Source organism: Rugamonas sp. GW822-FHT03B10, assembly GCF_058801745.1.
In genome coordinates, this window is the sequence record NZ_JBXANP010000019.1 from 1 (window position 1) to 55,225 (window position 55,225).

At 67.4% G+C, this 55,225-nt stretch carries 53 protein-coding genes and 1 pseudogene; 15 read left to right on the forward strand and 39 right to left on the reverse strand.

The window, feature by feature from the left end; translation table 11 throughout:
- The 6 genes and pseudogenes from AC1RQG_RS23120 to fliF form a co-directional block, all read right to left on the reverse strand.
- Positions 1-518 (reverse strand): annotated as a pseudogene (locus tag AC1RQG_RS23120) (flagellar hook-length control protein FliK); the annotation flags it as partial.
- Between the two features lie 50 nt (positions 519-568).
- Positions 569-1,009 carry a flagellar export protein FliJ gene (fliJ, locus tag AC1RQG_RS23125; protein WP_493134943.1) on the reverse strand — a complete coding sequence of 147 codons (441 nt, stop codon included), beginning with the start codon at positions 1,007-1,009 and terminating at the stop codon, positions 569-571.
- 35 nt (positions 1,010-1,044) lie between these two features.
- The gene (gene fliI / locus AC1RQG_RS23130; protein ID WP_493134945.1) at positions 1,045-2,490 is read right to left on the reverse strand and encodes a flagellar protein export ATPase FliI; all 1,446 of its coding nucleotides are present in this window, start codon (positions 2,488-2,490) and stop codon (positions 1,045-1,047) included.
- Positions 2,491-2,509: 19 nt separating this feature from the next.
- Positions 2,510-3,268 (reverse strand): flagellar assembly protein FliH, encoded by a 759-nt coding sequence (locus tag AC1RQG_RS23135; RefSeq protein ID WP_493134946.1) that lies wholly within the window; start codon positions 3,266-3,268, stop codon positions 2,510-2,512.
- Positions 3,268-4,266, reverse strand: coding sequence for a flagellar motor switch protein FliG (fliG, locus tag AC1RQG_RS23140; RefSeq protein ID WP_182166554.1), 999 nt, complete (start codon positions 4,264-4,266; stop codon positions 3,268-3,270). Before fliG ends, AC1RQG_RS23135 begins: the two co-directional genes overlap by 1 nt.
- Entirely contained in the window at positions 4,259-6,004 is a 1,746-nt protein-coding gene (gene fliF, locus AC1RQG_RS23145) for a flagellar basal-body MS-ring/collar protein FliF (protein WP_493134948.1), read from the reverse strand. The genes fliG and fliF overlap by 8 nt, the downstream gene beginning before the upstream one ends.
- A gap of 243 nt (positions 6,005-6,247) precedes the next feature.
- Between fliF and fliE the strand changes: the two genes are divergently transcribed.
- Entirely contained in the window at positions 6,248-6,589 is a 342-nt protein-coding gene (gene fliE / locus AC1RQG_RS23150; protein WP_493134949.1) for a flagellar hook-basal body complex protein FliE, read from the forward strand.
- Between the two features lie 73 nt (positions 6,590-6,662).
- On the opposite strand, the gene AC1RQG_RS23155 is transcribed toward fliE, so the two are convergent.
- The 12 genes from AC1RQG_RS23155 to AC1RQG_RS23210 form a co-directional block, all read right to left on the reverse strand.
- Positions 6,663-7,424: a flagellar brake protein gene (locus AC1RQG_RS23155; protein WP_493134950.1), complete on the reverse strand. Its 762-nt coding sequence runs from the start codon at positions 7,422-7,424 to the stop codon at positions 6,663-6,665.
- A 17-nt stretch (positions 7,425-7,441) separates the two neighbouring features.
- Positions 7,442-7,774 (reverse strand): EscU/YscU/HrcU family type III secretion system export apparatus switch protein, encoded by a 333-nt coding sequence (locus AC1RQG_RS23160; RefSeq protein ID WP_493134952.1) that lies wholly within the window; start codon positions 7,772-7,774, stop codon positions 7,442-7,444.
- A complete protein-coding gene (gene fliK / locus AC1RQG_RS23165; RefSeq protein WP_493134954.1) occupies positions 7,764-9,203 on the reverse strand; it encodes a flagellar hook-length control protein FliK in 1,440 nt (479 codons plus the stop codon). The genes AC1RQG_RS23160 and fliK overlap by 11 nt, the downstream gene beginning before the upstream one ends.
- Positions 9,204-9,217: 14 nt before the next feature.
- On the reverse strand, positions 9,218-9,547 hold the full coding sequence (locus AC1RQG_RS23170; RefSeq protein ID WP_493134956.1) for a flagellar protein FliT: 330 nt from the start codon (positions 9,545-9,547) through the stop codon (positions 9,218-9,220).
- Between the two features lie 3 nt (positions 9,548-9,550).
- A complete protein-coding gene (fliS, locus tag AC1RQG_RS23175; protein WP_493134958.1) occupies positions 9,551-9,991 on the reverse strand; it encodes a flagellar export chaperone FliS in 441 nt (146 codons plus the stop codon).
- A gap of 16 nt (positions 9,992-10,007) precedes the next feature.
- On the reverse strand, positions 10,008-12,692 hold the full coding sequence (fliD, locus tag AC1RQG_RS23180) for a flagellar filament capping protein FliD (RefSeq protein ID WP_493134960.1): 2,685 nt from the start codon (positions 12,690-12,692) through the stop codon (positions 10,008-10,010).
- A 325-nt stretch (positions 12,693-13,017) separates the two neighbouring features.
- Positions 13,018-13,407: a flagellar protein FlaG gene (locus AC1RQG_RS23185; protein ID WP_493134962.1), complete on the reverse strand. Its 390-nt coding sequence runs from the start codon at positions 13,405-13,407 to the stop codon at positions 13,018-13,020.
- An 87-nt stretch (positions 13,408-13,494) separates the two neighbouring features.
- On the reverse strand, positions 13,495-15,039 hold the full coding sequence (locus AC1RQG_RS23190) for a flagellin N-terminal helical domain-containing protein (RefSeq protein WP_493134964.1): 1,545 nt from the start codon (positions 15,037-15,039) through the stop codon (positions 13,495-13,497).
- Between the two features lie 414 nt (positions 15,040-15,453).
- Positions 15,454-17,046, reverse strand: a complete 1,593-nt coding sequence (locus AC1RQG_RS23195; RefSeq protein WP_493134966.1) for a GGDEF domain-containing protein — start codon at positions 17,044-17,046, stop codon at positions 15,454-15,456.
- Between the two features lie 151 nt (positions 17,047-17,197).
- Positions 17,198-17,845, reverse strand: a complete 648-nt coding sequence (locus AC1RQG_RS23200) for a response regulator (RefSeq protein ID WP_493134967.1) — start codon at positions 17,843-17,845, stop codon at positions 17,198-17,200.
- Positions 17,846-17,869: 24 nt separating this feature from the next.
- Positions 17,870-19,048 carry a sensor histidine kinase gene (locus AC1RQG_RS23205; RefSeq protein ID WP_493134969.1) on the reverse strand — a complete coding sequence of 393 codons (1,179 nt, stop codon included), beginning with the start codon at positions 19,046-19,048 and terminating at the stop codon, positions 17,870-17,872.
- Positions 19,045-19,629, reverse strand: a complete 585-nt coding sequence (locus AC1RQG_RS23210) for a hypothetical protein (protein WP_493134970.1) — start codon at positions 19,627-19,629, stop codon at positions 19,045-19,047. The genes AC1RQG_RS23205 and AC1RQG_RS23210 overlap by 4 nt, the downstream gene beginning before the upstream one ends.
- 95 nt (positions 19,630-19,724) lie before the next feature.
- On the opposite strand from AC1RQG_RS23210, the gene greB reads away from it, so the two are divergent.
- Entirely contained in the window at positions 19,725-20,291 is a 567-nt protein-coding gene (gene greB, locus AC1RQG_RS23215) for a transcription elongation factor GreB (RefSeq protein WP_493134972.1), read from the forward strand.
- 78 nt (positions 20,292-20,369) lie between these two features.
- Here the strand turns inward: greB and AC1RQG_RS23220 are convergent, their stop codons facing one another.
- From AC1RQG_RS23220 to AC1RQG_RS23245, 6 genes are all read right to left on the reverse strand, one after another.
- Positions 20,370-22,544: a RelA/SpoT family protein gene (locus AC1RQG_RS23220; protein ID WP_493135094.1), complete on the reverse strand. Its 2,175-nt coding sequence runs from the start codon at positions 22,542-22,544 to the stop codon at positions 20,370-20,372.
- Positions 22,545-22,762: 218 nt separating this feature from the next.
- Positions 22,763-22,966 carry a DNA-directed RNA polymerase subunit omega gene (gene rpoZ, locus AC1RQG_RS23225; protein ID WP_056443456.1) on the reverse strand — a complete coding sequence of 68 codons (204 nt, stop codon included), beginning with the start codon at positions 22,964-22,966 and terminating at the stop codon, positions 22,763-22,765.
- A 24-nt stretch (positions 22,967-22,990) separates the two neighbouring features.
- A complete protein-coding gene (gene gmk / locus AC1RQG_RS23230; RefSeq protein WP_493134975.1) occupies positions 22,991-23,629 on the reverse strand; it encodes a guanylate kinase in 639 nt (212 codons plus the stop codon).
- Positions 23,630-23,756: 127 nt separating this feature from the next.
- Positions 23,757-24,119 carry a HigA family addiction module antitoxin gene (locus tag AC1RQG_RS23235; protein ID WP_493134977.1) on the reverse strand — a complete coding sequence of 121 codons (363 nt, stop codon included), beginning with the start codon at positions 24,117-24,119 and terminating at the stop codon, positions 23,757-23,759.
- Between the two features lie 13 nt (positions 24,120-24,132).
- Positions 24,133-24,414, reverse strand: a complete 282-nt coding sequence (locus AC1RQG_RS23240; RefSeq protein ID WP_493134979.1) for a type II toxin-antitoxin system RelE/ParE family toxin — start codon at positions 24,412-24,414, stop codon at positions 24,133-24,135.
- Between the two features lie 111 nt (positions 24,415-24,525).
- Positions 24,526-25,416, reverse strand: coding sequence for a YicC/YloC family endoribonuclease (locus AC1RQG_RS23245; RefSeq protein WP_493135096.1), 891 nt, complete (start codon positions 25,414-25,416; stop codon positions 24,526-24,528).
- Positions 25,417-25,504: 88 nt separating this feature from the next.
- On the opposite strand from AC1RQG_RS23245, the gene AC1RQG_RS23250 reads away from it, so the two are divergent.
- From AC1RQG_RS23250 to rph, 3 genes are read left to right on the forward strand one after another with little or no spacing between them, the layout of a single operon-like run.
- Positions 25,505-26,515 carry a serine/threonine protein kinase gene (locus tag AC1RQG_RS23250; RefSeq protein WP_493134981.1) on the forward strand — a complete coding sequence of 337 codons (1,011 nt, stop codon included), beginning with the start codon at positions 25,505-25,507 and terminating at the stop codon, positions 26,513-26,515.
- 30 nt (positions 26,516-26,545) lie between these two features.
- Positions 26,546-27,532 (forward strand): PP2C family protein-serine/threonine phosphatase, encoded by a 987-nt coding sequence (locus AC1RQG_RS23255; protein WP_493134983.1) that lies wholly within the window; start codon positions 26,546-26,548, stop codon positions 27,530-27,532.
- A gap of 8 nt (positions 27,533-27,540) precedes the next feature.
- On the forward strand, positions 27,541-28,275 hold the full coding sequence (rph, locus tag AC1RQG_RS23260; protein ID WP_493134985.1) for a ribonuclease PH: 735 nt from the start codon (positions 27,541-27,543) through the stop codon (positions 28,273-28,275).
- Here rph and AC1RQG_RS23265 read toward each other — a convergent pair.
- Entirely contained in the window at positions 28,238-29,209 is a 972-nt protein-coding gene (locus AC1RQG_RS23265) for a LysR family transcriptional regulator (protein WP_493134987.1), read from the reverse strand. The two genes, rph and AC1RQG_RS23265, sit on opposite strands and share 38 nt — an antisense overlap.
- 98 nt (positions 29,210-29,307) lie before the next feature.
- Between AC1RQG_RS23265 and AC1RQG_RS23270 the strand changes: the two genes are divergently transcribed.
- The 3 genes from AC1RQG_RS23270 to hemW all read left to right on the forward strand — a co-directional run bounded on the left by AC1RQG_RS23270 (position 29,308) and on the right by hemW (position 32,262).
- Entirely contained in the window at positions 29,308-30,321 is a 1,014-nt protein-coding gene (locus tag AC1RQG_RS23270) for an NADP-dependent oxidoreductase (protein WP_493134989.1), read from the forward strand.
- 112 nt (positions 30,322-30,433) lie between these two features.
- Positions 30,434-31,018 (forward strand): RdgB/HAM1 family non-canonical purine NTP pyrophosphatase, encoded by a 585-nt coding sequence (gene rdgB / locus AC1RQG_RS23275; protein ID WP_493134991.1) that lies wholly within the window; start codon positions 30,434-30,436, stop codon positions 31,016-31,018.
- Complete coding sequence (gene hemW, locus AC1RQG_RS23280) at positions 31,015-32,262, forward strand: radical SAM family heme chaperone HemW (RefSeq protein WP_493134993.1); 1,248 nt, start codon at positions 31,015-31,017, stop codon at positions 32,260-32,262. Before rdgB ends, hemW begins: the two co-directional genes overlap by 4 nt.
- A gap of 21 nt (positions 32,263-32,283) precedes the next feature.
- Here hemW and AC1RQG_RS23285 read toward each other — a convergent pair whose 3' ends face one another.
- The 9 genes from AC1RQG_RS23285 to tal form a co-directional block, all read right to left on the reverse strand.
- On the reverse strand, positions 32,284-33,207 hold the full coding sequence (locus tag AC1RQG_RS23285; RefSeq protein WP_493134995.1) for a copper resistance D family protein: 924 nt from the start codon (positions 33,205-33,207) through the stop codon (positions 32,284-32,286).
- Positions 33,208-33,576, reverse strand: coding sequence for a copper homeostasis periplasmic binding protein CopC (gene copC / locus AC1RQG_RS23290; protein ID WP_493134997.1), 369 nt, complete (start codon positions 33,574-33,576; stop codon positions 33,208-33,210).
- Positions 33,577-33,594: 18 nt separating this feature from the next.
- Positions 33,595-33,927, reverse strand: coding sequence for a copper-binding protein (locus AC1RQG_RS23295; protein ID WP_493134999.1), 333 nt, complete (start codon positions 33,925-33,927; stop codon positions 33,595-33,597).
- Positions 33,928-34,040: 113 nt separating this feature from the next.
- On the reverse strand, positions 34,041-35,792 hold the full coding sequence (locus AC1RQG_RS23300; RefSeq protein ID WP_493135001.1) for a methyl-accepting chemotaxis protein: 1,752 nt from the start codon (positions 35,790-35,792) through the stop codon (positions 34,041-34,043).
- 158 nt (positions 35,793-35,950) lie between these two features.
- Positions 35,951-37,024, reverse strand: coding sequence for a patatin-like phospholipase family protein (locus AC1RQG_RS23305; protein WP_493135003.1), 1,074 nt, complete (start codon positions 37,022-37,024; stop codon positions 35,951-35,953).
- 7 nt (positions 37,025-37,031) lie between these two features.
- The gene (locus AC1RQG_RS23310) at positions 37,032-38,522 is read right to left on the reverse strand and encodes an efflux transporter outer membrane subunit (protein WP_493135005.1); all 1,491 of its coding nucleotides are present in this window, start codon (positions 38,520-38,522) and stop codon (positions 37,032-37,034) included.
- Positions 38,515-41,667, reverse strand: coding sequence for an efflux RND transporter permease subunit (locus AC1RQG_RS23315; protein WP_493135007.1), 3,153 nt, complete (start codon positions 41,665-41,667; stop codon positions 38,515-38,517). Before AC1RQG_RS23315 ends, AC1RQG_RS23310 begins: the two co-directional genes overlap by 8 nt.
- A 15-nt stretch (positions 41,668-41,682) precedes the next feature.
- Positions 41,683-42,936 (reverse strand): efflux RND transporter periplasmic adaptor subunit, encoded by a 1,254-nt coding sequence (locus AC1RQG_RS23320; protein ID WP_493135009.1) that lies wholly within the window; start codon positions 42,934-42,936, stop codon positions 41,683-41,685.
- Between the two features lie 206 nt (positions 42,937-43,142).
- Positions 43,143-44,078 (reverse strand): transaldolase, encoded by a 936-nt coding sequence (gene tal / locus AC1RQG_RS23325; RefSeq protein ID WP_493135011.1) that lies wholly within the window; start codon positions 44,076-44,078, stop codon positions 43,143-43,145.
- A 307-nt stretch (positions 44,079-44,385) separates the two neighbouring features.
- Between tal and AC1RQG_RS23330 the strand changes: the two genes are divergently transcribed.
- From AC1RQG_RS23330 to AC1RQG_RS23340, 3 genes are all read left to right on the forward strand, one after another.
- On the forward strand, positions 44,386-45,759 hold the full coding sequence (locus AC1RQG_RS23330) for a GNAT family N-acetyltransferase (RefSeq protein ID WP_493135098.1): 1,374 nt from the start codon (positions 44,386-44,388) through the stop codon (positions 45,757-45,759).
- Positions 45,760-45,771: 12 nt separating this feature from the next.
- Positions 45,772-46,380 (forward strand): class I SAM-dependent methyltransferase, encoded by a 609-nt coding sequence (locus tag AC1RQG_RS23335; protein ID WP_493135013.1) that lies wholly within the window; start codon positions 45,772-45,774, stop codon positions 46,378-46,380.
- Positions 46,381-46,715: 335 nt separating this feature from the next.
- On the forward strand, positions 46,716-47,312 hold the full coding sequence (locus tag AC1RQG_RS23340; RefSeq protein WP_493135015.1) for a hypothetical protein: 597 nt from the start codon (positions 46,716-46,718) through the stop codon (positions 47,310-47,312).
- 60 nt (positions 47,313-47,372) lie between these two features.
- On the opposite strand, the gene AC1RQG_RS23345 is transcribed toward AC1RQG_RS23340, so the two are convergent.
- Both AC1RQG_RS23345 and AC1RQG_RS23350 read right to left on the reverse strand, forming a co-directional pair.
- Entirely contained in the window at positions 47,373-48,686 is a 1,314-nt protein-coding gene (locus tag AC1RQG_RS23345; protein WP_493135017.1) for an ATP-binding protein, read from the reverse strand.
- Positions 48,687-48,689: 3 nt separating this feature from the next.
- The gene (locus tag AC1RQG_RS23350) at positions 48,690-49,382 is read right to left on the reverse strand and encodes a response regulator (RefSeq protein WP_493135019.1); all 693 of its coding nucleotides are present in this window, start codon (positions 49,380-49,382) and stop codon (positions 48,690-48,692) included.
- A gap of 193 nt (positions 49,383-49,575) precedes the next feature.
- Here AC1RQG_RS23350 and AC1RQG_RS23355 point away from each other — a divergent pair, with 193 nt between their 5' ends.
- The 3 genes from AC1RQG_RS23355 (at position 49,576) to AC1RQG_RS23365 (ending at position 51,769) form a co-directional block, all read left to right on the forward strand.
- The gene (locus AC1RQG_RS23355) at positions 49,576-50,187 is read left to right on the forward strand and encodes an outer membrane beta-barrel protein (protein WP_493135021.1); all 612 of its coding nucleotides are present in this window, start codon (positions 49,576-49,578) and stop codon (positions 50,185-50,187) included.
- A gap of 77 nt (positions 50,188-50,264) precedes the next feature.
- Positions 50,265-51,059 carry a MipA/OmpV family protein gene (locus tag AC1RQG_RS23360; RefSeq protein ID WP_493135023.1) on the forward strand — a complete coding sequence of 265 codons (795 nt, stop codon included), beginning with the start codon at positions 50,265-50,267 and terminating at the stop codon, positions 51,057-51,059.
- A gap of 2 nt (positions 51,060-51,061) precedes the next feature.
- Positions 51,062-51,769 carry a hypothetical protein gene (locus AC1RQG_RS23365; protein WP_493135024.1) on the forward strand — a complete coding sequence of 236 codons (708 nt, stop codon included), beginning with the start codon at positions 51,062-51,064 and terminating at the stop codon, positions 51,767-51,769.
- Between the two features lie 39 nt (positions 51,770-51,808).
- Here AC1RQG_RS23365 and AC1RQG_RS23370 read toward each other — a convergent pair whose 3' ends face one another.
- Positions 51,809-52,132: an antibiotic biosynthesis monooxygenase family protein gene (locus AC1RQG_RS23370; protein WP_493135026.1), complete on the reverse strand. Its 324-nt coding sequence runs from the start codon at positions 52,130-52,132 to the stop codon at positions 51,809-51,811.
- 100 nt (positions 52,133-52,232) lie between these two features.
- Between AC1RQG_RS23370 and AC1RQG_RS23375 the strand changes: the two genes are divergently transcribed.
- Complete coding sequence (locus tag AC1RQG_RS23375) at positions 52,233-52,466, forward strand: addiction module protein (RefSeq protein WP_493135028.1); 234 nt, start codon at positions 52,233-52,235, stop codon at positions 52,464-52,466.
- A 298-nt stretch (positions 52,467-52,764) separates the two neighbouring features.
- Here the strand turns inward: AC1RQG_RS23375 and AC1RQG_RS23380 are convergent, their stop codons facing one another.
- Both AC1RQG_RS23380 and zwf read right to left on the reverse strand, forming a co-directional pair.
- Complete coding sequence (locus AC1RQG_RS23380; RefSeq protein WP_493135030.1) at positions 52,765-53,619, reverse strand: SIS domain-containing protein; 855 nt, start codon at positions 53,617-53,619, stop codon at positions 52,765-52,767.
- Between the two features lie 107 nt (positions 53,620-53,726).
- Entirely contained in the window at positions 53,727-55,196 is a 1,470-nt protein-coding gene (zwf, locus tag AC1RQG_RS23385) for a glucose-6-phosphate dehydrogenase (RefSeq protein ID WP_493135032.1), read from the reverse strand.
- Between the last annotated feature and the right edge of the window lie 29 nt (positions 55,197-55,225).

Below are 55,225 nucleotides of genomic sequence, written 5' to 3' on the forward strand. Positions count from 1 at the left end.
GCGCCCAGCGCGGCCGGGGCCGGCTGGGCGGCCGCCGGCGCCACCGCCGTGGCGGCTGCCGGCGCCGGCGGCGGATTGAAGGCGGCCACCAGGGCCAGCATGTCGGCCACCGGGCCGTCCAGCGCGGCCTTGGCGTCGCTCTGGGCGTCGTCGGTGGCGCCGTCGGCGGCCGGCTTGCCCGTGGCGGACGCGGCGCTGGTGCTGTCGGGGGTGCTGCGCGCGCCCGGTTGCACGGGCATGGCGCCATCCTTGTCCTGTGGCCCCTGCTGCCCCTGCTGCGCCGGCTTGGCGGGCGTGGCCTGGCGGGTCGGCATGGTGCTCTGGCGCGGCGCGGCCGGCGGGCGCTCGGGCGCGCGCGCCGGGGCGTTGCCGCCGGCGTTGGCCGACTGGCGCTGCGCCATCTCGCGCGACAGCGCGCGCTGGAACTGGTTGTCCTGGCCGCTCGCGTTCAGATTCACCTTGGGCGCGGCGGCCGCGTTGGCGCCGATGGTGGGCAGGGGAAGGATGGGTGTTTGCATGGTCGCGCCGTTATGGTTGGTTGCCGCCGGGCTGAATCGCGCGTGCGGATTCAGCGTTTGTAATAAGCCTGTCGTGCTGCGTGTTCGTCCATCTGCTTCTGGTCGCGCTTGGCCTCGAGCTTGAGCGCGGCGGCCGCCGCCCGCTCGTTGAGCGTGGCGTAGGACATGCGCTTGCGCTCGCTGGCCTGCCACGCCTGCTTCTCCTGCGCGCTGCGCTGCGCGGCGTGGCGGATCACTTCCTGCTGGCCCGTGATGGCGTTGTCGAGCTTGCCCATGAAGGCCTGGAAATTGCGGTAGGCCATGGGCGTGATGCCGGCCGCCTGGGCCGCCTCGAAGCGCTTGACATACTCGTCCCGGTAGCCGATCAGCATTTCATGCTTCTGCTCGGCCTCGGCCACGGCCTTCAGGGCCGCGCCCAGCCGCTTGGCGGCGTCGTCGGTTTCCCGTTGCGCCAGCTCAATCAGCGTTTGTAGTTGAGATTGGGATGCCATGATCAAGCATTATAGGCGTCCGCTACGGCGGCCCATCAGTCGAATAGCGAGGTAAGTTGCCCCAAGCTCTCGCTCATGGTGACCCGTTCGGTGATCTGTTGCTGGAGGAAGTGTTCGATCTTGTCGTGCAGCGCGATGGCCTGGTCCAGCACGGGATCGGTGCCGGGCGCGTAGGCGCCCACGCTGATCAGGTCGCGGCTGCGCTCGTAGCGCGAGAACAGTTGCTTGAGGTTGCGCGCCTGCACCTGGTGCTCGTGCGAGGTGATCGAGTGCATGGCGCGGCTGATCGACTGCTCGATGTCGATGGCCGGGTAGTGGCCGGCCTCGGCCAGGCGCCGGTTCAGCACGATGTGGCCGTCCAGGATGGCGCGCGCCGAGTCGGCGATCGGGTCCTGCTGGTCGTCGCCCTCGGTCAGCACGGTGTAGAAGGCGGTGATGGAGCCTCCGCCCAGCTCGCCATTCCCGGCCCGTTCCACCAGCACCGGCAGCTTGGCGAACACGGACGGCGGATAACCCTTGGTGGCCGGCGGCTCGCCGATGGCCAGCGCGATCTCGCGCTGGGCCATGGCGTAGCGGGTGAGCGAATCCATGATCAAGAGCACGTTCTGGCCCTGGTCGCGGAAGTGCTCGGCGATGGCGGTGGCGTAGGCGGCGCCCTGCAGGCGCATCAGCGGCGGCGTGTCGGCCGGCGCGGCCACCACCACGGACCGGGCCAGGCCCTCCTCGCCGAGGATCTGCTCGATGAATTCCTTGACCTCGCGGCCCCGTTCGCCGATCAGGCCGACGACGATCACGTCGGCCTCGGTGTAGCGCGCCATCATGCCCAGCAGCACGGATTTGCCGACGCCCGAGCCGGCGAACAGGCCCATGCGCTGGCCCCGGCCCACGGTCAGCATGGCGTTGATGGCGCGCACGCCCACGTCCAGCGTCTCGACGATGGGCGCGCGGCCCAGCGGGTTGGCGGGGCGCACGTTGATGGGGGCGCTGTCGTGCGCGTGCAGCGGGCCCAGGTTGTCGAGCGGGCGGCCGGCGCCGTCGAGCACCCGGCCCAGCAGTTCCGGCCCCACCGGCAGGTGGCGCGCGCGGTCGCTGGGGCGGCGGCGCGGATGGGCCACGCTGCCGGGGCGGGGGATGGCCGGCTCGACCGGGAACACGCGGGTGCCCGGCACGATGCCCTCGACGTCGCTTTGCGGCATCAGGAACAAGCGGTCGCCCTCGAAACCGACCACCTCGGCCTCGACCTTGCCGCCGCTGGGCAGCGGCACCGTGCAGGCGGCGCCCACGGCCAGCCGCAGGCCGACCGCCTCCATCACCAGGCCGGCCACGCGCGTGACGCGGCCCGACACTTGCATCGGCTCGACGAAACTGGCCAGCGTGGCGCAGTCGTGCAGATAGGCTTGCCAGCGCCCGGTGTGGACGTTGGCCGGGGGCGCGGGATTGGCCGGGCTGGCCGGTTCGGCCGGCGGGGCGAGCGATTCCATGCTGTCCATGCGATACAGTTCAGGCCAGCCAGTCCACGTCATGGCCCAGCGCGTGGGTCAGACGTTGCCAGCGCGAGGCGGCCTGGGCGTCGATCTGGTTGCTGGCCGTGTCGACCTTGCAGCCGCCGCGGCCCACGCTGGCGTCCTCGATCACGCGCCAGCCGCCCTTGTCCAGCTCCTCGCCGATGCCCTCGCGCACCACGGCGGCGTCGTCCGGGTGCAGCACCAGCAACGCCGGCTGCTGCAGCACGGGCAGGTATTCGATCGCCTCGCGCACGATGGGCAGCACCAGCTCGGGTTTGACCTGCAGCGCCGTCTTCAGCATGCCCTTGGCCAGTTGCAGGGCCAGTTCCAGCACGTCGTTGGCGATCAGCTGGTCGGCCTGCTGCACGGCCGTGCCGAACGCGTCCGTCAGCGCGCGCAACTGTGCCAGTTCCTTGGCCGATTCGATCTTGCCCAGCGCCAGCGCGTCGGCGTGGCCGGCCGCGTGGCCCTCCTCGTAGCCGTCGCAGCGCGCCTGTTCGCGGATCGCCTCCACCTCCTCCACGCTGGGGTAGGCGGGCGGCGGCGGCGGCGGCGGGCCGACCTCGGCCAGTTGCTGTTCCTGCTCCAGCAGCGCCTGCTGCATGCGCTGCTCCAGCAATTGCTGGGCGCGCGCGGCCTCCTGCGCGTGCTGCTCGGCCTCGCGCGCGGCCAGCGTGCTGGGGCGCTCGTCGCCGAACGACGTCATCTCCCAGCGCTGGAACGCGGTCTGTTGCTCTTTCGGTATGGTAGCCATCAGACGAAGGAATCCTCACCTTTGCCGCCAAGCACGATCTGGCCCTCGTCGGCCAGCCGGCGCACGATCTGCAGGATTTGCTTCTGCTGGGTCTCCACCTCGGACAGGCGCACCGGCCCCTTCGATTCCAGGTCCTCGCGCATCATCTCGCCGGCGCGGGCCGACATGTTCTTGAAGATCTTGTCGCGCAGCTCCTGCGACGCGCCCTTCAAGGCGATGATCAGCATCTCCGACTGCACCTCGCGCAGCAAGAGCTGGATGCCGCGGTCGTCGATGTCGATCAGGTTGTCGAACACGAACATCTCGTCCATGATCTTCTGCGCCATGTCGTTGTCGTAGTTCTTGATGTTGTCCATCACCGAACCTTCCTGCTCGCCGCTCATGAAGTTCAGGATCTCGGCCGCCGCGCGCACCCCGCCCAGCGACGATTTCTTGATGTTCTCGTTGCCCGAGAGCAGCTTGGTGAGCACGTCGTTCAGTTCGCGCAGCGCGGCCGGCTGCACGCCGTCGAGCGTGGCGATGCGCAGCACCACGTCGTTGCGCAGGCGGTCGGTGAAGTTGCCGAGGATTTCGCAGGCCTGGTCGCGCTCGAGGTGGACCAGGATGGTGGCGATGATCTGCGGGTGTTCGTTGCGGATCAGCTCGGCCACCGAATTGGAGTCCATCCACTTCAGGCTTTCGATGCCCGACGCGTCCTTGCCGCCCAGGATGCGCGACAGCAGCACCGAGGCCTTGTCGTCGCCCAGCGCCTTGGTCAGCACCTGGCGGATGTACTCGTCCGAATCGAGGCCCACGGTGGAGGCGGCCGCCACCTGGTCGCGGAAGTCGTCGAGCGTGTCGACCACCTGCTCGTGCGGCACGTTCTTCATGGTGGCCATGGCCGCGCCCAGCTTGAGCACCTCGCGCGGGCCGAGGAACTTCATCACCTCGGCCGCCTCCGTCTCGCCCATGGCCAGCATCAGGATGGCCGCTTTTTGCAGTCCGGTGTTCTCAGTCATTGGCGCCTACCCACGCTTTGATGATGTTGGCCACGATGCGCGGATCGTCGGCCGCCAGTTTCTTGGCCATGGCCAGGTTGTCCCGATAGGAGCGGGCCGTGTTCTCTTCCATCTGTCGCAATTCCTCTTCCGCGATGAGTTCATGGTCCGGTTCCTCCACCACCGGCTCCGGCTCCGGTTCCGGCTCCGGCTCCGGCGCGTTGATTTCGTCGATCTTCTTGAACACGGGCCGCATCATCGGGCGCACGATGCGCAGGAAGATGTACAGCAGGATCAGGGCCGTGATCAGGAACTTGGCCAGTTCCTTGGCCATCGGCAGGTTGGCCGGATCGCGCCACCAGTCGAGCGCCGCCTCGGCCGGCCGGTCCACGCCGTCGAACGGCGAGTTGGCCACGCTGACGGCGTCGCCGCGGTCCTGATTGTAGCCCATGGCCTGCTTGACCAGGTCGTTGATCTTGGCCATCTCCTCGGGCGTGTAGGGCTTGACGGTGACCTTGCCGTTCTTGTCGACGATGCGCCGGTAGTTGACCACCACGGCCACGGTCAGGCGGCGCAGGCCGCCCATGCCGCGCTGCTCGTAGCGCACGGTCTTGTCGACCTCGTAGTTGGTGGTCGATTCCTTGTGGGTGGGGCCGGTGCCGGTGGCCGTGGCGGCGCCGGGCGGGGTGCCGGGCGCGGGCGCCGTGGCGCCGGGCGCGTTGGCCGTCAGCGGCGCCGTGGCCGTGCCCGGCGGCTGGTTCGACAGCGCGCCCGGGATGCCGGACGGGTTGGTGTTGCCGTTGCCGCCCGTTTCACTGGTCTGCTGGCTGCGGATGGCCGAGGCGGCCGGCGGCGAGTTCGGCTTGTAGGTCTCGGCCGCCTGCTCGACCTGGGAGAAGTCGACGTCGGCCGTGGCCTCGGCCCGCACGTTGTTCTCGCCCACGATCGGGATGATGATCGATTCGACCTGCTTGATGACGGCGTTCTGCAGCTCCTTCACGTACTTGAGCTGGGTCTCGTCCATGTTCTTGGCGTTCAGGCCCGCGTTGCCGTTCTTGTTCAGGTCCGAGATCAGGTTGCCGGCCTGGTCCACCACCGTCACGTTGGCCGGCAGCAGATCGGGCACGCTGGAGGCCACCAGGTGCACGATGGCGCTGGTCTGCTGCGGGTCGAGCACGCGGTTCGGGTGCAGGTTCAGCAGCACGGAGGCGGTCGGCTTCTGCTGGTCGCGCACGAACACGGACGGCTTGGGCAGCGCCAGGTGCACGCGGGCCGACTCGACGGCCGCCAGCGACTGGATCGAGCGCGCCAGCTCGCCTTCGAGCGCGCGCTGGTAGTTGACCTGCTCCAGGAACTGCGACACGCCCAGCTTCTGGTTCTCCATCAGCTCGAAGCCGACGTTGCCGCCCTTGGGCAGGCCCTGGGCCGCCAGCTTGAGGCGGATGTCGTGCACCTGCTCGGTGGGCACCAGGATGGCCGTGCCGTTCTCGGAGAACTTGTGCTTGACGTTCATCTTGTCGAGCTCGGCCGTGATGGCGCCGCCGTCGCGGTCGGTGAAATTGGAGAACAGCACGCCGTACTCGGGCGGCTTGTTCCACAGCCACAGGGCCAGGATCACGGCCAGCACGCCGGCGGCCGCGCCCCCGCGCATGAAATTCTTGCCCATCGGCGTCTGGATGAAGGGCAGCTTTTCCGCCGCCCCGTCGGGCGCGGGCGCTTGCTCTGCTGCGTCGATGTCGCGTTCTTCGGCTACGGCCATGGTGGGTGTGGATTTCTCTGAGTGTCGCTATCCAATCCCGTGACGGGGATTGGGCCTGGTACGGATTATCGCCGCGGTACGGGCAAATCAAACGCTTAAACAGAGCCGCGTTTGCCCTCCTGCTCGCGCCTGCCGCTGGCGCGCGGGCTGTTATTCTGGCAGCCTGACAGTTGCTATTGTAACGTGGCGCTGTCTCCCCGGCCGCCGGAAAGTGTTCCGCGGTAGCAACAAAATGGAGTCAAGATGAGAACAGGTGGTATCGACAGCAGCCAGATCCAGGCCATGATCGCGCAGCTCAAAGCCCACGCCACGCGGCCGCAGGCCACGCCGCCGGTGGTGCAGACGGAAACCCCGGCCGCGAAAGTCAATTTCGCCGACGCGCTGAAAAATTCGCTCGACGCCGTCAACGCCAGCCAGGTCAAGGCCGACACCCAGGGCCAGCGCTTCGCCATGGGCGACGACGGCGTGAGCCTGTCGGACGTGATGATCTCGATGCAGAAGGCCAGCATCAACTTCCAGGCCACCATGCAGGTGCGCAACAAGCTGGTGACGGCGTACCACGACATCATGAACATGCAGGTGTGATCGGATGGTCATCCGATGATCATCCAATGATCATCCAATGAGCATCGCGGGCGGCCGCCCCGGCCCGCCCGTTTCAGCCCAGCCCGGCCAGGCGCGCGTTGCGCTCGCGTTCGAGCTTGGTGATGTAGCGCTGCACCTGGGCCAGCATCGGACGCGGGATGTCGATGAACTGGCAGCCGAGGCGGCGGTTCGACTTGTTGTTGAGCAGGGTCATGTCGAGCGAATTGCGGATCTGCAAGGTCGTGACGATGGCGCCCACGTCGGGCAGGTCGATGCGGCAATCGGCGTAGTTGCGGCCGATGGTGTCGCCCAGCAACAGCTTGTTGTCGAGGATGGCGATGCCGCCGCAGCTGATGTCGGCCAGCGGGAACGGGTGGTTGCCCCCGCCGAGCTCGGCCGGCAGCGGAATGGCCACCCGCACCGGGTTGCTGACCGGCGTGGACATGCGGTAGAACTCGCGCCGCTGCAGGCGGATCAGGGTGGCCGGCAGGGCCATGCGGAACGCCGGGTTGCCCCGGTACAAACACTTCTCCACCTTGTCGGACGAGAACAGGATGCGGATCTTGTCGAGCGTGGTCTCGAAATGGACGGCCGCCGCGCCCACGATGCGCTGGTTCTGTTCGCGGTCGATCGAGCAGTCGAGGATGACGGCGTTGTTGTCCGGCTGCACTTCCAGGATCGAGGTCACGCACACGTCGGCCTCGCCCTGCACCAGCATGCGGATCAACTGGTTCTTCTCGCCGATGCTGCGCAGCAGGGCGATGATCTCCCGGCGCGACTCGACCTCGAAGTCATGCCAGTTTTCCAAGTCTGCTTCCAGTCGTAGTGATTGCATCGCGTCCGTATCGGGGTCTAGGGTTCGGTGAGCGGCAGGCTGGTGTCGGGCGGCGCGGGGAGCGGGGCGCCGGACTTTTGCGCTGATTCAATATGATATAGCCATGCCAACAGTTCCGCAATCGTACGATAGAGCGTGGGCGGGATCTGGTGGTCGAGGTCGATCTCCATCAGCAGCGACACCAGTTCCTTCGATTCGTGCACGAACACGTCGTGCTCCTGGGCCACGGCGATGATCTGCTCGGCCACCAGGCCACGGCCCTTGGCCACCACCTTGGGCGCGGCCGCGCCCGTCTGGTAGGCGAGCGCGACGGCGCTTTGCAGCGGGCGGCGCGGCGCGTCACGTTCCATCGCCGGCCTCCGGTGCGCTGGCGATGGTGAGCGAGGACAAGGGCGCCCCGGCCGCCGCCATCGCCTGCTCCAGCAAGCCGGCGTAGGCGCGCAGCGTGACGGCCGACTGGTCGCTGCCGGTCTGCAGCTGGATCTGGACCTGGTCGCCGGCCAGCGTGACGGTGGCCGCCACCTTGCCCAGCAGCGGGAAGCGGAAGCGCACGCCGCTGCGCCAGACCTGCTCGGGCTGGCCGTCGGCGCCGCCGTCGCGGCCATCGCCACGGCGGTGCTCGTCGCGCGGCTCGCGCCGCACCTCCCATTGCATGGGCTGGCCCGGCCACGCCTCGCCCTGCCATTGCACGCGGCCCTGCTCGTGCGCATGCAGTTGCTGGTTGATCATCAGGGCCGCCGACAGGTCGGGGCCGCCGGCCTGGGCCCGCGCGCCGCCGTCGGCCATGGCCTGCTGCTGGCGCTGCATCTGCGGTTCGCGCATCAGGTCGGCCAGGCTGCGCTCGCCCTTGACCCATTCGGCCACGTGCGACTCGTAGAACAGGCCGCTTTGCGAGATGGCCGCCTGCAGGTGCCGGGCCACTTGTTCGGGGGCGGGCGCGGCGCCGGCCGCCACCAGCGGCGCCTTGCCGGTCAGCACGACGGGCGCGCCGGCCGGGGTGGCCGGGGCGGCCGTCAGCACGGTGCTGAGCACGCGCGCGGCCGTGCTCAGCGTGGGCGGCGGCGTGCTCGCGTCCAGCGCCGGCAGGTCGCTGGCGGGGATCAATGGCGCCCTGGCCAGCAGCGCGGCGCCGGCGGTGGCCGGACGCGCGTGGTCGGCGGCGGCGGCGCCCGGCTGTGCGGCGCCCTGGGCCATGCCGGCCGCCAGGGCGGCCGCGCTGGCGGCCGACGCCGTCGCCTGGCCTGCCGTGGCGCCCGTGCCTTGCGCGCCGGCAGGCAACGCCGGCTGCCCGGCGGCGGTCTGGGCGGCCGTTGCAGCGCCAGTGGCGGTGCCGCTGGCCGTGCCGGCTGGCGTGCCGGCCGTTGCCGGCGGGCGCGCGGCGCCGGCGGCCGTGTCGGGCGCGGGCTGGTTGGGATGGTAGAGCTGGGCTTCGGCGTCGGCCCCGCTGGGGGCGTCGCTGTAGACGAGGGTGGCGGCGGCGCCCGGCGCGTTGCCGAGCTGGAAGGTGGGGCGGGGCTGGGCCGCGATCACCGTCAGCGGCACGTCGCTGCCGACCTGCACGCCCGGGGGCAACTGCATGCGGGCCGCGTTGTCGGCCACCCGCACGAGGAAACTGCCGTCAGGGTATTTCGACAGCACGGTGGCCTGCAGCGACTGGCCCACCAGCGCCTGCAGGTTACGCTGGAACGCCGCCTGCCGGCCGTCGCCGATGGGCGGCGTGCCGTGCACGGCGTCGGCCGCCGTCAGCGGGCCGACATTGACGTCCAGGCGCGGCAGCATGGCGGCCGCCGGGATCAGACGCTGCCGTAGGCGTTGACCAGGCGCCGTTCCGTGCCGGCGTTATTGATCAGCTTGGACAACTGGGCCATCCACGGCATGGTCAGGTCGCGGATCTGGCGGTCGGCGTTGAGCATCTGGCGGATCAGTTCGATCTTTTGCTCGCGCTGGGCGCCCTGCATGGGCGCGGCCGGCTCGTGCGCGCGCAGGCGCTGGGCGTGGGCGGCGCAGCGTTGCTCGAGCAGCACCAGCAGGTCCCAGTCGCTGGCGGTGGCCGCCTGCACCATCTGTTCGGTCAGCGCCGCCATGGCGGTGTACACGGTCAATATTTCTTGGCTGGTCATCATCGTTCAGGCGCTCGCGAGGGTGGGGGTGGAGGTGGCGCGGCCGGCCGCGGCCGGCGCTTCGCCGATGGCGTTCCAGGCGTCGCGCAATTCCGTCAGCAGGCGTTGCACTTCCTCCAGGATGGCCGGATCGTTCTGCAGGTTGGCCGTCAGCAGCCGGGCGCTCATGTATTCGTACAGGGCGTCCAGGCCCTCGGCGATCTCGCCGCCGGCCTTCTTGTCGAGCGCGGCGCGCAGGCCGCTGTCGATGATCATGATGGCCTTCGAGATCGACTTGCCTTTCTCGCCGATGTTGCCGTTGCGCATGCTGACGAGCGCCGTGTTGATGGCCACCAGGGCGCCATCGAACAGCATCACGATCAGCTTGTGCGGGCTGGCTGCGAGCACGCCGGTTTCCATGCCGATCTTGGCATAGGCGTGCACGCCAGTTTGTCGGGATCCGAACATAGTGTCTCTCCTGTGATTAACCGTTCTTGGCGATGGACGCCAATTGTTGCGTCAAATAGGACGCGGTCGAGTTCAAGCTGGCCACCAGCGTGTCGAGTTTGGTGTACTGGGCGCGGTAGCGCGCCTCGACGTCCACCAGGCGCGCGCTGAGCGCATCCTTTTGCTTGCCGATGTCCTTGACCGACTGGTTGAGGCCAGCGGTCTGGCTGTTGATATACCCCTTCGATCCCAGGTAATTGCCGGCCAGGCTGTTGAGCAGGTTGGCGTACCCCTGGGAAAAGCCGATGTCGCCGCGGCTGCCGATGGTGTCGCCGTCGACGGTCAGTTTGAGGCCCTCCACCGGGGCGCCGGCCGAGCCGGTCAGGGTCTGGCCGTCGCCGGTGGCGGCGTAGCCGCCGATGGTGCCGGCCACGTCCACGCCGGTCACCGGCGTCGCGGCGCCGAACACGGAGGCGACCGTGCTGCCGGTGTCGTCCACCAGGCTGACATTCGACTGCGAGCCGTAGCGGTTCGATTGCAGCTTGAGCGTGCCGTCGGTGCCGATGGTGGCGCTCACGGTCCAGCCCGCGTTGGAGAAGTTGCTGACCCCGTTGATCGACGATTGCAGCTGGGTGGCCAGCTGGCTCGGCGTGTAGCTGCCGGCCGGTATCGTGATGCTGGCGGTGCTGGCCGCCGTGGTGGTGTCGTTCAGCTTGACGGTCCAGGTGGTGTCGGCGTCGATGACGGTGGTGGCCGGCAGGGCGGCCGCGCTGGTCAGGCTGCCCTGGGTGGCCAGCGTGGTGATGTCGAGCGCGTAGTCGCCGGCCTGGGTCGCGGTGGTCGAGCTGACGAAGCTGATCTTGCTGTCGCTGGTCTTGCCGACGGCCGCGAACAGGCCCGCGATGTCGTTGAAGTTGTTGCTGATCGCCTTGTTCAGCTTGGACGAGTCGAGCGTCAGCGTGCCGTCCTTCTGGAACGAGATGCCGATCTGGGACAGGTTGGTCAGGCTGCCCTTCAGGCCCACGATCGGCTGCGACATCTGGCGCCGCACGGCCGCCTGCAGGTTGCGCACGGTGTTGTCGCCCAGCAGCGGGCCGCCGCTCTTGGTGTCGGGATCGTAGCCGGACAATTGCTTGATCTGGCTGTTGAGGTCGTTGTAGGCCTTGACGAAGTTGTTGACCGAGCTGGTCAGCGAGGCGGTGTCGCGCGCCACGGTCAGGCTGGTGCTGCCGGTCTTGTTGACGTTGAGCGTGACGCCGGCGATGGCGCCCGACAGCGAGGTGTTGCTGCTGCTGACGGCCATGCCGTTCACGTTGGCCAGCGTGTCGAGCGCCGAGGCCTTCTGGCTCATGTTCTGCACCCCGCCCGGATCGTAGCCGAGCAGGTTGACCAGGTCGGGGTCGGCCGGGTTGCCGTTGGCGCCGCTGAGCGTGATGCGCATGGTCGACGAGGCCCCCGTGGCGCTCGAGGTCAGCACCAGGTGGTTGGGCGTGGCGTTGGTGCCGGTGGCGCCATCGGACACCAGGCTGGCCGTGACCCCGAAATTGCCCTTGTTGATGGCGTCGGCGATGCCCTGCAGCGTGTTGTTGCTGCTGTCGATCACGATGTTGCCCGCCGTGCGGTCCGGATCGGCCGTGAAGCTGGCGCCCAGGTAGGCGCCGCCCACGCCGGCCGTCAGGCCGGCGGCGGCCGGGTTGGTGCCGCCCACGGTGATCGGGCTGGCGTCGGTCGATTCCAGCGTGATGGCGCTGACGGCCGTGGTGGTGGAGCCGGTGTTGGCCGCGCCGCTGTTGCCGATGCCGCCGCTCACGGCGCCGCTGACGGCTTCGCTCACGTTGATGTTGGCGCCGTCGGCATTGGTGAATTGCAGGGTGCCGGCGGCGGCCGTGCCGCTGACGGTGATGTTGGCGTCGGCCAGCGCGCGCGTGACGGCCGTGTCGCCGGTCAGCGCCGTGTCGAGCGCGGCCGCGTCGATGCTGCCGGCGGCGCCGGGCGCCACGTTGGCCGCCTGGCTGGCGATGGTCACGCCGCCCACGGTCAGCGCGTAGGAGCCGCCGCCGCTGGTGTCGACGGCGCCGAAGGTGCTGGCGCCGCCGCTGCCGAACAGGGTGGCGCTGGTCACGGTGGCGGCCGCCTTGGCCGACACGCCCGTGGTGCCGCTCTTGGCGTTGATGGCGTCGGCCAGCAGGCGCGCGCTGCGGGTGCTGCCGTCGGTGGCGATGGCGGTGCCGTTGATGGTCAGCGCGCCCGGCGTCAGGCCGCCCGTCAGCACGCCGGCGCCGAGCGTGGTGCCGGTGACGCCGAAGGTGCCGCCGGCCACGGTGCCGAGCGCGAAGTTGATGGTGGTGGTGGCGCCCAGGCCGATGGCGGCCGTGGTGCTCTTGTAGCCGCCCGAGGCCAGGGTCTGGGCTTGCGCCACCTGGCTGACGTTGATGCGGTAGCTGCCGGGCAGGGCCTTGGTGGTGGCGCTGGCGCTCAGCACGCTCGAATCGCCGGGGGTGGCGCTGAGCGACTGGAAGCTGCTCAGCGAGGTCAGCGAGGACAGCGAGCCCTGGAACGAACCGAGGGCGCCCGACAGGGTGCCGAAGGCCGAGACCTTGGCCAGGTAGCTGGCCGATTTCTTGTCGAAGTCCGCCAATGGGGCGGACTCCACCTGCATCAGCTTGCTGACGATGCTGTTGACGTCGATGCCTGACCCGATGCCGGGAGATGAAATGCCCACGTTGGACTCCTGTAGAAAGCAACAATATAAGACATTATCGGCGCGATCAAAGAGGACTTGAGAGGGGGAAATGCCAGTCTGTTCAGCTTTCGCTCAAAAAAAGTGCAGCGGCCGGGTCGACCGCGCCGATGGCGCCGCCTGCGGGGAGAGGCCGGGCACGCGGACGCGGCGCGGTCGCGCCAGGCGCCGGGCGCATGGCTATAGCTTAGCGCAAGCGCGCCATGATGGAAGGAAAAGCGGCGCGCCAAGGCGGTGCGCCAAGGCGGTGCGCCAAGGCGCGCCAAGGCGGTGCGCCAGGGCGGGACGCCGGGGCGGGGCGGCCGCCTCAGGCGGTCTGCTTGATCAGCAGGCCGGTGTTGTGGCTGGCGTTGCCCAGCGATTTGGCGATTTCCAGCGCTTCCGGGGACGGGATCTGGCGCAGCACTTCCTTGGTGGTCTGGTCGATCACCTTGACGACGGTGCGCTTGCTGTCCTTGTCGATCGAGAATTCCAGTCCCTGGGCCTTGGCCTGGGGCGACTGGTTCAGCTGCGACACGGCTTGCGACACCTGGTCCAGCGTCGGCACGGCGCCCGCGCCCTTGACGGCGGCGGCCGTCTCGACGGCGGTGGCGGGCGCCCGCGCGGCGCCATTGGCGGCCGGGGCGGCGTCGTAGCCGGCGGAATGGCGCTCGATCGGGCGCGCCGCCGGGGCAGTGCTTAGTGAGTCGATGGTCATGATGGTTCCTGTCTATGCAAAATCCCCGGCCGCACGAGTCGGCCGGGGAACCGGGTTTTAACGATGTGGATCCATCGTCACACGGGTTTAACCACGCAGCAGCGACAGCACGCCGTTCGGCAGCGAGTTGGCCTGGGCCAACATCGCGGTACCGGCCTGTTGCAGGATCTGGCCGCGGGTCAGGCTGGCCGTCTCCGCCGCGAAGTCGGTATCCTGGATCCGGCTACGCGAGGCCGACAGGTTCTCGGTCGTCGTTTGCAGGTTCGAGATGGTCGAGGCGAAACGGTTCTGGATCGCACCGAGCGCTGCGCGGTTGCTGTTGATCTGGTTCAGGGCCGAGTCGATGGTCAGCAGGGCGGCGTTGGAGCCGTCCACCGAGCTGACGTCGATCTTGCCGACCGATTGCAGATCGCTGCCGACGGCGGTGCCGCCGGTCACGACCGAGGTCGTGCTGGTGATCGAGAAGCCCGAATCGGACGAGAACTCGACGCGCCCGCCGACGGCCGCGGTGGCGCCCACGGTCAGCGCCGCGGTGGTGGTCGAGGCCGCGCCGCTGACATCGGCGCCGCGCACGGTGGCGGCGTTCAACGCCACGTCGCCGGTCTGGGCCGACAGCTGGATGTTGTTGCCGGTGCTGTCGTTCAGCTGCAGTTCCTTCTTGCCGGTGGCGTCGATCTTGATGCTGGCCGTCACGTTGGTGGTGTTGGTCTGGGCATTAATCGCTTGCGCCAGGGCCGACAGGTCGCCGCCCACCACTTTGGCGGTGATGGTGACGGCCTTCGAGTTGGCGTCGTTGGCGGTCGAGTTGGCGCCGCGCAGCTGGAAGTTGACCGCGCCGTCCTGGATGCCGGCGATGGTGGCGACCGTCTTGGCTTGCGCCGTCACGCCGGTGTCCGAGCTCACGGCGTTGACCTTGTCGGCGATGGCCTTGGCCGTGTCGCTGGCGGTGGTGGCGGTGCCGGTCTTGACGAACACATCCTTGGTGGTGCCGGTGCCCGACTTGATGGTCAGCGTGTCGTCGGCCGTCAGCAGGTTGTTGACGTCGGTGGTCAGGTCGGCGCCGGCGCCGGCGACGGCTTGCGACAGCGAGGTGGCGGAGTCGACCGGCTTGATGGTGTTGTTGCCGATGTCGGCGGCCTTGGCGCTCTGCACGCCGATGTTGATGATCTGGTTCGAGTTGGCGCCGACCTGGAACTGGGTGTTGGTCAGGCTGCCGTCGAGCACGTTCTGGCCGTTGAACTGGGTGCTGGTGGCGACGCGGTCCAGCTCCTTGGACAGGGCCGACACCTCGTTCTGGATCGACTTGCGGTCCGATGCGGAGTTGCTGCCGTTGGCCGACTGCACGGCCAGTTCGCGGATCCGCTGCAGCAGGTCGCCGGCGGTGCTCAAGCCACCTTCAGCCGTTTGCGCCAGCGAGATGCCGTCATTGGCGTTGCGCGCTGCCGTCGTATTGCCGCGGATCTGCGAAGTGAAACGCTCGGAAATGGCCAGGCCGGCGGCGTCGTCTTTGGCGCTGTTGATGCGCAGGCCGGAAGACAGGCGTTGCAGCGAGGTTTGCAGTGCGCCTTGCGAGCTGTTCAGGTTACGTTGTGCGTTCAGCGAGGCAATGTTGGTGTTGATGGTTTGCGACATGATGGTTCTCCAGACTAGGTTGGGCTACTTGCTCATTTCACTTTGGTCTGTCTCCGCGTTCCGAGACAATCAAACCGCTGTTGTAATGTGTAACGGTTGCCCCACGGGAAAATTTAGGCAAAAAAAGGCGCGAAATTTTCACTTTCGGGGCTCAACGTTGGCCGCCCATGCCCGCTTAAACGACCGCGTTCGTCGAATCTTTAGGGCGAAAATAATTATATTTTGGCCCGTATTTCCCCGCGATGTGGACCACGGCGGGCGCAAATGGTGGTCTGGATGACAACAGTCTGGACGAAAAAAGACGGGGTCAGGTCATAAAAAAAGGCAACATGCGCGCATGTTGCCTTTCCTTATGACCTGACCCCGCCTTTGACCCCGCCTGCGCCCCCCGTCCGCGGGGCCCGGGGCGCGTCGTCAGTCGGCCACCACCACCCGGTTCTTGCCCGACTGCTTGGCCTGGTACATGGCCTTGTCGGCCCGCTTGACCAGTTCGGCCTGGTCCTCGTTGGGACGGCGCAGCGCCACCCCGGCCGAGAACGTGATCAGCACCTTCTCGTTGTCGTGCAGGAAGAAGTGCTTGGTCAGCTCGCGCTGCAGCCGCGTCATCGTCTGCGAGGCCGCCTCCACCGTCGTCTCGGGCAGCAGGATCAGGAACTCCTCGCCGCCGAAGCGGGCGATCACGTCCATCGAGCGCAGCGTCTCCTTGACGATCTTGACCAGGTGCTTCAAGGCCGCGTCGCCGGCGATGTGGCCGTAGGTGTCGTTGAGGCGCTTGAAGTCGTCCAGGTCCAGCAGCGCGATGCACAGCGGCGTGCCGCGGCGGTCCGAGCGGGCCGTCTCGCGTTCGAACACGTCGTCCAGGCCGCGCCGGTTCAGGCTGCCCGTGAGCTGGTCCTCGCGCACCAATTCGCTCATGTGCTGCAGCTTGGCCTCGAGCGCATGGATGCGCTGCTCGGCGTCCTGCACCTCCTGGCGCGCCAGCACCATCTTGTCGCGCGCCTTGAGCGCCTCGCTCTGCACGATGCGCGTCTCGCGCAGCACGTCGTCGAGGATCTGGTTCAGTTCGCCGATGTTCTCGGCCCGGCTGATCTTCTCCGAATAGCCGCCGATCTTCTCGTGGAAGTCGCCGGTCGAGGCGGCCACCTGGCCGAGGCGGTCGATGAAGGTCATCATCATGTTCTTGACGGTGAGCTTGACGTCCGACAGGCTGTGCTTGAGCTGGCTTTGCTTGTAGATCACGTCCTTCAGGCTGCGCGTGGCCTCCTCCAGCGCGCGCTGGTCGATGGGGCCGGCGATCAGGTTCTGCACGGCGTCGATCTGGCCGCGCAGCCAGCTGTCGTCGTCGAGCAGTTCGCTGACGTTCTCGAGCAGCAGCTTGAACAGGCGCAGCAGCAATTCCTGCTGCTCGGCCGTGTCGCCGCTCTTGAGTTCGATCTGGTAGCACAGTTGCTTCAGGCGCACGGCGATCTCGGCCAGCGCCTCCTCGCTGTGGGCCTGCTTGGTGGCCGCGCCCAGCGATTCGGCCTCGGCCACCAGGGCCGGCGCGCCCGTCAGCAGCGAGGCGACGGCGAAGGTGAGGGTGCGGCTGAGCAGATCGCGCAGCATGCGGCTTTGCTCGGAATCGGGCGCGGCGGCCGTCTCGATGCCCTTCTTGACGGTGATGTGCTTGTCCACCAGTTGCGACAGGGCCTTGGCGTAGCCGTCCCAGTCGCGCGACTTGACGGCGCGGTTGAAGCGGCGGCCGAACTCGGCCAGGTCGCCGACGCCGTCCGACAGCCGGCTGGCGAAGCCGCTCAGCACGGATTCCGGGCCGGGGTCGGCGCTGCCCAGCACGGCCGGCGCCGCCGCCGGGGCGGCCGGCGGCAGGCCGGCGATCTCCAGGTAGATGTCGCGGTAGGCGTCGGGGGTGGGCGCGATGCGGCGCACGGCCAGGCGGCGGAACGCTTCGCGGGCGATGTCGGCCGGGTTCTGCTCCGCCGCGGCCGCGGGGGTGGGTTTGCTAGACATGGTTGCGCACAGCCTCTTTCAGTGACTCAGTCCTATCATGATAGGCGACAGGATGGCCGCGCATAGCGATGATTAGCGGCCGGAAGTGCTCTTAATTAAACGCATACAAAGTATTCTTCCTGGCAACACCGGACCGCCGCTCCGGTCCGCCTCACTCGATCAGCTGGTTCTTGATGGCGTAGTGGGTCAGCTCGGCGCTGTTCTTGAGCTTCATCTTGACCAGCAGCCGGGCCCGGTATTCGCTGACGGTCTTGACCGACAGCGACAGTTCCTTGGCGATGGCGCCCACCGTCTTGCCGGAGGCGATCATGGTCAGGGTCTGGTATTCGCGGTCCGACAGCGCGTCGTGCGGCGGCGCCTCGTGGTCCTCGCCCACGTGGTTGGCCAGTTCCTGGGCCAGCGCGGGGCTGATGTACTTGAGGCCGCCGGCCACCTGGCGGATCGCCGTCACCAGTTCGCGCGGCGCGCTCTGCTTGGTCAGGTAGCCGGCCGCGCCGGCCTTGAGCGAGCGGATCGCGTACTGGTCCTCGCGGTGCATGGACAGCATCAGCACGGCCAGCTCCGGCTTCTCCTTCTTGATCTGCTTGAGCACCTCGATGCCGTTGCGGTCGGGCAGCGAGATGTCGAGCAGCACCACCTGGCAGTCGGCCTTGCGGAACAGCTTGATGGCGTCCAGTCCGTTCTCGGCCTCGCCGGCCACGACGATGTCGCCGGTCTCGGCCAGGATCTGTTTCAAGCCTTCGCGCACGATGGCGTGGTCATCAGCGATGAAGACCTTGATGATGGCTTTTTCTGTCATGGATGGTTCTTCTACCGGGTTGCGTCATTTCACAGTGGAAACACTCTGATCCGCTATTGTAGCGCCGGCCGGGCCCGGCATGGCGCCCGCGTGGTGGCCGGCGCACTTAATCTTGACGGCCACCACGGTGCCGCCGCCCACGGCGTGGCTCAGCGTCAACGTGCCGCCCAGCGCGCGCGCCCGCTCCGTCATGCCGCGGATGCCGAACGACTCGGGTTTGGCGCGGTCGCCCTGCCAGATGCCGCCGCCGTTGTCGCTGATCTTCAGGCTCACGTGGTGGCGGGTGCGGGCCAGCTTGACGGTGACGCGGCTGGCGCCGGCGTGCTTGGCGATGTTGGTCAGCGCCTCCTGCACGATGCGGAACAGGGCCGTGGTCTGGTCGTTGTCGAGCGCGAACTCGCGGGCGTTGGCGCTGAACGCGCAATGGACGCCGGCCTGCTGCTCGAACTCCTTGCATAGCCATTCGAGCGCCACCACCAGGCCCAGGTCCAGCAGCGGCGGGCGCAGGTCGAGCGAGATGCGGTGCACGGCGTCGATGGTGCGGTCGACCAGCGCGTCGACGTAGGCGGCCTTGTCGTGCAGCGCCGCGTCGCCCTCGGGCAGGCGGGCCGCCAGCATGGCCAGCGCCATCTTGATGGCCGTCAGGTTGCCGCCCAGGTCGTCGTGGATCTCGCGCGCGATGCGGGTGCGCTCCTGCTCCTTGACCTTTTCGATGTGGGCCGTCAGCTCGGCCAGGCGGGCGCGCGACTGGCGCACCTCCTGCTGCTCGCGCCGGCTCTCCGTGATGTTGGTCATGATGCCTTCCCAGCGCACGGCGCCGCCGGGTAGCGCGTGCGGGGTGGCGCGCAGGTTGATCCACTTGATGTCGCGCCACGCCTCGATCCAGATCCGGCCCTCCCAGTTCCAGCTGGTCAGCGTGCTGGCCGAGGCGTGCATGGCGTCCAGGTAGGACAGCCGGTCCGGCTCCAGGATCAGGGCCAGGAAGCACTCGGGCGCCGCGCGCAGGGCGGCCGGCGCCAGGCCGAGCAGGGCCTGGCAGCCATCGCTGAGGTAGGGGAAGGACACGCGCTGGTCGGCGTGCAGCTCGAACTGGTAGACCAGGCCGGGGGTGTTGGAGACGATGGCGTCGAGGCGGGCCCGGACCTGGGCCAGCTCGGCGGCCACGGCGGCCGGGTCGGTGGGTGCGTTAGGATCAGTCATCATTCATGGTCGTCGGAAAAACGGCGGCGGCGCGCGCGCCAGCGGGCCGCGTAGCGGCGCAGCACGCGGGTCGGCCACCAGCGCTTGCGCGGCAGGCGGCGCCGCCAGCGGCGCACGGCGGCGGCCAGCGCCTCGATCTCATGCCACGCGGCGCTGGCCCGCAGGCGCGCGATCCAGCGTTGCTTGAGCGCCAGGAACCAGGCCAGCAGGCGGGCGAACCAGGCGATGGTCAGCAGCGTGGGGCGGGTCAGCGCGTACAGGCGGGCCACGGCCGCCGCGCCGGCCACCTTGGCCGTCACGATCACGGCCAGTCCCGTCATGGCGTGGCCGCGCGCCATGGCGAACAGGGCCAGCAGCTTGACGGGGAACAACAGCAGGGCCGGCAGCACGAACACGGCCATGGCGGCGGCCGGGCGCAGCCCCTGCAGCCAGGACTCGAGCCGATGCAAGGGCGGCCATTGCGCCAGCCAGGCCATCAGGGCCGCGCCCAGGTCCCACAGCCAGTCCTCCAGCAGCAGGAACAGGGCGGCCGCATAGACCACGGGCGCGGTCAGCCGGCGCCGCGCCGAGGGCGAGAGTTTCATGCCGGGAAGGCCGGGAGGGCGAGTGCGCGCATGCGCTGATCATACGTGAAAAAACGCGCGCTGCGCAGGGCGGGGGGAGCCGCTACAATAGGCATATGAACAAAGCCTTTGTCAAAGAATCCGACCACGACGACGATGAGGAAGCGGCCGCGCTGGCGCTGGCCATCCCGCCCGGGTCGAAGAACTACATCACGCCGGCCGGCTACCAGCGCATCAAGGATGAGCTGCTGCAGCTGATCGATGTCGACCGGCCGGAGGTGGTGCGCATCGTGCACTGGGCCGCCTCCAACGGCGACCGCTCCGAGAATGGCGACTACATCTACGGCAAGCGGCGCCTGCGCGAGATCGACCGGCGCATCCGCTTCCTCACCAAGCGCATGGACCTGGCGGCCGTGGTCGATCCCAGCGTGCACCATGGCAGCGAGCAGGTGTTCTTCGGCGCCACGGTGACGTACTGCAACCAGACGGGCGAGGAGCGCACCATCACCATCGTCGGCATCGATGAACTCGATCCGCTCAAGGGCAAGATCAGCTGGGTGGCGCCGGTGGCGCGCGCGCTGACCAAGGCGCGGGTGGGGGACGTGGTCAGCTTCCAGGCGCCGCACGGGCTGGAGGAGCTGGAGATACTGGAGGTGAGTTATCCGGCGCCGGCCGCAGAATAAGCCGCCAAAAAAACCGGGGTCAGGTCATGAGGCCGGGCAAGTTGCCCGGCCTCATGACCTGACCCCGGTTTTTTTTGGTCAGCTGCGCTCGCGCAGGATGCGGTTGACGCCGGCCACGCGGCGCACGTTGCGCAGCAGGCCGGCCAGGTGCACGCGGTCCTTGACCTGGATCGTGAAGCGCAGCTGGTGCAGGATGTGTTCCTTGTCCTCGTCCATGCCGACGTAGGTGATGTTGGCGTCCGATTCGCCGATCTCGGCCGCGACCCGCGCCAGGATGCCTTTTTCGTTGTTGATCAGCAGCTTGATGCGGCAGTCGAAGCGGCGGTTCAGCTCGCTGCCCCACTTGACGGCGATCCAGCGGTCCGGCTCCTTGCCCTTCTGGCGCTTGGCCAGCGTGCAGTCGGTCGTGTGCACCAGCAAGCCCTGGTCGCGCCGCAACTGGCCGATGATGGCGTCGCCGGGGATCGGCAGGCAGCACTGGGCCAGTTGCACCGACACGCCTTCGCTGCCGCAGATGGTGACCGGGTCCAGCTCGGCCGCGCTGTTGTGGTCGATCGGCGCGCTGGCCGATTCGCCGCCCTTGAGGCCGAAGATGTGGCGCGCCACCAGCGCCGCCATGCGCTTGCCGATGCCGATGTCGGCGTACAGCTCGTCGAGCGACTTGGCGCTCGATTCGTTGAGCAGGCGCTCGACCAGCTGGTCCTCCATCGACGGGTCGATGCCCAGCGTGGTCAGGGCCTGGGCCAGCAACTGCTTGCCCAGCGTGATCGACTCGGGCAGGTTGATGGTGCGCAGGTGGTGGCGGATGGCCGAACGCGCCTTGCCGGTGCGCACGAACGACAGCCACGTGGGGCTGGGCCGCGAGTTGTTGTCGGTGACGATCTCGACGATGTCGCCGTTGCGCAATTCCGTGCGCAGCGAGGCCGCCTCGTTGTTGATGGTGACCGACACCGTGTGGTCGCCGATGCCGGTGTGGATCGAATAGGCGAAGTCGATCGCCGTGGCGCCGCGCGGCAGGGCGATGATCTTCGATTTGGGCGTGAACACGTAGACCGAATCGGGGAACAGGTCGACCTTGACGTGTTCGAGGAATTCGGCCGAGTCGCCGGTCTGCTGCTGGATGTCGAGCAGCGACTGCAGCCACGCATGGGTGCGCTGCTGCAGGTCCGACAGGTTCGAGTCGCCGTTCTTGTACAGCCAGTGCGCCGCCACGCCCGATTCGGCCGTGCGGTGCATTTCCTGGGTGCGGATCTGGAACTCCACCGGCGTGCCGTAGGGGCCGATCAGCGTCGTGTGCAGCGACTGGTAGCCGTTGAGCTTGCGGATCGCGATGTAATCCTTGAACTTGCCCGGCATGGGCTTGTACAGCGAGTGCAGCGTGCCCAGCGCCACGTAGCAGTTGGGGAAGCTGTCGACCACCACGCGGAAACCGTACACGTCGAGCACCTGCGAGAACGACAGGTGCTTGCTGCGCATCTTCTTGTAGATGCCGTACAGGGTCTTTTCGCGGCCATACACCTCGGCCTGGATGTTGGCCATGGCCAGCGTGCTCTTGACCGCCTCCAGGATCTTCTTGACCACCTCGCGCCGGTTGCCGCGGGCCGCCTTGACGGCCTTGGACAGGGTGCGGTAGCGCAGCGGGTACAGGTGGCAGAACGACAGGTCCTGCAGTTCGCGGTAGATGTTGTTCAGGCCCAGCCGGTGCGCGATGGGGACGTACACCTCCATCGTCTCGCCGGCGATGCGGGCCTTCTTGGCCGGCGCCATCACGTCCAGCGTGCGCATGTTGTGCAGCCGGTCGGCCAGCTTGATGAGGATCACGCGCACGTCCGAGGCCATGGCCAGCAGCATCTTGCGGAAGTTCTCCGCCTGCGCCTCGATCTGGCTCTGGAACTCGATCTTCTCCAGCTTGGACAGGCCGTCGACGAGGCTGGCCACGGGCGCGCCGAAGCGCTCGATCAGTTCTTCCTTCTTGACGTCCTGGTCTTCCATCACGTCGTGCAGCAGCGCGGCCATGATCGCTTGCGCGTCGAGCTTCCAGTCGGCGCAGATCTCGGCCACGGCGATCGGGTGCGAGATGTAGGGCTCGCCCGACTTGCGCACCTGGCCCAGGTGCATCTCATCCGAGAAACGGTAGGCTTCCTTGACCTTTTTCAGGTCGGCGGGGCTCATGTACTCGGCCAGCTTTTCGGCCAGGTGGGTGACGGAGGCGACGCCGGCGGTGACGGTGGGAACTGCCAGGGGGGAGGACATGGGCGATGCGGGCGGCGGGCTGACTGCGGGTGTGACGGTGCTTGCGCCGGCCGCCGTGGGCGGGGTCTTGGCGCGGGTGCCGGAGGTGAGGGTGTCGGCAGGAGTCAGGTTCATCTTGTTCGCGTTCCGTCGCAGTGAAATGGTCAACACGCCAGCTGCATTATTGCAGAACTGCCCAGGTCCTGACCATCTTCACCGACTTGGAACGCGGGTGCCACTTACATGGGAACCTTTTTCAGCATCTCCAGACCGACTTTGCCGGCGGCGATTTCGCGCAGGGCGACCACGGTCGGCTTGTCCTTGGCTTCCACTTTCGGCGTGTGGCCTTGCAGCAGTTGGCGCGCGCGGTAGGTGGCGGCCAGGGTCAGCTGGAAGCGGTTGGGGATATTCTTGAGGCAATCTTCAATCGTGATGCGGGCCATCTTAACTCCTAAAAGCGGGTGTATTTATTCTGCGTGGATGCCCAGTTGGGCGAAGAGCGATGCGTTGCGGGCCGCTTGTTGCGCAAACCGGCAACGGGCCGCTCGGACGATCGCGCTCAGCTCGGACAGGGCGACCGGGAAGTCTTGGTTGATAATAACATACTCGAACTCGGGCGCGTGGGCGATTTCGCCGCCGGCCGCCAGCAGGCGCCGCGTGATCACGTGCGGCGCGTCGGTGGCGCGTTTGTTCAGCCGTTCCTCGAGCGCGTCGATCGACGGCGGCAGGATGAAGATGCCGGCCGCCTGCGGGAACTGCTTCTTGACCTGGCGCGCGCCCTGCCAGTCGATTTCGAGCAGGATGTCGGTGCCGGTCCGCATTTGCTGCTCGACCATGATGCGCGAGGTGCCGTAGTAATTACCGTGCACTTCGGCCCATTCGAGGAACTCGCCGGCCTGGGCGCGGGCCACGAAGTCTTCCGCGTTGGTGAAATAGTATTCCTTGCCGTGGGTTTCGCCCGGACGGGGCGCGCGCGTGGTGGTGGAAATCGACAGCTTGATGGCCGGTTCCTGCGCCAGCAGCGCGTTGACCAGCGTCGATTTGCCGGCGCCCGACGGCGCCACCACCATGAACAGGCTGCCGGAGAAGGCGGTAGGTTGGCTCATGTTGATCTTTCCAAACGTGGGCGTCGCCCAAAGGCGCATTTTACCAAAAGCAATGATCGGATGCCACTGCGGGCGGTGTTGCGGTCTACTTGGGCGAATCTGGCATGGGTATCGCGCGGCGTATGGTTCAGCAGGAGGCCCGGCGTTGCGAAGCCGGGCAAGGCTCGTCCGCAGACACGCTCAGTTGGTCTTCGGCATGATTGCCGGCCCACGGACGGATCTTGGCCAAGGTCTCGGATAGGCGGTCCTTCGCCATGGCGGCGTCAAAATCCATTTGCAGTCCGGTCCAGAACCCGTCCGACACGCCAAAGAAGCGGGACAGACGCAAGCCGGTATCGGTCGTGACCCCGCGCGAACCGGCCACAATTTCGCCAATGCGGCGCTGAGGCACCGCAATTTCCTTGGCCAGACGGTATTGGGTAATTCCCAATGGCTTCAGAAACTCTTCGAGAAGGATTTCGCCAGGGTGAGGGTAGGGAACTTCGCGCATGACTCGAACTCAACTAGTGATAATCAACGATTTCTACGTTGACCGGCCCCGCTGAGGTCCAGCAAAAACAGACGCGGAACTGATCATTGATGCGAATGCTGTGCTGGCCTTTGCGTTTGCCCTTGAGCGCCTCCAGTCGGTTTCCTGGCGGTATGCGCAGGTCTTCGAGGGCGGCGGCACGATTCAACATAGCAAGCTTGCGCATTGCCACGGCTTCGAATTGGACGAAACGCTGGCTACGGCAGCCTTGAAACAAGTTCTCCGTTTCAGCGCACGCGAAGGAGACAATGGGCATGATCAATAATACCGCTGATCGATACTGTCGGCAAACGTTAGTATTGATCGGACATGCAGATCACACGGCGAGGCAAGCGGCAGGGCGCCGGGGAACGCCCTGTGCCAACGCTCACTCCAGGTTCTGCACCTGCTCGCGCATCTGCTCGATCAAGAGCTTCAGTTCCATCGACGCGTCGGCCAGTTCCTTGACGGAAGCCTTGGCGCCCAGCGTGTTCGCTTCGCGGTTCAGTTCCTGCATCATGAAGTCGAGGCGTTTGCCGACCTGGCCGCCTTTTTTCAGGATGTGGCGGGTTTCCGTCAGGTGGGCCGACAGCCGGCCCAGTTCCTCGGCCACGTCGATGCGGATGCCGTACAGGATCACTTCCTGGCGGATGCGTTCGAGCGCGTCCTGGCGCGACAGCGACGAGTTCGAGCCCTGGCAGGCCAGGCCCAGCGCGTCCTGCATGCGTTCCACGGCTTTCTGCTGGAAGGCGGCGACCACTTGCGGAATCAACGGGGTGATGCGCTTGACGATCGCTTCCATGGCGTCGATGCGGGCCGTCAGCATCGCCTCCAGCGCCGCGCCTTCGCGCTGGCGGCTGGTGACGAAGGCGGCCACGGTGCGCGCCGTGAGGGCGGCCACGTCGGCCTGCAGCGATTCCTGGCCGATCTGGGCTTCCTCGATCACGCCCGGCCAGCGCAGCAATTCCGCCACAGTCATGGCCGGCGCGTTGACGAAATGTTTGCCCACTTCGAGTTGCAATCGTTGCAATTCGCCGAGCAGCGCCATGTTCAGCGCCGTGCTGCCGGTGGCGGCCGCCTTGCGTCCGAAGCTCAGACGGATTTCCACCTTGCCCCGGGTGATGGCGGCCATGATGGCGGCCCGCAAGTCCGGTTCGAGGGCGCGCAAATCGTCGTTTATTCGAAACTGTAGGTCAAGAAAACGTGAATTAACGCTCTTGATTTCTATCGTCAAGGTTCCCGCCGCGCTCTCGCTGGTGGCAACCGCGTAGCCTGTCATGCTGGAAATGCTCAATGGATGTCCCCGGTTTAATCTTTACAAATCAGTGAATTATCCACACAATCCGGTTGTTGAGGCGAGGAAACTTATGGCTGCACAAAACAACGCCCCGTTACCAGATGGCCTGGAAATTGCTGGATATCGCATTGTAAAGAAAATTGCGTCCGGTGGGTTCAGTATTGTATATCTGGCCTATGATCCTGACGGAAATGCGGTGGCGATCAAGGAATATCTGCCCAGTTCGCTGGCGTTACGGCAGCCGGGCGAGCTGGTGCCGGCCATTTCCAAGGCCAATCTGCCCGTGTTCCGCATCGGCCTCAAGTGCTTTTTCGAGGAGGGGCGGGCGCTGGCCCGCATCGCCCACCCGAACGTGGTGAGCGTGCTCAATTTCTTCCGCGCCAACGACACGGTGTACATGGTGATGGCCTACGAGTCCGGCCACTCGCTGCAGGAGCACATCGCGCGCCTCAAGTCCAAGGGCAGCCGGCCCAACGAGGCTTTCATCCGCCAGATCTTCACCCAGGTGCTGCGCGGCCTGCGCGAGGTGCATGCCAACAAGCTGCTGCACCTGGACCTGAAGCCGGCCAACATCTACCTGCGCACGGACGGCACGCCGATGCTGCTCGACTTCGGCGCGGCGCGCCAGACCGTCAACACCGACCTGCCCAAGCTCACGCCCATGTACACGCCCGGCTTCGCGCCGCCCGAACTGTACACGCGCAACGCCACGCTGGGGCCGTGGACGGACGTGTACAGCATCGGCGCCTCGATGTTCGCCTGCATGGTGGGATCGCCGCCACAACCGGCCGACCAGCGCAAGACTGAGGATAAAATGGAAGCGCATTTCCAGAAGCTCGACGGCCTGTACTCCGATGAGCTGGTCAAACTGGTGCGCTGGTGCCTGGCGCTGGACCCGCTGGCCCGGCCGCAAAGCCTGTTCGCGTTGCAGAAGGTGCTGCAGGCGCCGGCCCCGGAAGCACCGCCACCGGCGCCGCAGGGGACGCTGGAAAAACTGGGCGGCGGCTTGCGCGGCCTGGTGGGCCGCCTGGGCGGCTTGGGCAGGGGCAGGGACAAGGCCGGACCCGACACGCAGCGCTAACCACGGCATCAACCGACACAAGGCACCACCATGCAATTCTCCGTGTATCAGGAAAGCCATATCGGCGGCCGCAAGGTCAACCAGGACCGCATGGGCTACAGCTTCACCCGCGACGCGCTGCTGCTGGTGCTGGCCGACGGCATGGGCGGCCATTTGCGCGGCGAGGTGGCGGCCACCATCGCGCTGCAGACCATCTCCACCATGTTCCAGCAGCAGGCCACGCCCTACGTGAAGAAGCCCGAGCGCTTCCTGGAGCTGGCCTGCATGGCCGCGCACCACGAGATCCACCGCTACAGCGCCGCCAACAACCTGCCCGACACGCCGCGCACCACGGTGGTGGTGTGCCTGATCCAGCACAACACGGCGATCTGGGCCCACGTGGGCGACTCGCGCCTGTACTGGCTGCGCGGCGGCCAGGTGCTGGCGCGCACGCGCGACCACTCGCACGTGGAAAGCCTGATCGCGCGCGGCGTGGTGCCGCCGTCGGCGCGCGCCACCCATCCGGATCGCAACAAGCTGTATAACTGCCTGGGCGCGGGCGTGGTGCCGCGCATCGAACTGTCGGGCCGCGCCAGCCTGCTGCCGGGCGACCAGCTGCTGTTGTGCTCCGACGGTTTGTGGTCTATGCTGCCGGACGAAGACATGGCGCACCGGCTGACCACGCAGACGGTGGTGCGGGCCGTGCCGGACCTGGTCAGCACGGCGCTGGCCAAGGCCGGCGCCGGCAGCGACAACGTGACGGCACTGGCCATCATGTGGCAGGGCGGCGGCGTCACCGACGGCATCGCCAGCGTGACGGCGCCCGACATGTCCACCGTGATCTCGACCGAGGCGCTGCCGGAAGACCTGCACAGCACCACCATCCACGGCGGCGCGCCGGACCAGGCCAAGCCGGCGGCCGACGCCGCCGATGCCAGCGCTGCGCCGGAACCGGACGCCTTCAACGACGACGAAATCGAGCGCGCCATCGCGGAAATCCGTGGCGCGATCGAAAAATCCTCCCAAATACTGAAATAGGAAACTTGATGACTTTTGTATCCCGCCCCAGCGGCCGCGCCGTCGACGCGCTGCGCCCCCTGCGCCTGACCCGCGACTACACCAAGCATGCCGAGGGTTCGGTGCTGATCGAATGCGGCGACACCAAGGTGATCTGCACCGCCAGCATCGAGGAAAAGGTGCCCGGCTTCCTGAAGGGCAAAGGACAGGGCTGGATGACGGCCGAATACGGCATGCTGCCCCGTTCCACCCACACCCGCATGGACCGCGAGGCCGCGCGCGGCAAGCAGTCGGGCCGCACCCAGGAAATCCAGCGCCTGATCGGCCGCTCGCTGCGCGCCGCGTTCGACCTGGAGGCGATCGGCGAGCGCACGCTGCACCTCGATTGCGACGTGATCCAGGCCGACGGCGGCACCCGCACCGCCTCCATCACGGGCGCCATGGTGGCCGCCTACGACGCCTTCTCCAAGCTGGTGGCGCGCGGCGCCGTGCCGGCTATCCCGCTCAAGCACTTCGTGGCCGCGATCTCGGTCGGCGTGTACCAGGGCATGCCGGTGCTGGACCTCGACTATGTGGAGGACTCGGGCTGCGACACCGACATGAACGTGGTGATGACGGACGCCGGCCACTTCATCGAAGTGCAGGGCACGGCCGAGGGCGCGGCGTTCGACCGCGCCTGCATGAACCGTCTGCTGGACCTGGCCCAGGGCGGCATCGCCGACCTGATCAGGATGCAGAAGCAGGCGCTGGGTCTGGCAGACTGACACCGCCCATCCTGCGCTGCAGGAACTCCACGAAGGCCTGCGTCTTCAGCGGCAGGAAGTCGCGCGCCGGATAGACGGCGTAGCTGGCCGGCGCCGGCGGCAGTCGGCAGTGGGCCAGCACTGGCACCAGCGCGCCGCGCGCCAGCTCGTCGCGCGCCAGCACCTGCGGAATGCGCAAGATGCCGGCGCCGGCCGCGGCGGCCGTCACCAGCGAGCCGCCATCGTTGACCTGCAACGGGCCATCGACCCGCACCACATACGGCCCCTCGTCGCCGATAAACGTCCACTCGTCATAGACCTTGCCGCCGTTGGTGTACAACAGGCAGGCGTGCGCCTTCAATTCGTGCGGCGTGGCCGGCGTGCCGGCGCGCGCCAGATAGGCGGGGGAGGCCACCATCACGGTCACGTTGTCGGCCAGCTTGCGCGCCACCAGCGTGGAATCGACCAGGTTGGAGGTGCGGATGGCCACGTCGATCTGGTCTTCGATCAGGTCCACCAGCCGGTCCTCCAGCTGCAGCGACACCTTCACCTGCGGATACAGGGCCGCGAATTCGGCCAGCAGCGGCACCAGCGGGCGGCGTCCGGCGATCGAGCACGACACGCGCAGCAGGCCGCGCACCTGTTGCTGGTACTGGTCGGTGATCTCGCCGATGCGTTCGAGCGCCTGTTCGATGTGCTGCGCCTGTTGCAGCACCAGCGCGCCGATCTCCGTCAGCGCCAGGCGCCGGGTGGAGCGCTGGATCAGGCGCGCGCCCAGATCCAGCTCCAGCCGTGCCAGCTGGCGCGACACCACGGACTTGCCGCAGCCCAGCTGGGTGGCGGCCGCGCTGATGCTGCCGGCCCGCACGATGGCGGCGAAGATGGCCAGCCGCTGCGGATTGAGCGCTGTGCCGGCGGCGGCGGCGGGGGAGGGGGAGGGGATGATTGTCGTCATATAGTCAACGATGTAGTGCTAAATTGATGACTAATCAAGCATCGTCCGCCGTCCTATACTGCACTCCGTCATCCACTTTTTCGCGAGCACAGACCGCCATGACCACCACCAACCACCAATTCCTGCTGGCCCGCCGTCCCGCCGGCGCCGTACAGCGCAGCGATTTCGAGTACGCCGCCGCGCCCGTGCCGGCGCTGGCCGAGGGCGAACTGCTGATCAAGCTTGATTACATCTCGCTCGACCCGGCCATGCGCGGCTGGATGAACGCCAGCGAGGATTCGTATATGCCGCCGGTGGCGATCGGTGAGGTGATGCGCGCCATCGCCGTGGGCCAGGTGGTGGAGTCGCGCCATGCGGGCTTCGCGGTTGGCGAGCACGTCACCGGCCTGCTGGGTGTGCAGGAATATGCCGTCTCGCGTGGCCAGGGTCTGACCAAGGTCGATCCCAAGCTGGCGCCGCTGCCGTTGTACCTGGGCGCGCTCGGTATGCCGGGTCTGACGGCCTACTTCGGCCTGCTCGACGTGGGCCAGCCCAAGGCCGGCGAAACGGTGGTGGTGTCCGGCGCGGCCGGCGCCGTGGGCGCGGTGGTGGGGCAGATCGCCAAGATCAAGGGCGCGCGCGTGGTCGGCATCGCCGGCGGCGCGGACAAGTGCCGTTATCTGGTCGAGGAACTCGGTTTCGACGCGGCCATCGACTACAAGCGCGGGAATGTGGCGCAGGCGCTGCGCGAACACTGCCCGCAGGGCGTGGACGTGTATTTCGATAACGTGGGCGGCGAGATCCTGGACGCGGTACTGAACCGGCTGGCGCTCAACGCGCGCATCGTGATCTGCGGCGCCATCTCCCAGTACAACAACACGACGCCCGTGCGCGGACCGGCCAACTACCTGCAACTGCTGGTCAAGCGCGCCACCATGAAGGGCGTGATGGTGGCGGATTACTATCCGCGCGCGATGGAGGCCATCGTCGCCATGGGCGGCTGGATCAGGGAAGGCAAGCTGAAGACCCGCGAGGATGTGGTGCGGGGCCTCGACACCTTCCCCGAGACGTTCCAGAAGCTGTTCGACGGCAGCAACAACGGCAAGCTGGTGCTGCAGGTCGCGCGCGGCTGATGGGGGCGGGCGGTCGTGCCGGACGACGGCATGGCCGCTGCCGTTTGGGTTTACAATGGCGGCACTTCCGGCCCCGCGCGCGGGGCGCATTGCCACTCTTGCCAGATTACCCATGACCCAACGTCTCATCCTTGCCTCCAACAACGCGGGCAAGCTCAAGGAATTCAACGAACTGCTGTCCACCGTCGGCTTTTCCGTGCACGCGCAGGGCGAATACAACGTGCCCGAAGCGGAGGAACCGCACATCACCTTCGTCGAGAACGCGCTGGAAAAGGCGCGCCATGCCGCGCGCCTGACCGGCCTGCCGGCATTGGCCGACGACTCCGGCGTGTGCGTGAACGCGCTGGGCGGCGCGCCGGGCGTGTACTCGGCGCGCTACGCGGGCGAGCCCAAGTCCGACGCGGCCAACAGCGCCAAGCTGATCGCCGACCTCGCGCCGCATGCCGACAAGTCGGCTTACTACTACTGCGTGCTGGTCTACGTGCGCCACGCCGACGACCCGCAGCCGGTGATCGCGGAAGGCCGCTGGAACGGCGAGATGATCGCCGAGGCGCGCGGCAACGGCGGCTTCGGCTACGATCCGCACTTCTACATCGCCGCGCTGGGCAAGTGCGCGGCCGAGCTGACGTCGGACGAGAAGAACAAGCTGTCGCACCGTGGCCAGGCGTTGCGCGCACTGGTCGAGAAGCTGCGATGATCCCCATCAAAGTCACGGGCGCGGCCGCCAAACCTGCCATGGCCACGTCCGACGCGGCCGGCGCCGCCGTCAAATATCTGCAGCCGGGCGCCCTGAACCTGCAGGCGCTGCCGCCGCTGTCGCTGTACGTGCATTTCCCGTGGTGCGTGCGCAAGTGTCCGTATTGCGACTTCAACTCGCACGAAGCCAAGGGTGGCGACTTCCCCGAGCAGGAATACCTGGACGCGCTGCGCGCCGATCTGGAAATGGCGCTGCCGCTGATCTGGGGCAGAAAGATTTATACCGTTTTCATCGGCGGCGGCACGCCCAGCCTGATGTCGGCGGCGGGGCTGGACCGGCTGCTGTCGGACCTGCGCACGCTGCTGCCGCTCGACGGCGATGCGGAGATCACGATGGAGGCCAATCCCGGCACGTTCGAGACGGAGAAGTTCCGCTCGTACCGCGCCAGCGGCATCAACCGGCTGTCGATCGGCATCCAGAGTTTCGACGCCGGCCACCTGAAGTCGCTGGGCCGCATCCACGATGGGGACGAGGCGCGCCGCGCGGTGGAGATCGCGCAGGCCAACTTCGACAACTTCAACCTCGACCTGATGTACGCGCTGCCGTCGCAGACGCTGGAGCAGGCAAGGCTCGATGTGGAGACGGCCATCTCGTTCAAGCCGCCGCACCTGTCGCTGTACCATCTGACGATGGAACCGAACACGGTGTTCGCCAAGTACCCGCCCGCGCTGCCGGACGACGACGCCAGCGCCGACATGCAGGACATGATCGCGGAGCTGACGGCGGCCCACGGCTACGGCCAGTACGAAGTGTCGGCCTACGCCCAGCCGGGCCGGCAGGCGCGGCACAACCTGAACTACTGGGAGTTCGGCGACTACCTCGGCATTGGCGCGGGCGCCCACTCCAAGCTGTCGTTCCCGCACCGCGTGCTGCGCCAGGCCCGCTACAAGCAGCCGAAAAGCTACATGGAGCAGGTGCGCAATGGCACGCCGGTGCAGGAGGAGTTCGAGATCGCGCGCGAGGACATGGGTTTCGAGTTCATGCTCAACACGCTGCGGCTGCACGGCGGGTTTTCGCCCAACCTGTTCGCCGAGCGCACGGGCATGAGCTTGAACGCGATCGACAAGACGCTCAACGCGGCCGAGGCCAAGGGGCTGCTGTACCGCGACCATCTGGTGATCCGGCCGACGGAACTGGGGCAGCGCTTCCTGAACGATTTGCAGGAGATGTTCCTGCGGTCGTAAGCTGCGTAGTCGGAAACCGCCTCACTGGGCCATGGGCGGCTGCTGCGTTATCAGTGCCGACGCGGCCAGCAAGGCGCCCAGCAGGACCGCGCTCTCCACCCGCAGCACGGCGCGGACCCGCAGCAGGCCACGGTGTGACCGGCTGGCGGCGGGCAGGCCTGCCAGTTTGTTGTAGCCGCCGAGCGCGACGGCGGCCATCACCAGCGCGACCTTGGCCAGCAGGATCGCGCCGTACGATGTATGCAGCAGGTGCTCCTGTGTTCCCACCCGGCGCCATGCGCTGTACACGCCGGTGATGACGATCGCGATCACGGCCGCCATGGCCGCTTGCGACATGCGGTTCAGGTAGGCGTCCTGGGCGCTGTTCCCCATGCCGACGCCGCTGCTGCTGCCGCTGGCGCCGATGCGCGCATCGGCCAGCGCGAACCAGCCCGAGACCAGCACCGCGCCCGTCCAGACCGCGATGGCCGAATAGTGGATCGCCTCCGCCGCCAGCGCCACGGACCAATAGCCATCCTCGCCGGCGTGCCCCATCGATGCGCGTGTGAGCGCGAACAGGACCAACGCCAGCAAGGCGCCGCTATCGCCGGCGCGGCCGGCGGCGCCGGTCCAGCGCAGAATAAACAGCGCCACCATCGCCGCGACAGTGACGCAGCCGGCGCGGCCATAGTCGGTGCCGGTCAACATGACCCAGAACATGGGACATGCTTCGCGCAGCCCGACATCGCCCATGATCGCGGTGGCGGCCAGCAGCCCCGCCGTGCCGCTGACGACGGCCAGGCCCGCCGCCATCAGATCCAGCCGGCGCAGCGCCGCTTCGACCTCATGCCGGCTGGCGCCGCTGGCGCGCATCCAGCGGCGCGCGAGCCAGGCGCCCGCGAGCCACGTGAATCCGGTATTGAGCAAAAACGCGGAGGCTATCTGCAGCAGCGCGACCGCATCCACTCACTTCACCGTGAATTTGAATTCGCCCTTGCGGCGATGCCCGTCATGTCCGGCCACGGCCCAGTTCACCGTGTAGGTGCCGGCCGCCAGCGCCGGCACGGTCAGCCGCAGCATGGCCGGGTTGGCGCCGTCCACCCTGGCCTTGTCCGCCGCCACGTTCTTGCCGTGGATGTCGGCGACGGTGACGCTGCTGAAAGCCGGTTCGATCTTTTCGTTGAAGGTGAGCGTCACTTCGGCAGGGGCGGCGGTGACGGTGGCGTCCGCCGCCGGGGTGGAGCTTTTCAGGCTCGCATGGGCGGCCGCGAACGGGCTGGCCACCAGGGCGGCTGCCAGGGCGGTGATGGTCACGATGGTGCGTAATGCTCGCATGGTCGCTGCTCCCTGTGCTTATTTCACGACCGTGATGGTGCTGACGGTCAGCACGCCGCCCACCATGTTGGCGACAAAGCGTACCTTGTCGCCCTGCTTGACCTGATCCAGCATGGCCGGGTCCTGCGCCTTGAAGATCATCGTCATGGCGCCCATCCCGAGGTTCTTCAATTCGCCGTGCTTGATGGTCAGCGTTCCCGCTGCCTTGTCCACCTTCCTGATTTCGCCCTCGCTCATGGCCGCCGCGGGAGCGGCGGTTGCGCTGGCGTGCTGCGCGTGGCAAAGCGGGCTGAGTGACGCGAACGTCCCGGCGAGGATGGTGGACAGGACAACGTTGTGCAGGTGTTTCATTGCGCTTCCTTTTTGCATTGAGTGATGTCGGCGACACTACACCTTACCATCGCGGGAAGGTCAAGTACCTGCGCCGGCCATCACGTCAGCGGAAGCGAAAAAAATGACGGGGATCAGAACTCTTCCCAGACCTGGTCGGCGCCGACGGTGGCCGTCTTGCGGGGACTGGCTTTGGGCGGGGTGGGCGAGGCGACGGCGGCCAGCCGCCGGGCCGCCGGCGCTGCCGGTGGCGCTGGTTTCCTGGGCGCCGCCACCGCCGCCACGCGTGCGTGCGCGGGCGCCTGCGCCGGCGCCGGCGCCGCCAGCATGGCTTCGTCGCCCAGCTTGAACGATGCGGCCACTTCGGCCAGCCGCGCGGCCTGCTCCTGCATGCTGGCCGCAGCGGCGGCGGCTTCTTCCACCAATGCCGCGTTCTGCTGGGTCACGTGGTCCATCTGCGTGATGGCCGTGTTGACCTGGTCGATGCCCGTGCTTTGCTCGCTGCTGGCGGAGGTGATCTCGCCCATGATGTCGGTCACGCGCTTGACGCTGGCCACCACCTCCTGCATGGTGCTGCCGGCCTGCTGCACCAGCCGCGCGCCCTGGTCCACCTGTTCCACCGAGTCGCTGATCAGGGCCTTGATCTCCTTGGCCGCGCCGGCGCTGCGCTGGGCCAGGTTGCGCACCTCCGTCGCCACCACGGCGAAGCCGCGCCCCTGTTCGCCGGCCCGCGCCGCCTCCACCGCCGCGTTCAGGGCGAGGATATTGGTCTGGAACGCGATGCCATCGATGACGCCGATGATGTCGACGATCTTCTTGGCCGAGGCGTCGATGGAGCCCATCGTGTCGACCACCTGGCCGACGATGGCGCCGCCTTTCTCCGCCACGTCCGACGCGGCCTGCGCAAGCTGGTTGGCCTGGCGCGCGTTCTCGGCGTTCTGGCGCACGGTGGACGTCAGTTCCTCCATCGACGATGCCGTCTCCTCCAGCGAGCCGGCCTGCTGCTCGGTGCGCATCGACAGGTCCTGGTTGCCGGCCGCGATCTGGGACGAGGCGGTGGCGATGGTGTGCGTGCCTTGCTGCACCTGGCTGACCACGTTGCGCAGCGCGTCGTTCATGCCGTGCAGGGCTTTCATCAGATCGCCGATCTCGTCGCGCGAGGTTTCGGCGTCGAATCTCGTGGTCAGGTCGCCCGTGGCCACGGTGCTGGCCACCCCCACCGCCGATTGCAGCGGCGCCGTGATGCTGCGCGAGATGATCCACGCGGCCAGGCTGCCGACCACGATCAGCAGCACCGACAAGATCGTCTGCAGCAGCATGCCCCGGTCATTGGCCGCCTCGATCGCCAGCGCCGTGTCGTCGATGGCCTTGCGCTGGTAGGCCAGCAGTTCCTTCACCTTGTTCTGGTAGGCCGTGGCGGCCGGCATGAACGTTTGCTGGTACAGCCGCTCGGCCTCGGCCGCGTCGCCCTTTTTGCGGGCCGCCATCACGGCGTTCTTGGACGACTGGTAGGCGTTGCGCAGGCCGATGGCCTGGTCGTACATGGCCTTTTCCTCGGGCGTGGCCAGCAATTCCTTGATGCTGGCGAGCAGGGCGGAGCCTTGCTTGACGCTGTCGGCGATCACGTCGGCGAAGGTGACGGACAACGTCTCGTCCGTGCTGCGGGCGATCAGCGCCGTGCGCGCGATGGCCGAGTAGATCAGCACGTACCAGTCCGACACGATGCGCTCCTTGGCCAGCGGTTTGGCCATCATCAGCTTGGTCGCCTCGGCGTTGGCGCGGGCGTCCACCAGCGCGACGGAGGTGGCGAACACGGACATCAGCAGCACGGCGGCGAAGCCGATCGACAGGCGGGTGCGGATGCGCAGGTGGGACAGGAATCTCATGACGTGCTCCCTGAAAGGCCGGCCTGCCACAGGGGATTTTTGGGGGCGGCGGCGCTGTTAGTATGCGCTCAAGCGCCGCCATGCGGGATGAAATTTTCTGTCGTGATTGTTGCTTTTTCGAAACAATATTTCATTTTGAAAAGGACAGCGCGGCGCGCTCAGAACGCCAGCGTTTGCCGCAGATCGGGCCGTTCGCACCAGCGCGCCAGGGCCTCGGCCATGCGTTCGCTTTCGGCGATGGCGCGGCTCCAGTCGCGGTTGCGGCCGGCGTGGTCCTGGCCGTAGAACTTGAAGTCGCGCCGGTCCGGCAGCTTGCCGTTGGGGAGGCTGGCCACGAACGCCGGCGAGGGCGAGACGAGGACCACGTTCTCCAGCGCCGCGTCGCGCGCGCGGCGCCACGGCAGGGACTTGTCGAGCCAGCCGGGCACGATGTGATCGGCGAAGTGCGGGTACAGCACCAGGCCGGGATCGCGCTGGTAGGGCAGGTGCAGGTGGTAGTCGATCAGGCCGCCGTCCCAGTAGTCGCCGGCCGGCGCGCCGGCGATGCCCGACACGGCCTGCAGCACCAGCGGGATGGAGCCGGAGGCCAGCAGCGCGTCGCGCAGGTTGGCGTCCGACAGGCCGACGAAGTGGCCGGCGAAGGCGTCGAACGGCTGGCGCAGCCAGTCGGCGTCGTCGCGGCCATCGTGGAACACCACCCGCTCCATGGAGGCGGCCAGCCGGTCGCGGGCGACGGCGTTGCTGGCGGCGGCGCGCAGGAAGCCGGCCAGCTCGCGCCAGCGCACGCCGCCGGTGCCGGCCAGCGGGCCGGCGCCGCGCACGGTGAGCACGGCCAGCCGGTGGCCGGGATGGCTGAGGACCTCGGCGCCGCGTCCGTCCAGCACTTCATCGAGCAGTGCGCGGCAGGTGCGGGTGACGTAGGCCGCGTCCACCTTCGCCGGATAACGCTGGGCCGCGTACAGGCGGGCCAGCCGGCGCTGCGCGGCCACCGGGTCTTTGAAGGCGGCGGCCGCCATGCGCCAGGCGCCGATCGAGGCGCCCACCAGCGTGCGCTGGCGCGGCGCCGACGGCAGCCAGGAGCCGAACAGCCAGCAGTCGATGCCGTTCAGGATCAGCCCCTTGGGGCCGCCGGCCGCGGCGGGGATGATGGCCACGTCGGCCGGCCGCAAGCCATCGGCGGCGATGCGCTCGCGCGCGCGCCGGCCCAGGCGGATGGTGATCGGTGACGTCACGGCCGCCTTACTTCAATCCGCCGCCCAGCGCCCGGTACAGGTCGATGGCGCTGGTGGTGCGCAGCAGGCGCGCCTGCACCAGCGACTGCTGGGCGCTGAACAGCTCGCGCTGGGCGTCGAGCACGTCGAGCGAGCTGGCCACGCCGTTGGCGAAGCGCAGTTCCAGCAGCCGCAGGCGGTCGGCCTGGGCGTCCTGGACGGCGCGTTGCGCCGTCACCTGGTCGCCCAGGTAGCTGCGCGCGGCCAGCGCGTCGGCCACTTCGCGGAAGGCCACCTGGATGGTCTTCTCGTAGTCGGCCACGGCCAGGTTCTTGCGCACCTCGCTCAGATTCAGGTTGGCGCGGTTGCGGCCGGCGTCGAAGATCGGCAGCACCAGTTGCGGCGCGAACGACCAGCTGCCCGAGCCGCTGTCGAACAGGCCGCCCAGCGTGGGGCTGCTGCTGCCCACGGCCGCCGTCAGGCTCACGCGCGGGAAGAAGGCGGCCCGCGCGGCGCCGATGTTGGCGTTGGCCGACTTCAGGCGCTGCTCGGCGGCGCGGATGTCGGGCCGGCGCGTGAGCAGGTCCGACGGCAGGCCGGCCGGCAGCGCGCTCATGGCGTCGATCTGGGCGTCGCTGGCCAGGGCGCCGGCGTTGTTGGCTTTGCTGGCATGGTTGGCAGCGTTGGCGGCGCCGTTGGCATTAGCGGTATTCGCGGCGTTGGCGGCGTTGGCCGGGGCGGGCGGCTGGCCCACCAGCAGCGTCAGCGCGTTCTCGGCCTGCGCGCGCTGGCGCGCCAGCGTGAGCGCGGACGCGCGCGCCGTCTCCATCAGCGTTTCGTTGGTGCGCAGGTCGAGCAGCGACGAGGCGCCCACGTTGGCGCGCTGACGCGTCAGGTCGTAGGTGCGCTGGCGCGTCTCGAAGCTTTGCTGGGCCAGCGCGTACTGCTCGGCGTAGGCCCGCTCCGTGTAATAGGCCTTGGCGACGTCGGCCACCAGGGCGATCTGCACCGCCTGGCGCGCTTCGTCCGTGGCCAGGTAGGCCGCCAGCGCGGCGTCGTTCAGGCTTTTCACGCGGCCGAAGAAGTCCAGCTCGAAGGCCGGCATGGACAGGCCGGCGTCGTAGCGTTTGCCGATCGTGGTCTGGCCGCTGGAGGTGAGGAAGGCCGGTGTCTTGGCGCGCGTGTCGGTCACGCTGGCGTTCACGTTGGGCAGCCGGTCGGCGGACTGGATGTCGTACTGGGCGCGCGCTTCCTCCATGCGCAGGGCGGCCGTGCGCAGGTCGCGGTTGTGCTCCAGCGCCGTGGCGATCAGCTGTTGCAGGCGGGCGTCGGCGAAGTAGTCGCGCCAGCCCGTGTCGGCGGCCGCTTTGCCGTCGGCGGCGCTGTCGGCGGCCGACGCTTCGGGCCAGGTGGCGGCCACCGGCGCGGCCGGCGTTTGCAGGGTGGGCGCCAGCGAGCAGGCCGACAGCAGGCCGGCCGCCACCAGCGCGGTCAACAGAGTGTGGCCGGGCTTAGTCATGTTTTTTCTCCACAGGCAGGTCCAGTTCATGTGCGGCCAGACGGCGCTGGCGTTCGCTGCCCTTGAATATGCGGCGGATCACGACGAAGAACACGGGCACCAGGAACACGGCCAGCACGGTGGCCGTGATCATGCCGCCCATCACGCCGGTGCCGATGGCGCGCTGGCTGGCCGAACCGGCGCCGGTGGCCACCACCAGCGGCAGCACGCCGAGGATGAAGGCCAGCGACGTCATGATGATGGGGCGGAAGCGCAGGTGCACCGCTTCCAGCGTCGATTCGATCAGGCCTTTGCCCTGCGCCTGCAAGTCCTTGGCGAACTCGATGATCAGGATCGCGTTCTTGGCCGACAGGCCGATGATGGCGATCAGGCCGACCTTGAAGTAGACGTCGTTGGGCAGGCCGCGCAGGGTGGCGCCCAGCAGCGCGCCCAGCACGCCCAGCGGCACCACCAGCAGCACCGCCACCGGGATCGATTCGCTCTCATACAGCGCGGCCAGCACCAGGAAGGCGGCCAGCAGCGACAGCGCGAACAGGGCCGGCGCCTGCGAGCCGGAGGTCTTTTCCTCCAGCGACTGGCCGGTCCATTCGATGCCGAAGCCGGGTGGCAGCTGTTCGGCGAGCTTCTCCAGTTCGGCCATGGCTTCGCCGGTGGAGCGGCCGGGGGCGGCGTCGCCGGTCAGCTTGATGGCGGGGTAGCCGTTGTAGCGCACCAGCTGCACGGGGCCGTTGATCCAGTGCGAGCGGGCGAACGACGCGAACGGCACCATGGCGCCGCTGGCGCTGCGCACGTTGAGCTTCATCAGGTCCTCCGGCTGCAGGCGCTGCGGCGCGTCGGCCTGCACGATCACGCGCTGCTGGCGGCCGGCGCTGGCGAAGTCGTTCACGTAGGACGAGCCGAGCGAGATCGACAGCATGCTGTTGATGTCGGCGAAGGCCACGCCCAATGCGTTGGCTTTCTCGCGGTCGATGTCGAGCTGCAGCTGGGGTGCGTCTTCCAGACCTTCGGGGCGCACGCCTTTCAGCACCTTGCTCTTGCCGGCCAGTTCCAGCAGCTGGTTGCGGGCGGCCAGCAGGGCGGCGTGGCCCTGGCCGCTGCGGTCCTGCAGGCGCGCCGTGATGCCGGTGGCGTTACCGAGTTCGCGGATGGGCGGAGGGCTGAGCGGGAACACGATGGCGTCCGAGATGCCGGACAGGGCGCCGAACGCGCGCTGCGCGATGGCGGTGGCCGACTGGTCCGGCCCGCGTTCGCTCCAGTCCTTCAGCGGCACGAACACCAGGCCCGCGTTCTGGCCGTTGCCCGAGAAGCTGAAGCCGGCCACCGCGATGGTGCGCGCCACGCCGGGCTGTTGGCGGAAGTAGGCGTCCACCTTGGCCAGCACGGCGGCCGTGCGGCTGGTGGAGGCGCCGGCCGGCAGCTGCACGTTGGTGATCAGGTAGCCCTGGTCCTCATTGGGCAGGAACGACGACGGCAGGCGCGCGTACAGCCAGCCCACCACGCCCAGGATCAGCGCGAACACCACCAGGTAGCGGCCGGTGCGGGTCAGGATCTTGGCGATCATGCCCTGGTAGCCGGTGGCCGTGACGGCGAAGCGGCGGTTGAACCAGCCGAAGAAGCCGCGCTTCTCGTGGTGATGGCCCGCCTCGACCGGCTGCAGGATGGTGGCGCACAGGGCCGGCGTGAGCGACAGCGCCATCAGCGCCGAGAACACCATGGCCGACACCATCGACAGCGAGAACTGGCGGTAGATGGCGCCCACGGCGCCGCCGAAGAAGGCCATCGGGATGAACACGGCGATCAGCACCAGCGTGATACCGATGATGGCGCCCGTGATCTGGCCCATGGCCTTGCGGGTGGCGTCGCGCGGCGACAGGCCTTCCTCGCTCATGATGCGCTCGACGTTCTCCACCACCACGATGGCGTCGTCGACCAGGATGCCGATCGCCAGCACCATGCCGAACATGGTGAGCACGTTGATCGAGAAGCCGAACACCTGCATGGTGGCGAAGGTGCCCATCAGCGCCACCGGCACCACGATGGTGGGGATCAGCGTGTAGCGTATGTTCTGCAGGAACAGGTACATCACGAGGAACACCAGGATCACCGCCTCGACCAGCGTTTTCACCACTTCCTCGATGGAGATCTTGACGAACAGCGAGGTGTCGTAGGGCACGGTGTACTTGACGCCGGGCGGGAAGTATTTGGCCAGCTGGTCCATCTTGTTGCGCACCGCCGTCGCCGTCTGCAGCGCGTTGCCGGACAGGGACAGCTGCACGCCGATGGCGGAGAACGGCGCGCCGTTCAGGCGCGCGTTGATGCTGTAGCTGGCGCCGCCCATCTCGATGCGGGCCACGTCGGCCAGCCGCACCAGCGAGCCGTTGGGATTGGCGCGCAGCACGATGCGGCCGAATTCGTCCGTCGAGGACAACTGGCCGGTGACGACGATGGGCGCCGAATAGGTTTGCCGCGCGGGGCTGGGCAAGTCGCCCAGCGTGCCGGACGCCACCTGCGCGTTCTGGGCCTTGATGGCGGCCGTCACGTCGGCCATGGTCATCTTCAGGCCCACCAGCTTGGCCGGGTCGATCCAGATGCGCATGGCGCGCTCGGTGCCGAACAACTGGGCCTGGCCCACGCCGGGGATGCGCTTGATCTCGTTGACGACGTTGCGGGCCAGGTAGTCGCCCAGCGCGGTCGGATCGAGCTTGCCGTCGGTGGACGACAGGCCGACGAACATCAGGATGTTGGAGCGCGCCTTGTTGACCTGCACACCCTGCTGGGTGACGGCGGCCGGCAGGCGCGATTCGACCCGCTTGATGCGGTTCTGCACATCCACCGCCGCCAGGTCGGGATTGGTGCCCGGCTGGAAGGTGACGGTGATGGTGACGGCGCCATTGGCCTCGCTCTGGGACTCGACGTACTGCAAGCCGTCGGCCCCGTTCATTTCCTGCTCGATCACGCTGGTGACGGCGTCGTCCAGCACCTGCGCCGTGGCGCCGGGGTAGTTGGCCGTGATGACGATGGACGGCGGTGCGATGGTCGGATACTGGGCCACCGGCAGCGTGGTGATGGCCAGCGCGCCGCCCAGCAGGATGAACAGCGCGATCACCCACGCGAACACGGGGCGGTCGATGAAGAACTTAGGCATCTGTGCTCCCCGCGCTTATTTGGCTGCTGCCGGCGCGGCGCCGGACGCGGCGGAAGCCGAGGCCGACGCGGAGGCAGCAGCCGGAGCCGACGCCGACGCCGAAGCCGACGCCGAAGCCGAAGCCGAAGCTGGCCCCTGCCACGGCTGCGGCTTGACCTGCGCGCCCGGCTTGGCCTTCTGGAAGCCTTCCACGATGATGCGTTCACCGCCTTTCAGGCCCGAGCTGATGACCCAGTTCTGGCCCTGGGCGCTGTCGGCCACCACGGGCTGCGATTGCACCTTGTCGTCGGGGCCCACCACCAGCACGGACGCGCCGTCCGGCCCGCGCACCACGGCCTGCTGCGGCACGGTGATGGCGGCCTCGCGCACACCCTGTTCCAGCCGCGCGCGCACGTACATGCCCGGCAGCAGCGTGTGCTGGGGATTGGGGAACTCGGCCCGCATCGACACGGCGCCCGTGCTTTCATCGACCGACACGTCCGAGAACAGCAGCTTGCCCGGCAGCGGGTAGGGTTGGCCGTCCTCGGTCACCAGCGTGACCTTGGCCTGGCCCTTGCCGGCGCTGGTCAGTTTGCCGCTGGCCAGCGCGCGCTGCAATTGCAGCAGCTCGGTGGACGACTGGGTGATGGTGACGTAGATCGGGTCGATCTGCTGCACGGTGGCCATCGGCGTCGCCTCGCCCTGGCCCACGAGGGCGCCTTCCGTCACGAGCGCGCGGCTGGCGCGGCCCGAGATGGGCGCGGTGACGGTGGCGTAGCCGAGCGTGAGGCTGGCGTTCTGGCGCGCGGCGCGGGCCGTGGCCAGGTCGGCGGCGGCCTGCTTCTGGGCCGTGACGGCGTCGTCGTATTCCTGCTGGCTGACCGCTTGCGCGGCCAGCAGCGGCTTGTAGCGCTTCACTTTGAGATCGGCCTGGGCCACGTTGGCCTCGGCCTTGGAGACGGCCGCCTGGGCGCTGTCGTACGAGGCCTGGAAGCTGGCCGGGTCGATCCGGAACAGCACCTGTCCGGCCTTGACGTCGCCGCCCTCGGTGTAGACCCGCTGCAGCACGATGCCGGCCGTGCGCGCCCGCACCTGGGCCGTGCGCGACGCCTCCAGCCGGCCCGGCAGCTCGGTGCTGAGCGTGACGGCGGCGGGGGCGACGGTGATGGTGGCGACGGTGGCCGGCGGCGGCGGGCCGCCATTGCCGGCGGCCTTGTCGCCGCAGGCGGCCAGCGCGGCCAGGGTGAGGATGGAGAGGGCGACAGACGTGCGGCGCGGGACTGATCTCATGGATGTCTCGTTAAATTGGAATGGTTGGCTGTGCTGGTCCCTGGCGCCTGGTGGGGCAGGGCGGGTTGCAGCATTGTAATACAGCAATTCAAGTAACGTTTTGTAACCGACAATCGTGGAAACGGCGGCGGGGACGGCGCCCGCGCCCGGCAAGTGCCGGGCCGCGCGCGCCGTCCCCGCAGGCAGGCAACGAGGGGGGGGGCCGCTCAGCGCATGCCGGCGATGATCTGTTTCAGCTTGCCCGAGTCGGCGCAGAAGGCGCGGATGCCTTCGGCCAGTTTTTCGGTCGCCATGGCGTCCTCGTTGAGCATGAAGCGGAACGATTTCTCGTCGAGCGACATCTTGCCGCCGGTGGTGGCCGGCGCGCTGTCGGCCGACAGCTTGCGGGTGACGGGGGCGTCGCTGCTGGCCAGCTGTTGCAGCAGGTCGGGGCTGATGGTGAGCAGGTCGCAGCCGGCCAGTTCCAGGATCTGGCCCGTGTTGCGGAAGCTGGCGCCCATCACCTCGGTCTGGTAGCCGAACTTGCGGTAGTAGTTGTAGATGCGCTTGACCGACTGCACGCCCGGATCGTCGGCCGGTTCGTATTCGATGCCGGTGGACTTCTTGTACCAGTCGTAGATGCGGCCCACGAACGGCGAAATGAGCTGGGCGCCCGCTTCCGCGCAGGCGATGGCCTGGCCCAGCGAGAACAGCAGCGTCATGTTGCAGTGGATGCATTCCTTCTCCAGGATTTCCGCCGCGCGGATGCCTTCCCAGGTGGCGGCCATCTTGATCAGCACGCGCTCGCGGTCGAAGCCGGCCGTCTCGTACAGGTGGATCAATTCACGGGCCTTGGCCACCGAGCCTTCCGTGTCGAACGACAGGCGGGCGTCGATCTCGGTCGAGACGCGGCCGCTGACGATCTTGAGGATCTCGCCGCCGAAGGCGATCAGCAGGTGGTCGATCACGTCGCCGGTGGCGGCGTTGGGGTTGTCGCGCACGGCCTTTTCCAGCAGCGGCTTGTATTCGTCCTTCTGGACCGCCTTCAGGATCAGCGACGGGTTGGTGGTGGCGTCACGCGGGGTGTAGGCCTTCATCGACTGGAAATCGCCGGTGTCGGCGACGACGGTGGTGAATTGCTTGAGCTGTTCGAGTTGGTTCATGTGCGGGCCAAAAGAGGTAAGTGAAATTGCAACAGCTATCTTAGCGTATTGTCCTCGCCCTTGGTCAATTGCTAAATGCGGAGCGCGTGATGTCACGCTCCGCCAAACCACAGCCCGCTCATCGGTGGGCCAGGGCGGCCAGCATGCCGTGCAGTTCGCGCAGGAAGGCCGACCGGCGCGGTGGATTCAGCGGTGTTGCCATCTTGATCTCCTTGTCGATTTGGTTTGCCTATTTTGTACTGTTCCTGCTGTGGGATAAATACGTATAATCGAATTGAGTATTCCAAAAATGGAGCAATGATTGGATGTGCTGAACTACATGCGGCTGTTCGTGGAAGTGGCCCGGCGCAAGAGCTTCCGCGCCGCCGCCGACGCGATGGACATGCCCAATTCCACGCTGTCGCGCAATATCGCGGAACTGGAAAAGATCATCGGCCTGCGCCTGCTGCACCGCTCGACCCGCAAGGTGGAGCTGACGGCGGCCGGCGAAGTGTATTTCAAGCGCTGCCAGAGCATCGTCGAGGAAGCGCTGTCGGCGCACCAGGCGCTGCGCGACGTGTCCGAGCGGCCCATCGGCACCTTGCGCGTGTCGATGACGTCCGACTTCGCGATCGGCTACCTGGCGCCCATCCTGGGCGAGTTCGCGCGCGCCTATCCGCTCATCAAATTCAACTTCGACATCACGGTGCGGCCCGTGGACCTGCAAACGGAACCGATCGACCTGGCCATCCGCATGGGCCGGCCGCCGGCCGGCCCGAACTCGCTGGTGGTGCGCCAGATCGCCACGCTGCCGCGCTACCTGTACGCGGCGCCCGAGTATCTGGCGCGGGCGCCGAGGTTGCTGCACGCGAGCGACCTGTCCAGCCATTCGCTGTGCGTGGGCCGGGGCGCGGCGCGCGAGACGGACGTGTGGCGCCGCCTGCATCGCGGCGGCGAGACGGTGGAGGTGATGGGCGGCTCGCGCTTCGTCAGCAACAGCGCGGAGGTGAACCGCGCCATGGCCGCCAGCGGCATCGGCATCGCCGGCCTCGATCCGCGCATCGTGCGCCAGGACGTGGAGGCGGGGCGGCTGGTGCGGGTGCTGCCGGAGTGGCAGCTGGAGCCGACCCACGTGCACGCGATCACGGACACGCGCCACCTGCCGGCGCGCACCAAGCTGTTCATCGCCTTCCTGATGGAGCAACTGGGCAACCAGATCTCGATCGCGCAGGAGGACCCCGAGACGGCCGACGCGCAACTGCTGATGGACGAACTGTCCGGCATCCTGGCCGCGATCACGGGCAGCAGCGGCAAGGCCTCGTTCGACGTGGCCGATGTGCGCGGCGAGACGGCCTGCTTCGCCGTGGCGCGCAACCTGCAGGGCGTGGCGATCGGCTGCGGCGCGTTCCGGCCGCTGCAGCCGGGCGTGGCCGAGGTCAAGCGCATGTACGCGCGCGCCGGCAACGCGGGCACGGGACGCGCCATTCTCGCCTTCCTCGAGCGCGAGGCGACGGCGCGCGGCTACCGCGAAATGTGGCTGGAGACGCGCGCCGTCAACCGGCGCGCCGTGCAGTTCTACACGGCCGCCGGCTACACGCCGATCGACAATTACGGCAAATACGCGGGCAACCCGCTGGCTGTGTGCTTCGCCAAGCAGCTCGGTTTCAGCGCCGGCATCGTGTTCGGCGCCCAGTCATCCTGAAGGACGTTCGCCATGACCTTGCATGCCAGCGTGGAGTTTTTCGATACCCAGTTCCAGCGCCAGATTGCGCAGCATGAGTTCGCGCTCAACCCGTTCGAGCAGGCCGCGTTGCCGCATCTGCGCGGGCGGATACTGGACTTCGGCTGCGGCATGGGCAACCTGGCCGTGCAGGCGGCGCGGGCCGGGCACGAGGTGCGCGCCTACGATGCCAGTCCGGCCGCCATCGCCCATCTGCAGCAACTGGCGCGCGACGAAGGATTGCCACTGCACGCGGCCGTGGCCGACCTGCGTGAAATGCGATTGCACGAGCAGTTCGACACGGTGGTCTGCATCGGTCTGTTGATGTTCTTCGATTGCCCCACGGCGCTCAGTCAGTTGGCCCATGTGCAGTCGCTGCTGCGGCCGGGCGGTGTGGCCGTGGTCAACGTGCTGACCGAGGGGACGACCTACTTGGACATGTTCTCGCCGGCGGGGCACTGCCTGTTCAAGCCCGGCGAGCTGCTGGCGCAGTTCGACGGCTGGCGCATCCTCGCGCACGAGCAGCACAGCTTCCCCGCGCCGGGCGGCACCGTCAAGCAGTTCGATACGGTGATCGCAGAGCTCATCCAGACTACGCCTTGAAAAAAGATCTTTGACGGATTGTGGGGAATTCCGGGCGCTTCCGCGCCTTTTTCGATAGTGGCAAGTCCGCAGGACACAGGGTGGTCATCTTTTTTTTCTCCCGCTTTTACTAAAACGCGCGATTCGCCGTGAGATCGCTATGGGAGCCACGATTTCGCTCTGATTAGCGGAATATCGTGGAACTAAAGCGCACTAAACACCTCTAACGACTATATAGCCGTTTAGCGGAGTTTAGTGTTGCCGCAATGGCTGATTTAGTGCGCGATAGCGCGTTGCAGTGGTCCCTCGCGGGGACTAGCTGCGTTTATAAAATCGCCCTCTCAAGGAGCACCACCATGGCTGTCTACGAAAAGCAGGTCCGTCTGCCGTCCGATGTGCTGGAAGAATTGGGGGACCACTCAGGTCGTTGGTGGTCGGACCCCGCGCTGGAACCGATCATCGTCGAGGCTATCCGCGCCTACATCAAACCGCCGCAGGGAAAGCGCCAGCAGCCGACGGACTCGGATACGGGCGGCTATCAATGGAAGCAGCTGTTTCTTCCGGCCGGAACCAAGCTACGTGCCAGTTTCGGCGGCAAGCGCAGTTTCGCTGTCGTTGTCGGCGATGACGTCTTGTGCGAAGGGCAGGCCGTCTCGCCGTCAGGCTTCGCCAACCAGCACGGGAGCGGCAACCGCAACGCGTGGAAGGTCATCTGGCTGCGTTTCCCCGGCAGTGAGCAATGGTTGCTGGCCGATGTTTGCCGGGCACAGCAGAGCGCTGCCATCGCGCGCCTGTTCGGTGGTGTTGCGCAGACAGCCGATCGCGCCACACTGGCCGGCCCACCCAGCGCGGCGGAGATGGTCCATATTGATGACGACCAGCGTAAGCATGGTGCGGCAAGAAGTGCTCGCCGCAAGCGCAAGGCACAAAAGCACGTTCCTGGAAATCCGTGAAGAACTTGAACATAGTGCCGATACGGTCGTCTATTTCGTGGACGACCTGCCCGAGTGCCTTCACGCCATCGGCAAGATGAGCAGGAAGCGTGCGCCGCCCAGGGTGGAACGGTCGACCGACAGCGTACCCCCATGAAGCTCGACGGCCTTGCGGGCGATGGCCAGGCCGAGACCATAGCCGCCAACGGCGTGGTCCTGCTCGCGTTCGAGCCGGTGGAACGGCTCGAACACCCGTTCTCGCGCGTCCGGCGGGATGCCGGGACCATCGTCCTCGACGGCGATGTGGACCGCGTCCGGGCCTGCCCGTTGGGCTGACAGCACGACCCGGCTCTGCGCGTATTTGGCGGCGTTGCCCAGCAGGTTGGCCAGCGCGCGCGCCAGCAGGCGCCGGTCGGCGTTGACCGGGCCGATGCCGGCGGCGATCGCGCTGTCGAACCGGCGCGCCGGCTGGGCGGCCGCCGCGTCGTCCAGGCAATCGCGCAGCAGCGCGTCGAGCGCGTATGGCTGGCGCACGGGCGCCGATTGATGGTCGAGCCGCGTGAGGCTGAGTAATTCGTTGACCAGCGCGTTCAGTTCGTCCACATCCGCCTCCAGTTCCGCCAGCCGCGGCGCCAGCGCCGGATTGGCGGCGTCCTTGCGCAGCAGCTCCAGACCGAAGGCCAGCCGCGCGATCGGCGTGCGCAACTCGTGCGACACGGCGTGCAGTAAGTGCTTGCGCGCTTCCAGCAGCTGGCCGATGCGTGCGGCCATGTCGTTGAAGCGGCCCGCCAGCGGCGCCACGCTGGAGCCGGCCGGCGGCGTGGCGCGCGCGTCGAGCTGGCCGGCACCGAACGCGTCGGCCGTGCGCGACAACTGCTGCAAGGTGCGCCAATGCGCGCGCGACCACCAGGCGATCGGCACCAGCAGGCACAGGGCGACGATGACGAAGCGGATCGCCTCCATGCCCAGCGCCTGGCCGATGTCGATCGGCAGCTTGCGCGCCAGGATCACGTCGTGGTCGCTGTCGATGTAGCGCTGGCCATCGCGGTCCACGCGCCGGTATAGTGCCTTGTCGCCGACGTCGATGACGATGGCGCCGTCCAGCAGCGCGGCGCGCTTGCGCCCGGGTAGCCGCGCCAGCGCGGCCCGCAGGGGAATCAGCTCGATCTCGGCGCCCGACACTTCGCGCACCTTGTTGAGCCGCGCCAGCCATTCGTCGGCGGGGGCGCGGTCGATGTATTGTTCCAGCAGGAAGATCTGGCCGGCCGCCTGCCGTTGCGCCAGCTGTTCGAGCGGGTCGCCGAACAGTTGGCGGAAGGTGAGGTAGATGACGACGGTGGCCAGGGTGATGGCCAGCATCACCAGCACCACGAAGCGCCGGAAGATGCGGTTCACGCGCTATTCCCAGGCCGATGGGCTGAACAGATAGCCCTCGCCCCAGACGGTCTTGATGCGCTCGGCGTCGGCGTCGTCGAACTTGCGGCGCAGGCGCGAGACGCAGTTGTCGATGCTGCGGTCCAGGCCATCGAACTCGATGCCGCGCAGCTTGATCAGGATGTCGTTGCGCGACAAGACCTTGCCGGCCGAATCGGCCAGGATGGTCAGCAGCTTGAATTCGACGCCGTGCATCGGCACTTCCACGCCGCGCCACCAGACGGTGCGGTCGGCGCGCGCGATGCGCAACGCGCCGGCGCGGAATTCCGCCTCGTCCCCGGCGCCGGCCAGCGGACGCTCGCCGCGCCGCAGCAGGGCGCGCAGGCGGGCCAGCAGCACGCGCGGCTGGATCGGCTTGTTGACGTAGTCGTCGGCGCCTTGCTCCAGGCCCGAGACCTCGTCGAACATGTCCTCGCGCGCCGTCAGGATCAGGATCGGCACATCGCTGTGCTGGCGCAGCTGGCGGCACACCACCATGCCGTCCATGCCGGGCAGGGTCAGATCCAGCACCACCAGCTCGGGCCGGGTGGCCTGGAAGCGGGCCAGCGCCTGGTCGCCGCGGCCGACCACGTCGACCGTGAATTCATACGCATCGAGATATTCCTTGACCAACCCGGCCAGTCGGGCGTCGTCCTCCACCAGCATCACACGCAGCATCGGGCCTCCAGTTTTGCCGGTATTGTAAAGGAGCGAACGCGCCGGATGGGTAATTTGGCAAGTTTGTACATATCAGTACATTTTTTATACAAATAGCCGCGACAAATTGACGACAATTGCGGCACACGGGCAGGCGGATTTCCGTCGGTGGCGGGGCTACGATGCGGGCTCTTACCTCAACCGGACTGGAACCATGAAAAAATTCTTCTGCACCGCCCTGACCACCGCTGCCGCCGTTGTCGCCGTCGCCGCCTGCGCGCAAGCCCAGGCCGAGGACTTCTACCTTGGCGTGGCCGTCAGCCCCGCGTATTCGGGCAAGCTCGATGCTGTGATCGATGGCAAGGCCACCCATATCGACAGCAACAAGGGCGAGACCCCGCTCAAGCTGTTCGGCGGCTACCGCATCACGCCGGCATGGGGTGTGGAGGCGGGCTACCAGGGGGCGGCCGGCGCGATCAAGTTCGATGCGCCGGCCGGCACCCAGGTCAACGTGAGCGAGAAGCTGACGTCGGCGTACGTGGCCGCGTCGGGGACGATGGCGCTCAGCGCCGACTGGTCGCTGATCGGCAAGCTGGGTGTGGCCAGGGTCAACGTGAAGTCGGCGCTGTCGGGGCCGGAGTTGCAGACCGACCAGGTCAGCCGCACCATCCACAAGAACAGCTTGTACGCCAGCGTCGGCGCGGCCTATGCGATCACGCAGAACCTGTCGGTGCAGCTGGAGCTGGAGAACCTGGGCAAGGTGCGCGATGAAGGCTTGACCTACAACGCCAACCGTTTTTCGCTGGGGCTGCGCTACGGTTTTTAAGGCCGCTAAGGCGGTGTAACTGGAGGAGGCGGCTTGGCTGGGCGCCTCCTTGATTTGATTGGAGACGGAGTTTGTTGATGAACCTATTGCGCCCGCGCCCCCTGCTGTCGCCGCTGTTGCCGCTGCTGCTGTTGCTGGGCGCGGCGCTGCCGGCGCTGGCCCAGAATCCGGGCGCCTTGCTGCCCGACGGCAGCAGCGACATGTATGTGGGCGTCGGCGTCAGCACCAGCTCGGCCGTCACGCCGGGCACCGAGAGAACGGTGCGCGCGGTGCTGCTCATGCAGGTCTTGTGGAGCAACGGCGTGTTCATCGACAACGGCGTCACGCTGGGCAAGCATATGTCCGCGACGCCAGGCATCGAGTACGGACCCTACCTCACCCGCAGCGAGGAGCGCCATCCCGGCGACAGCCGGGCATTGGCCGGCACGCGCGACATCAGCGGCACGCTGGACGTGGGCGGTTTTTTCAACTACTACCTGGACAACCGCACCATCGCGCGCAGCGGCCTGCAGTACGACAGCAGCGCGCGCGGGCTGTCCGGCTACCTGAGCCTGCAGCATGTACTGCCCGAGATCGCGCCGCATCACACGGTGGCGCTGTCGCTTGGCGTGAGCGCGGCCAATGGCGGCGTGATGCGCGAGCAGTACGGGGTGTGGGCCGATGGCACGGCCAATGCGCCACGCAGCTACCGGCCGGTGGGGGGCGTGATGAGCATGCGCGCCACGGCCAGCTGGAACTGGAGCCTCGGTAAGAGCTGGATCATGAGCACGCATCTCACGGCCAGCCGCCTCGGTGCGCCGGCGGCCGGCAGCCCCATCGTCAGCCGCCGCGATTTCCTCAGTTTCTCGACCGGCGTGGGCTACCGCTTTTAGCAATGGGGCCGCTCCTCCGCCTTCTGCTCCTCGCCGTCCTGCTGCTGCAAGCGACGGCGCCGGTGCGGGCCGGCGAAGGCGAGTCGGATTGGGCCGCATACCGCGACCTGTATCGCCAGATGATCTGGTTCGAGAAATACGGCAAGCCGAAGCACTTTTTACAGAATTTGTTGCGCCTGCGCCCGCGCGACAAGAACGTCGCCATGGACGGGCTGCGCCTCACGCTGCGCAGCAAGAACGGGGATCTGAACCTGCCGCTCGACGGCCTGGGACAGGCAGTGTTCCCATTCTCCAAGGCCGCCTTCGACGACAACGCGGAACTGGTCTTTAACCGCAAGCCCGGCCAGCTGGAGGCGACGTCGTGGGTTTCCATCGTCAGCCGGCCGGATGGCGTTTATGAGGCGGCCGATTTGCGCGCCGCCTGCGACCAGTTGCTGGCCTACCTGCGCTATTCGGGCGAAAGCTGGGCTGGCGGCAAGCGTTGCGTCGGGGTGCAGTTCGCCTACGGACGCGGCGATGCGCAAGCGGAGGTGCGCTTCCGCAAGCCCGACCGTGGACAGTTACCGCTGCCGACCAGGGAGGGCGCGGCCTTCCCTGGCGATGTGGTGCCCAATTTCCACCTCTTCATTTACCGCTTCGCCACCTTGCCGGAGCAGGGCCAGCTGGTCACGCGCGACACGCCGCTGGCGATCGCGCCGCTGTTCGAGTGAGCGGGAGGGCGGGACGCGATCGACGGACGGGCTATCGGATCACAAAGCGGAAAAATCGTAATCGCGCTCGACGCGGCAAATGCGGGTCTTGTACGCGCTGTACCACGCCTCGCGGCCGCGCTGCTGCGCGGCCTGGTGCGCCGTGTCGCGCTTCCAGGCGGCGATCGATTCCAGGCTGTCCCAGTACGAGACCGTGATGCCGACTGTTTCGCGCGCCGATTCGACGCCGAGGAAGCCAGGCTGGCGCGCCGCCGCCGCCGCCATGGCGTCGGCCATCTTGCCGTAGCCGTTGTCGCCGTCGGTGCGCAGCGACGTGAAGATGACTGCGTAGTAGGGGGCGGGCGGGGTTTGGGCTATCGACATGGGCAACTTCCTGAATGGACGGGAATTGCGCATTATGTCATCGTTCCAAGCGGAGAAAACGAAGCGTGACGTAGAATGGAGGTCCACTGTTGGAGGCTCCATGATGAACATCTTGCTTTCCGAACTGGAGAAAATAGCTGTTGCGCTACCGGCTGATGAGCGTGTGCGGCTTGCAGATGTGTTGTTGCAGTCGCTGCAAGCGGCGCCGATAGCCGAAGTTGAAGCGGCTTGGAATGAGGAAATAGGCAACCGTCTTGCCGCGTTTGAACGCGGTGAGCTAAATGCGTTTGCGGCCGAGTCGGTCTTTGCGGAAGCGCGTTTGCTGACCAGATGAAACGCGCCCGGTTTCTGCCGCAAGCGAGGGAAGAATTTCTCGCTGAGGTGGCTTATTACAACACCGTGCGAGCGGGGACGGGGATCCGGTTTGTCGCGGCAGTTGAGGCGGCGGTTGCTCGTGCCTTAGCCTTCCAATTTCGGGCGCGTCGGTGGGGCCGGCGCGCCGGATGGTGGTCAAGCATTTTTCATTTTCGATTATTTATCGCGATGAACCCGATAGCATCTTGGTGATAGCGGTCGCCCATCGCTCCCGCCGTCCTGGCTATTGGCGTCATCGTACAGCTACTTAAAGCGCGTCAGCCGATGAAGGAATCGAACTGCAAATCGAATTCCTGCAGCGCCTTCTGGGCGTTCTGCATCTTCTTGCGGAATTCCGGGCCGCGCTGCAGCGCCAGTCCCACCGCCAGCACGTCGATCACCACCAGGTAGGCCAGCCGCGCCGAAATCGGCGTGTACGGGTCGGTGTTGAAGATCAGGTCGATCGGGATCAGCACCGTCGCCTCCTCGGCCAGCGGGGTGCCCGAGGGCGCCATCACGATCACGTCGGCGCCGCCACGGCGCGCCAGCTTGGCCGAGCGCACCAGCGGCGGGCTGTTGCCACGCTGCGAGATGGCCACCACCGCGTCGCCGGTGCGCAGCAGGGCGGCGGCGATGGCGTGGATGGCCGGGTCGGCGTAGGCCACGGTCGGCACGCCGGAGCGGAAGAACTTGTGCTGCGCGTCCGCCGCCACGATGCCGGACGTGCCCTGGCCGTAGAACTCGATCTTGTTGGCCTTGGACAGGATGTCGAGCGCCTTCTGGATCGCCTCCGGGTCGAGGTTGTTGCGCAGGTCCAGCAGCGTGTTGATGGAGCGGCTGCAGATCTTGTTGACCAGGTCGGCCGCCAGATCGTCCTGCGCCGGCTGTTCGTTCAGGCCGGGCAGGGCCAGCGCCAGGCCCTGGGCCAGCTTGAGCTTGAACTCATGCCAGCCGTCGTAGCCCAGCGTGCGGCAGAACCGCACCACGGTCGGCTCGGACACCTGGGCGCTCCGGGCCAGCGCCGTGATGTTCTGGTTGACCGTCTGCGCCGGCTGTTCCAGCACGGCCAGCGCCACCTTGCGCTCGGACTTGGACAGCGAATCGAGCTGGGTGCGGATGGAATCGAGCAGCATTCTTCTTTCAATCTTCTGGCAAGGGTGAAGCAGGGGTTTCGCGGTGCACCGCACCGCGCCTGCGTAACGGTCTGGCCATGCATGGCCAGACTCCTTGCGCTTCCAAATTAGTCTTCGGGAAGCGCTTCTTCGCGCCACTGCAGGCCGTCGCGGCCGATCAGGGCGGAGGCGGCGGCCGGGCCCCAGGTGCCGGAGGCGTACGGAATCGGCATGGAGTCGTCCTGCTCCCAGTTGTTGAGGATGGGTTCGACCCACTCCCACGCCGCTTCCAGTTCGTCGCCGCGCATGAACAGGGTCAGCTGGCCGCGCAGCACGTCCAGCAGCAGGCGCTCGTAGGCGTCCATGCGGGGCGATTTGAACGATTCGCGGAAGTCCAGTTCCAGTTCGACCGGTTTCAGGCGCATGCCGTCGCCCGGCGTCTTGGCCATCAGGTTCATGCGCAGGCCTTCATCGGGCTGCAGGCGGATCACCAGCGAATTGGGCTGGAAGCTCGACGTGGGCTGGTTGAAGATCGAATGCGGGATGTGCTTGAAGCGCACCACGATCTCGGCCAGCGAGTCGGCCATGCGTTTGCCGGTGCGCAGGTAGAACGGCACGCCGGCCCAGCGCCAGGTGTCGATCTCCGCCTTCATGGCGACGAAGGTCTCGGTGCGCGACTGCTCGGGCGCATCCGGTTCGTCGCGGTAGCTCGGCACGGCCTTGCCGTCCACGTGGCCGGCGCGGTACTGGCCGCGCACGATGTTCTGCGCCAGCGTGGTGGGGGTGAATTTCTTCAGCGAGCGCAGCACCTGCAGCTTGGCGTCGCGCACGGCGTCCGGCGCGATCGAGGTCGGCGGCTCCATGGCCACGATGCACAGCAGTTGCAGCAGGTGGTTCTGCAGCATGTCGCGCAGCGCGCCCGAGGTGTCGTAGTAACCCATGCGGTTGCCCACGCCCAGTTTCTCGGCGATGGTGATCTGCACGTCCGAGATCCATTCGCGGCGCCACAGCTGCTCGAACAGGATGTTACCGAAGCGCAGCGCCAGCAGGTTCTGCACGGTTTCCTTGCCCAGGTAGTGGTCGATACGGTAGATCTGCGATTCGGCGAACACCTTGCCCACTTCGGCGTTGATCTGCTTGGCCGAGGCCAGGTCGCGGCCCAGCGGCTTCTCCAGCACCACGCGCGAGTTGGCCGTGACCAGGCCGTTGGCGGCCAGGTTGTCGCAGATTTGCGAGAACAGGTGCGGCGGCGTGGCCAGGTAGTAGACGCGGGTCACCGGGTCGGGGCGCAGCGCGTTGATCAGCGGGCCGTAGCTGTCCACGTCGGTGGCGCTCAGCGAGACGTAGACGATGCGCGCCGTGAAGCGCGCCCACGCGTCGGCCGTCACGGCCGGCGATTTGATGTGCGGGCGCGACGTGGTTTCCACCGTGTGCAGGAACGCGTCCTGGCCGTAGTCCTGGCGTCCCACGCAGATGATGCGCGCCGTAGGCGGCAAGTCGTTGGCGACGTCGCGCGCGTACATCGCGGGCAGCAGTTTGCGCATTGCCAGATCGCCGCTGCCGCCAAACAGAACCAGGTCAAAATCGGTAAGAGCCATAATGTGTGTGTGATCGCAAAAGTGGTGGT

Bases quoted from the DNA above. Each gene is read 5' to 3' on its own strand.
- hemW (WP_493134993.1), top strand. From the start codon at position 31,015: ATGATCCCCATCAAAGTCACGGGCGCGGCCGCCAAACCTGCCATGGCC.
- rdgB (WP_493134991.1), top strand. From the start codon at position 30,434: ATGACCCAACGTCTCATCCTTGCCTCCAACAACGCGGGCAAGCTCAAG.
- AC1RQG_RS23255 (WP_493134983.1), top strand. From the start codon at position 26,546: ATGCAATTCTCCGTGTATCAGGAAAGCCATATCGGCGGCCGCAAGGTC.
- fliK (WP_493134954.1), bottom strand. From the start codon at position 9,203: ATGCTGCCGCGCCTGGACGTCAATGTCGGCCCGCTGACGGCGGCCGAC.
- fliF (WP_493134948.1), bottom strand. From the start codon at position 6,004: ATGGCCGTAGCCGAAGAACGCGACATCGACGCAGCAGAGCAAGCGCCC.
- AC1RQG_RS23340 (WP_493135015.1), top strand. From the start codon at position 46,716: ATGGCTGTCTACGAAAAGCAGGTCCGTCTGCCGTCCGATGTGCTGGAA.
- AC1RQG_RS23295 (WP_493134999.1), bottom strand. From the start codon at position 33,927: ATGAAACACCTGCACAACGTTGTCCTGTCCACCATCCTCGCCGGGACG.
- copC (WP_493134997.1), bottom strand. From the start codon at position 33,576: ATGCGAGCATTACGCACCATCGTGACCATCACCGCCCTGGCAGCCGCC.
- AC1RQG_RS23200 (WP_493134967.1), bottom strand. From the start codon at position 17,845: ATGACAGAAAAAGCCATCATCAAGGTCTTCATCGCTGATGACCACGCC.
- rpoZ (WP_056443456.1), bottom strand. From the start codon at position 22,966: ATGGCCCGCATCACGATTGAAGATTGCCTCAAGAATATCCCCAACCGC.
- AC1RQG_RS23310 (WP_493135005.1), bottom strand. From the start codon at position 38,522: ATGACTAAGCCCGGCCACACTCTGTTGACCGCGCTGGTGGCGGCCGGC.
- AC1RQG_RS23210 (WP_493134970.1), bottom strand. From the start codon at position 19,629: ATGAAACTCTCGCCCTCGGCGCGGCGCCGGCTGACCGCGCCCGTGGTC.
- fliE (WP_493134949.1), top strand. From the start codon at position 6,248: ATGAGAACAGGTGGTATCGACAGCAGCCAGATCCAGGCCATGATCGCG.
- fliS (WP_493134958.1), bottom strand. From the start codon at position 9,991: ATGTTCGGATCCCGACAAACTGGCGTGCACGCCTATGCCAAGATCGGC.
- AC1RQG_RS23220 (WP_493135094.1), bottom strand. From the start codon at position 22,544: ATGTCCTCCCCCCTGGCAGTTCCCACCGTCACCGCCGGCGTCGCCTCC.
- AC1RQG_RS23185 (WP_493134962.1), bottom strand. From the start codon at position 13,407: ATGACCATCGACTCACTAAGCACTGCCCCGGCGGCGCGCCCGATCGAG.
- AC1RQG_RS23205 (WP_493134969.1), bottom strand. From the start codon at position 19,048: ATGATGACTGATCCTAACGCACCCACCGACCCGGCCGCCGTGGCCGCC.
- greB (WP_493134972.1), top strand. From the start codon at position 19,725: ATGAACAAAGCCTTTGTCAAAGAATCCGACCACGACGACGATGAGGAA.
- AC1RQG_RS23370 (WP_493135026.1), bottom strand. From the start codon at position 52,132: ATGTCGATAGCCCAAACCCCGCCCGCCCCCTACTACGCAGTCATCTTC.
- AC1RQG_RS23245 (WP_493135096.1), bottom strand. From the start codon at position 25,416: ATGACAGGCTACGCGGTTGCCACCAGCGAGAGCGCGGCGGGAACCTTG.
- rph (WP_493134985.1), top strand. From the start codon at position 27,541: ATGACTTTTGTATCCCGCCCCAGCGGCCGCGCCGTCGACGCGCTGCGC.
- AC1RQG_RS23320 (WP_493135009.1), bottom strand. From the start codon at position 42,936: ATGAGATCAGTCCCGCGCCGCACGTCTGTCGCCCTCTCCATCCTCACC.
- fliG (WP_182166554.1), bottom strand. From the start codon at position 4,266: ATGACTGAGAACACCGGACTGCAAAAAGCGGCCATCCTGATGCTGGCC.
- AC1RQG_RS23375 (WP_493135028.1), top strand. From the start codon at position 52,233: ATGATGAACATCTTGCTTTCCGAACTGGAGAAAATAGCTGTTGCGCTA.
- AC1RQG_RS23265 (WP_493134987.1), bottom strand. From the start codon at position 29,209: ATGACGACAATCATCCCCTCCCCCTCCCCCGCCGCCGCCGCCGGCACA.
- AC1RQG_RS23360 (WP_493135023.1), top strand. From the start codon at position 50,265: ATGAACCTATTGCGCCCGCGCCCCCTGCTGTCGCCGCTGTTGCCGCTG.
- gmk (WP_493134975.1), bottom strand. From the start codon at position 23,629: ATGAGCCAACCTACCGCCTTCTCCGGCAGCCTGTTCATGGTGGTGGCG.
- AC1RQG_RS23240 (WP_493134979.1), bottom strand. From the start codon at position 24,414: ATGCCCATTGTCTCCTTCGCGTGCGCTGAAACGGAGAACTTGTTTCAA.
- AC1RQG_RS23270 (WP_493134989.1), top strand. From the start codon at position 29,308: ATGACCACCACCAACCACCAATTCCTGCTGGCCCGCCGTCCCGCCGGC.
- AC1RQG_RS23350 (WP_493135019.1), bottom strand. From the start codon at position 49,382: ATGCTGCGTGTGATGCTGGTGGAGGACGACGCCCGACTGGCCGGGTTG.
- AC1RQG_RS23335 (WP_493135013.1), top strand. From the start codon at position 45,772: ATGACCTTGCATGCCAGCGTGGAGTTTTTCGATACCCAGTTCCAGCGC.
- AC1RQG_RS23170 (WP_493134956.1), bottom strand. From the start codon at position 9,547: ATGATGACCAGCCAAGAAATATTGACCGTGTACACCGCCATGGCGGCG.
- AC1RQG_RS23315 (WP_493135007.1), bottom strand. From the start codon at position 41,667: ATGCCTAAGTTCTTCATCGACCGCCCCGTGTTCGCGTGGGTGATCGCG.
- AC1RQG_RS23365 (WP_493135024.1), top strand. From the start codon at position 51,062: ATGGGGCCGCTCCTCCGCCTTCTGCTCCTCGCCGTCCTGCTGCTGCAA.
- AC1RQG_RS23250 (WP_493134981.1), top strand. From the start codon at position 25,505: ATGGCTGCACAAAACAACGCCCCGTTACCAGATGGCCTGGAAATTGCT.
- fliJ (WP_493134943.1), bottom strand. From the start codon at position 1,009: ATGGCATCCCAATCTCAACTACAAACGCTGATTGAGCTGGCGCAACGG.
- AC1RQG_RS23190 (WP_493134964.1), bottom strand. From the start codon at position 15,039: ATGTCGCAAACCATCAACACCAACATTGCCTCGCTGAACGCACAACGT.
- AC1RQG_RS23235 (WP_493134977.1), bottom strand. From the start codon at position 24,119: ATGCGCGAAGTTCCCTACCCTCACCCTGGCGAAATCCTTCTCGAAGAG.
- AC1RQG_RS23135 (WP_493134946.1), bottom strand. From the start codon at position 3,268: ATGGCTACCATACCGAAAGAGCAACAGACCGCGTTCCAGCGCTGGGAG.
- AC1RQG_RS23155 (WP_493134950.1), bottom strand. From the start codon at position 7,424: ATGCAATCACTACGACTGGAAGCAGACTTGGAAAACTGGCATGACTTC.
- AC1RQG_RS23380 (WP_493135030.1), bottom strand. From the start codon at position 53,619: ATGCTGCTCGATTCCATCCGCACCCAGCTCGATTCGCTGTCCAAGTCC.
- AC1RQG_RS23300 (WP_493135001.1), bottom strand. From the start codon at position 35,792: ATGAGATTCCTGTCCCACCTGCGCATCCGCACCCGCCTGTCGATCGGC.
- zwf (WP_493135032.1), bottom strand. From the start codon at position 55,196: ATGGCTCTTACCGATTTTGACCTGGTTCTGTTTGGCGGCAGCGGCGAT.
- AC1RQG_RS23355 (WP_493135021.1), top strand. From the start codon at position 49,576: ATGAAAAAATTCTTCTGCACCGCCCTGACCACCGCTGCCGCCGTTGTC.
- tal (WP_493135011.1), bottom strand. From the start codon at position 44,078: ATGAACCAACTCGAACAGCTCAAGCAATTCACCACCGTCGTCGCCGAC.
- fliI (WP_493134945.1), bottom strand. From the start codon at position 2,490: ATGGAATCGCTCGCCCCGCCGGCCGAACCGGCCAGCCCGGCCAATCCC.
- AC1RQG_RS23160 (WP_493134952.1), bottom strand. From the start codon at position 7,774: ATGGAACGTGACGCGCCGCGCCGCCCGCTGCAAAGCGCCGTCGCGCTC.
- AC1RQG_RS23195 (WP_493134966.1), bottom strand. From the start codon at position 17,046: ATGTCTAGCAAACCCACCCCCGCGGCCGCGGCGGAGCAGAACCCGGCC.